Source organism: Fictibacillus sp. 7GRE50, from assembly GCF_015903875.1.
In the GTDB taxonomy this organism is placed as follows: domain Bacteria; phylum Bacillota; class Bacilli; order Bacillales; family Fictibacillaceae; genus Fictibacillus; species Fictibacillus phosphorivorans.
Genome location: NZ_JACZDW010000004.1, coordinates 455353 through 513023, shown reverse-complemented (window position 1 = coordinate 513023; position 57671 = coordinate 455353). Strand labels below are relative to the sequence as shown.

66 protein-coding genes and 3 pseudogenes (2 of these 69 only partly in view) are annotated in these 57671 nt (G+C 36.6%); 13 read left to right on the top strand and 56 right to left on the bottom strand.

Going from position 1 to position 57671, the window contains the following annotated elements; all coding sequences use genetic code 11:
* The 11 genes from IHV12_RS17855 to IHV12_RS17810 all read right to left on the bottom strand — a co-directional run.
* On the bottom strand, positions 1–541 hold the 5' end (the start) of the coding sequence (locus IHV12_RS17855) for an iron-containing alcohol dehydrogenase (protein WP_197191684.1). Its footprint begins 665 nt before the window's first position; the window shows 541 of its 1206 coding nt (coding positions 1–541); the start codon lies at positions 539–541; the stop codon falls past the left edge of the window.
* A 31-nt stretch (positions 542–572) separates the two neighbouring features.
* Entirely contained in the window at positions 573–1739 is a 1167-nt protein-coding gene (locus tag IHV12_RS17850) for an ester cyclase (RefSeq protein WP_197191683.1), read from the bottom strand.
* A gap of 26 nt (positions 1740–1765) precedes the next feature.
* The gene (locus IHV12_RS17845; protein WP_144699689.1) at positions 1766–2527 is read right to left on the bottom strand and encodes an SDR family NAD(P)-dependent oxidoreductase; all 762 of its coding nucleotides are present in this window, start codon (positions 2525–2527) and stop codon (positions 1766–1768) included.
* Positions 2528–2542: 15 nt separating this feature from the next.
* Entirely contained in the window at positions 2543–3571 is a 1029-nt protein-coding gene (locus tag IHV12_RS17840) for a LacI family DNA-binding transcriptional regulator (protein ID WP_197191682.1), read from the bottom strand.
* Between the two features lie 166 nt (positions 3572–3737).
* The gene (locus tag IHV12_RS17835; RefSeq protein ID WP_144699685.1) at positions 3738–5330 is read right to left on the bottom strand and encodes a sodium:solute symporter family transporter; all 1593 of its coding nucleotides are present in this window, start codon (positions 5328–5330) and stop codon (positions 3738–3740) included.
* A gap of 128 nt (positions 5331–5458) precedes the next feature.
* Positions 5459–6472: a nuclear transport factor 2 family protein gene (locus IHV12_RS17830; protein ID WP_197191681.1), complete on the bottom strand. Its 1014-nt coding sequence runs from the start codon at positions 6470–6472 to the stop codon at positions 5459–5461.
* 319 nt (positions 6473–6791) lie between these two features.
* Positions 6792–6941, bottom strand: coding sequence for a hypothetical protein (locus IHV12_RS17825; RefSeq protein WP_197191680.1), 150 nt, complete (start codon positions 6939–6941; stop codon positions 6792–6794).
* Positions 6942–6956: 15 nt separating this feature from the next.
* Positions 6957–7580: a nucleotidyltransferase domain-containing protein gene (locus IHV12_RS17820; RefSeq protein ID WP_197191679.1), complete on the bottom strand. Its 624-nt coding sequence runs from the start codon at positions 7578–7580 to the stop codon at positions 6957–6959.
* Between the two features lie 12 nt (positions 7581–7592).
* On the bottom strand, positions 7593–8090 hold the full coding sequence (locus IHV12_RS17815) for an HIT family protein (RefSeq protein WP_197191678.1): 498 nt from the start codon (positions 8088–8090) through the stop codon (positions 7593–7595).
* 25 nt (positions 8091–8115) lie between these two features.
* The gene (locus tag IHV12_RS22750; RefSeq protein WP_370568835.1) at positions 8116–8250 is read right to left on the bottom strand and encodes a hypothetical protein; all 135 of its coding nucleotides are present in this window, start codon (positions 8248–8250) and stop codon (positions 8116–8118) included.
* Between the two features lie 99 nt (positions 8251–8349).
* Positions 8350–9003 (bottom strand): DUF1801 domain-containing protein, encoded by a 654-nt coding sequence (locus IHV12_RS17810; protein WP_197191677.1) that lies wholly within the window; start codon positions 9001–9003, stop codon positions 8350–8352.
* 273 nt (positions 9004–9276) lie between these two features.
* Here IHV12_RS17810 and IHV12_RS17805 point away from each other — a divergent pair.
* Positions 9277–9806, top strand: a pseudogene (locus tag IHV12_RS17805) (GNAT family N-acetyltransferase).
* Positions 9807–10317: 511 nt separating this feature from the next.
* On the opposite strand, the gene IHV12_RS17800 reads toward IHV12_RS17805, so the two are convergent.
* The 5 genes from IHV12_RS17800 to IHV12_RS17780 form a co-directional block, all read right to left on the bottom strand.
* Positions 10318–10530, bottom strand: a complete 213-nt coding sequence (locus IHV12_RS17800; RefSeq protein WP_197191676.1) for a cyclase — start codon at positions 10528–10530, stop codon at positions 10318–10320.
* Positions 10531–10561: 31 nt separating this feature from the next.
* A complete protein-coding gene (locus IHV12_RS22745) occupies positions 10562–10816 on the bottom strand; it encodes a hypothetical protein (protein ID WP_231620788.1) in 255 nt (84 codons plus the stop codon).
* A 577-nt stretch (positions 10817–11393) separates the two neighbouring features.
* Positions 11394–11843, bottom strand: coding sequence for a hypothetical protein (locus tag IHV12_RS17790; RefSeq protein ID WP_197191675.1), 450 nt, complete (start codon positions 11841–11843; stop codon positions 11394–11396).
* 434 nt (positions 11844–12277) lie between these two features.
* Positions 12278–13078, bottom strand: coding sequence for an alpha/beta fold hydrolase (locus tag IHV12_RS17785; protein WP_197191674.1), 801 nt, complete (start codon positions 13076–13078; stop codon positions 12278–12280).
* A 33-nt stretch (positions 13079–13111) separates the two neighbouring features.
* Positions 13112–13390 (bottom strand): hypothetical protein, encoded by a 279-nt coding sequence (locus tag IHV12_RS17780; protein WP_197191673.1) that lies wholly within the window; start codon positions 13388–13390, stop codon positions 13112–13114.
* Between the two features lie 107 nt (positions 13391–13497).
* Between IHV12_RS17780 and IHV12_RS17775 the strand changes: the two genes are divergently transcribed.
* Positions 13498–13812 carry an ArsR/SmtB family transcription factor gene (locus IHV12_RS17775; RefSeq protein WP_137789207.1) on the top strand — a complete coding sequence of 105 codons (315 nt, stop codon included), beginning with the start codon at positions 13498–13500 and terminating at the stop codon, positions 13810–13812.
* Positions 13813–13851: 39 nt separating this feature from the next.
* Positions 13852–14373 carry an SRPBCC domain-containing protein gene (locus IHV12_RS17770; protein ID WP_197191672.1) on the top strand — a complete coding sequence of 174 codons (522 nt, stop codon included), beginning with the start codon at positions 13852–13854 and terminating at the stop codon, positions 14371–14373.
* A gap of 270 nt (positions 14374–14643) precedes the next feature.
* Here IHV12_RS17770 and IHV12_RS17765 read toward each other — a convergent pair whose 3' ends face one another.
* From IHV12_RS17765 to IHV12_RS17755, 4 genes are all read right to left on the bottom strand, one after another.
* Positions 14644–15102, bottom strand: a complete 459-nt coding sequence (locus IHV12_RS17765; RefSeq protein WP_197191671.1) for a hypothetical protein — start codon at positions 15100–15102, stop codon at positions 14644–14646.
* Positions 15103–15120: 18 nt separating this feature from the next.
* Entirely contained in the window at positions 15121–15255 is a 135-nt protein-coding gene (locus IHV12_RS22930; protein WP_255552636.1) for a hypothetical protein, read from the bottom strand.
* Between the two features lie 2 nt (positions 15256–15257).
* Entirely contained in the window at positions 15258–15734 is a 477-nt protein-coding gene (locus tag IHV12_RS17760; RefSeq protein ID WP_197191670.1) for a hypothetical protein, read from the bottom strand.
* Positions 15735–15815: 81 nt separating this feature from the next.
* Positions 15816–16583, bottom strand: coding sequence for a slipin family protein (locus IHV12_RS17755; RefSeq protein ID WP_197191669.1), 768 nt, complete (start codon positions 16581–16583; stop codon positions 15816–15818).
* Between the two features lie 349 nt (positions 16584–16932).
* On the opposite strand from IHV12_RS17755, the gene IHV12_RS17750 reads away from it, so the two are divergent.
* The gene (locus IHV12_RS17750; protein ID WP_197191668.1) at positions 16933–17157 is read left to right on the top strand and encodes a hypothetical protein; all 225 of its coding nucleotides are present in this window, start codon (positions 16933–16935) and stop codon (positions 17155–17157) included.
* 60 nt (positions 17158–17217) lie between these two features.
* Here the strand turns inward: IHV12_RS17750 and IHV12_RS17745 are convergent, their stop codons facing one another.
* From IHV12_RS17745 to IHV12_RS17700, 10 genes and pseudogenes are all read right to left on the bottom strand, one after another.
* Positions 17218–17835, bottom strand: coding sequence for a hypothetical protein (locus IHV12_RS17745; RefSeq protein ID WP_231620787.1), 618 nt, complete (start codon positions 17833–17835; stop codon positions 17218–17220).
* Positions 17836–17881: 46 nt separating this feature from the next.
* On the bottom strand, positions 17882–18289 hold the full coding sequence (locus IHV12_RS17740; RefSeq protein ID WP_197191667.1) for a hypothetical protein: 408 nt from the start codon (positions 18287–18289) through the stop codon (positions 17882–17884).
* Between the two features lie 12 nt (positions 18290–18301).
* Entirely contained in the window at positions 18302–18874 is a 573-nt protein-coding gene (locus IHV12_RS17735) for a GNAT family N-acetyltransferase (RefSeq protein WP_197191666.1), read from the bottom strand.
* A 150-nt stretch (positions 18875–19024) separates the two neighbouring features.
* Positions 19025–19369, bottom strand: a complete 345-nt coding sequence (locus IHV12_RS17730) for a hypothetical protein (protein ID WP_197191665.1) — start codon at positions 19367–19369, stop codon at positions 19025–19027.
* A pseudogene (locus IHV12_RS17725) lies at positions 19366–19764 on the bottom strand (DUF4279 domain-containing protein). Before IHV12_RS17725 ends, IHV12_RS17730 begins: the two are co-directional and overlap by 4 nt.
* A gap of 36 nt (positions 19765–19800) precedes the next feature.
* Positions 19801–20304: a DinB family protein gene (locus IHV12_RS17720; protein ID WP_197191664.1), complete on the bottom strand. Its 504-nt coding sequence runs from the start codon at positions 20302–20304 to the stop codon at positions 19801–19803.
* A 58-nt stretch (positions 20305–20362) separates the two neighbouring features.
* Entirely contained in the window at positions 20363–21634 is a 1272-nt protein-coding gene (locus IHV12_RS17715; protein ID WP_197191663.1) for a hypothetical protein, read from the bottom strand.
* Complete coding sequence (locus IHV12_RS17710) at positions 21634–21858, bottom strand: hypothetical protein (RefSeq protein WP_197191662.1); 225 nt, start codon at positions 21856–21858, stop codon at positions 21634–21636. Before IHV12_RS17710 ends, IHV12_RS17715 begins: the two co-directional genes overlap by 1 nt.
* 22 nt (positions 21859–21880) lie before the next feature.
* On the bottom strand, positions 21881–22189 hold the full coding sequence (locus IHV12_RS17705; protein WP_144699638.1) for a hypothetical protein: 309 nt from the start codon (positions 22187–22189) through the stop codon (positions 21881–21883).
* A gap of 26 nt (positions 22190–22215) precedes the next feature.
* Complete coding sequence (locus IHV12_RS17700; RefSeq protein ID WP_197191661.1) at positions 22216–23046, bottom strand: aminoglycoside adenylyltransferase domain-containing protein; 831 nt, start codon at positions 23044–23046, stop codon at positions 22216–22218.
* 151 nt (positions 23047–23197) lie between these two features.
* Between IHV12_RS17700 and IHV12_RS17695 the strand changes: the two genes are divergently transcribed.
* Together IHV12_RS17695 and IHV12_RS17690 are read left to right on the top strand one after the other, a co-directional pair.
* A complete protein-coding gene (locus tag IHV12_RS17695; RefSeq protein WP_197191660.1) occupies positions 23198–23617 on the top strand; it encodes an SRPBCC family protein in 420 nt (139 codons plus the stop codon).
* The gene (locus IHV12_RS17690; RefSeq protein ID WP_197191659.1) at positions 23618–23956 is read left to right on the top strand and encodes an ArsR/SmtB family transcription factor; all 339 of its coding nucleotides are present in this window, start codon (positions 23618–23620) and stop codon (positions 23954–23956) included.
* Positions 23957–24089: 133 nt separating this feature from the next.
* On the opposite strand, the gene IHV12_RS17685 is transcribed toward IHV12_RS17690, so the two are convergent.
* From IHV12_RS17685 to IHV12_RS17645, 9 genes are all read right to left on the bottom strand, one after another.
* Positions 24090–29378, bottom strand: a complete 5289-nt coding sequence (locus tag IHV12_RS17685) for a DUF1998 domain-containing protein (protein ID WP_197191658.1) — start codon at positions 29376–29378, stop codon at positions 24090–24092.
* Positions 29362–30303 (bottom strand): hypothetical protein, encoded by a 942-nt coding sequence (locus tag IHV12_RS17680; RefSeq protein WP_197191657.1) that lies wholly within the window; start codon positions 30301–30303, stop codon positions 29362–29364. Before IHV12_RS17680 ends, IHV12_RS17685 begins: the two co-directional genes overlap by 17 nt.
* Positions 30303–32255, bottom strand: a complete 1953-nt coding sequence (locus tag IHV12_RS17675) for a hypothetical protein (RefSeq protein ID WP_197191656.1) — start codon at positions 32253–32255, stop codon at positions 30303–30305. Before IHV12_RS17675 ends, IHV12_RS17680 begins: the two co-directional genes overlap by 1 nt.
* Positions 32255–33763 (bottom strand): hypothetical protein, encoded by a 1509-nt coding sequence (locus IHV12_RS17670; protein ID WP_197191655.1) that lies wholly within the window; start codon positions 33761–33763, stop codon positions 32255–32257. Before IHV12_RS17670 ends, IHV12_RS17675 begins: the two co-directional genes overlap by 1 nt.
* Positions 33764–33948: 185 nt before the next feature.
* Entirely contained in the window at positions 33949–34104 is a 156-nt protein-coding gene (locus IHV12_RS17665) for a hypothetical protein (RefSeq protein WP_197191654.1), read from the bottom strand.
* A gap of 71 nt (positions 34105–34175) precedes the next feature.
* The gene (locus tag IHV12_RS17660; RefSeq protein ID WP_197191653.1) at positions 34176–36659 is read right to left on the bottom strand and encodes a restriction endonuclease-like protein; all 2484 of its coding nucleotides are present in this window, start codon (positions 36657–36659) and stop codon (positions 34176–34178) included.
* Positions 36628–39135, bottom strand: coding sequence for an MrcB family domain-containing protein (locus IHV12_RS17655; RefSeq protein WP_197191652.1), 2508 nt, complete (start codon positions 39133–39135; stop codon positions 36628–36630). Before IHV12_RS17655 ends, IHV12_RS17660 begins: the two co-directional genes overlap by 32 nt.
* A gap of 153 nt (positions 39136–39288) precedes the next feature.
* Complete coding sequence (locus IHV12_RS17650) at positions 39289–39525, bottom strand: hypothetical protein (protein ID WP_197191651.1); 237 nt, start codon at positions 39523–39525, stop codon at positions 39289–39291.
* A 21-nt stretch (positions 39526–39546) separates the two neighbouring features.
* Complete coding sequence (locus tag IHV12_RS17645) at positions 39547–41451, bottom strand: 3'-5' exonuclease (protein ID WP_197191650.1); 1905 nt, start codon at positions 41449–41451, stop codon at positions 39547–39549.
* Between the two features lie 162 nt (positions 41452–41613).
* On the opposite strand from IHV12_RS17645, the gene IHV12_RS17640 reads away from it, so the two are divergent.
* Complete coding sequence (locus IHV12_RS17640) at positions 41614–42270, top strand: GIY-YIG nuclease family protein (protein ID WP_197191649.1); 657 nt, start codon at positions 41614–41616, stop codon at positions 42268–42270.
* Between the two features lie 120 nt (positions 42271–42390).
* Here IHV12_RS17640 and IHV12_RS17635 read toward each other — a convergent pair whose 3' ends face one another.
* The 3 genes from IHV12_RS17635 to IHV12_RS17625 form a co-directional block, all read right to left on the bottom strand.
* Complete coding sequence (locus IHV12_RS17635) at positions 42391–43005, bottom strand: PH domain-containing protein (RefSeq protein ID WP_197191648.1); 615 nt, start codon at positions 43003–43005, stop codon at positions 42391–42393.
* A gap of 12 nt (positions 43006–43017) precedes the next feature.
* Positions 43018–44229 carry a YHYH domain-containing protein gene (locus IHV12_RS17630; protein ID WP_197191647.1) on the bottom strand — a complete coding sequence of 404 codons (1212 nt, stop codon included), beginning with the start codon at positions 44227–44229 and terminating at the stop codon, positions 43018–43020.
* A gap of 254 nt (positions 44230–44483) precedes the next feature.
* A complete protein-coding gene (locus IHV12_RS17625; RefSeq protein WP_197191646.1) occupies positions 44484–45290 on the bottom strand; it encodes an alpha/beta fold hydrolase in 807 nt (268 codons plus the stop codon).
* A gap of 95 nt (positions 45291–45385) precedes the next feature.
* Between IHV12_RS17625 and IHV12_RS17620 the strand changes: the two genes are divergently transcribed.
* Positions 45386–45601 (top strand): hypothetical protein, encoded by a 216-nt coding sequence (locus IHV12_RS17620; protein ID WP_197191645.1) that lies wholly within the window; start codon positions 45386–45388, stop codon positions 45599–45601.
* A 42-nt stretch (positions 45602–45643) separates the two neighbouring features.
* The gene (locus IHV12_RS17615) at positions 45644–45838 is read left to right on the top strand and encodes a hypothetical protein (RefSeq protein ID WP_197191644.1); all 195 of its coding nucleotides are present in this window, start codon (positions 45644–45646) and stop codon (positions 45836–45838) included.
* Positions 45839–45889: 51 nt separating this feature from the next.
* Here the strand turns inward: IHV12_RS17615 and IHV12_RS17610 are convergent, their stop codons facing one another.
* Positions 45890–46036, bottom strand: coding sequence for a FeoB-associated Cys-rich membrane protein (locus IHV12_RS17610; RefSeq protein WP_066395307.1), 147 nt, complete (start codon positions 46034–46036; stop codon positions 45890–45892).
* Positions 46037–46058: 22 nt separating this feature from the next.
* Positions 46059–46388: pseudogene (locus tag IHV12_RS17605) on the bottom strand (nucleoside recognition domain-containing protein); the annotation flags it as partial.
* Positions 46389–46606: 218 nt separating this feature from the next.
* On the opposite strand from IHV12_RS17605, the gene IHV12_RS17600 reads away from it, so the two are divergent.
* Positions 46607–47332 (top strand): alpha/beta fold hydrolase, encoded by a 726-nt coding sequence (locus tag IHV12_RS17600; RefSeq protein ID WP_231620785.1) that lies wholly within the window; start codon positions 46607–46609, stop codon positions 47330–47332.
* Positions 47333–47470: 138 nt separating this feature from the next.
* Here IHV12_RS17600 and mutM read toward each other — a convergent pair whose 3' ends face one another.
* From mutM to IHV12_RS17560, 8 genes are all read right to left on the bottom strand, one after another.
* A complete protein-coding gene (gene mutM / locus IHV12_RS17595; RefSeq protein WP_197191643.1) occupies positions 47471–48274 on the bottom strand; it encodes a DNA-formamidopyrimidine glycosylase in 804 nt (267 codons plus the stop codon).
* 110 nt (positions 48275–48384) lie between these two features.
* On the bottom strand, positions 48385–49176 hold the full coding sequence (locus IHV12_RS17590; RefSeq protein ID WP_197191642.1) for a phosphotransferase: 792 nt from the start codon (positions 49174–49176) through the stop codon (positions 48385–48387).
* A gap of 44 nt (positions 49177–49220) precedes the next feature.
* A complete protein-coding gene (locus IHV12_RS17585) occupies positions 49221–49664 on the bottom strand; it encodes an SRPBCC family protein (RefSeq protein ID WP_197191641.1) in 444 nt (147 codons plus the stop codon).
* Between the two features lie 20 nt (positions 49665–49684).
* Positions 49685–50209 (bottom strand): GNAT family N-acetyltransferase, encoded by a 525-nt coding sequence (locus IHV12_RS17580; protein WP_197191640.1) that lies wholly within the window; start codon positions 50207–50209, stop codon positions 49685–49687.
* Between the two features lie 96 nt (positions 50210–50305).
* Positions 50306–50791, bottom strand: coding sequence for a hypothetical protein (locus tag IHV12_RS17575; protein ID WP_197191639.1), 486 nt, complete (start codon positions 50789–50791; stop codon positions 50306–50308).
* Between the two features lie 237 nt (positions 50792–51028).
* Positions 51029–51547, bottom strand: a complete 519-nt coding sequence (locus IHV12_RS17570; RefSeq protein ID WP_370568832.1) for a DinB family protein — start codon at positions 51545–51547, stop codon at positions 51029–51031.
* A 175-nt stretch (positions 51548–51722) separates the two neighbouring features.
* Positions 51723–52592, bottom strand: coding sequence for a GNAT family N-acetyltransferase (locus IHV12_RS17565; protein WP_197191638.1), 870 nt, complete (start codon positions 52590–52592; stop codon positions 51723–51725).
* Between the two features lie 127 nt (positions 52593–52719).
* Positions 52720–53082, bottom strand: a complete 363-nt coding sequence (locus IHV12_RS17560; protein WP_197191637.1) for a hypothetical protein — start codon at positions 53080–53082, stop codon at positions 52720–52722.
* Positions 53083–53197: 115 nt separating this feature from the next.
* Here IHV12_RS17560 and IHV12_RS17555 point away from each other — a divergent pair, with 115 nt between their 5' ends.
* Positions 53198–53995, top strand: coding sequence for a helix-turn-helix domain-containing protein (locus IHV12_RS17555; RefSeq protein WP_197191636.1), 798 nt, complete (start codon positions 53198–53200; stop codon positions 53993–53995).
* Positions 53996–54101: 106 nt separating this feature from the next.
* Positions 54102–54314 carry a hypothetical protein gene (locus IHV12_RS17550; protein WP_197191635.1) on the top strand — a complete coding sequence of 71 codons (213 nt, stop codon included), beginning with the start codon at positions 54102–54104 and terminating at the stop codon, positions 54312–54314.
* Positions 54315–54403: 89 nt separating this feature from the next.
* Here IHV12_RS17550 and IHV12_RS17545 read toward each other — a convergent pair whose 3' ends face one another.
* From IHV12_RS17545 to IHV12_RS17530, 4 genes are all read right to left on the bottom strand, one after another.
* The gene (locus tag IHV12_RS17545) at positions 54404–54721 is read right to left on the bottom strand and encodes a hypothetical protein (protein WP_197191634.1); all 318 of its coding nucleotides are present in this window, start codon (positions 54719–54721) and stop codon (positions 54404–54406) included.
* A 458-nt stretch (positions 54722–55179) separates the two neighbouring features.
* Positions 55180–55482 (bottom strand): hypothetical protein, encoded by a 303-nt coding sequence (locus tag IHV12_RS17540; RefSeq protein WP_197191633.1) that lies wholly within the window; start codon positions 55480–55482, stop codon positions 55180–55182.
* A 96-nt stretch (positions 55483–55578) separates the two neighbouring features.
* Positions 55579–56124 carry a GrpB family protein gene (locus tag IHV12_RS17535; RefSeq protein ID WP_197191632.1) on the bottom strand — a complete coding sequence of 182 codons (546 nt, stop codon included), beginning with the start codon at positions 56122–56124 and terminating at the stop codon, positions 55579–55581.
* Positions 56125–56275: 151 nt separating this feature from the next.
* Positions 56276–57187 carry an SDR family oxidoreductase gene (locus IHV12_RS17530; RefSeq protein ID WP_197191631.1) on the bottom strand — a complete coding sequence of 304 codons (912 nt, stop codon included), beginning with the start codon at positions 57185–57187 and terminating at the stop codon, positions 56276–56278.
* A gap of 86 nt (positions 57188–57273) precedes the next feature.
* Between IHV12_RS17530 and IHV12_RS17525 the strand changes: the two genes are divergently transcribed.
* Positions 57274–57671, top strand: partial view of a helix-turn-helix transcriptional regulator gene (locus tag IHV12_RS17525; protein WP_197191630.1) — the beginning only. 559 nt of this gene lie beyond the right edge of the window; the window shows 398 of its 957 coding nt (coding positions 1–398); its start codon is at positions 57274–57276; its stop codon lies beyond the right edge, outside the window.

The following is a 57671-nucleotide window of genomic DNA, read 5'->3' as shown; positions in this document are numbered from 1 at the left end:
GAAGGTATTTGCTGACAATCCCTCGTTTCAATTCCTTTTCTTCATCCCCGAAAATGGCGTTCATCGTGACTTCTGATCCTGTTCCTGACGTTGTTGGAAGCAAGATGCATTTCACTGACCTCGATTCAATGGTGGCCACACCACTTAAATAAGGATTGATATCCTCTTTATCTACAATGGCCGCCGTTGCTTTGGCCACATCAAGTGCGCTGCCACCTCCAATGCCTATAACGAGCTCGCCTTCGGCCAGCTTCACATACTCAACCGCTTTTTTGACGAGTGAAAATGTTGGTTCGCCTTCGATATCGGTGAACACGTCCGTCTCAATACCGGAGGATTCAACTAATTCCAGGGCACGCTGAACGAGCCCGGCTCGCTCCAGTCCCTTATCGCTAATGATGACAACTTTTTTCACGTTTAATTTGTTGATTTCGTCTGGAAGAGAGTAAAAGGTATCCATTCCGAAACGAACATTTCCGGGCATTTGAAAATCTTGAAAGCTTATAATTGAACGATTTTCTAACGATGTACTTGTTGACATCAGTTTCACTCCTCTGTTTTTGAATGCGCATTCAAAAAGGTTTATAATTTTTTTCCTCTTCATGTTGTTCTTCGAGATAAATCTGTCTCAGCACATCCAATCCGTCAAATGTGATCCACTCTTCAATTATTTTTCTATTTCTCACCTTTAGGTGGTTAATACCCAAAATCTCAACAGGTTTTCCGCTTGGGCTCCCAAAATATCCGATGCCTTCATGAATGCCCTGTAGTCTCCATCTAACAGCAACATCCCATTCATTATGCTGGATACCTTCGTTACACGTAACTCTTTCAACGATAAACTTGGCACTCGGAAAGGTGGCGAACAAACTTACAAGCATCCCTTGAATCTGACTCGAGCCAATCAGATCCTGATTGCAAATGTAGTGGACGACAGCATGATCAGCGTAGAAGTCTTTCACGTGATTGAACAATCGCCATTCCCACAGTTTGTTGTACATCTCCAGAATGAAATCCCCGATTTCAAAGTCATTTGACTTAGGCGAATACACCGTCGGCATCAACTGGCCGTTCATCGTCTCGCTCAATCCAAAGTGGGTTTGGATGACGGGGGATTGTCCAAGCTTCTTTGCCACCTCAACAGGATCAAAGCCCAGCTGCTTCACCAGCGAAAGATTGTCCCTCACAAGCCACTCCTCTACAATTCGGTTAGAATGAACGAAGCAATCCACCGTCGTTCTAAAGAAGACCTTCTTCCCTGTCGCCGGTCCGAACGCTGAATCTCCTAGGTTGGTCGCATTAGATGCCACACGATGGGAAGATAGGAACCCCTCCTCATCATTTCCGGACCAAATCACATTCTCACCGATGAGCCTTCGGTCTGGAAACGCGTGCAATGCCTGCAATGTCCCGGATACAACCGCATTCACTCCCTTGATGTGGTCTGTCCCCGTGTGCATCGTGACGTCGTTATGATACGTTTGATAGATGACACCTATGCCTTTTTCTTCCCAAATTCGGTGGGTAATTTTAATGATATAATCCACAAAATCAAGATATTCATCGTCAAAACCATTCATTCTTTGCTTTCGGGCTGTATGCTTAGAGTATTCGTTGTAATCAGCATATCCTACAGAGTTGACGAGGTTTGAATCACCGTAAAAAACCTTATCATGATGTGTTGGCTGATGAAATGGACTTTTCACTTCTTCTTTTGATCGCTCTTCTGTTTTCGTCATGTTACATACCTCCTTTTTTGAAGATTTTAGATAGACGTCCAACCACCATCCACCTTAATGGTTTCACCTGTTATAAAGTTTGCCATGTCAGATGCAAGAAACAAGACTGCTCCTGTCACATCGGAGGGTTGGGCGAGTTTCCCCAATGGAATCCTGCGAAGGACATCCTGGTAGAATTCTTTGTCTAGGAACATGTCGGATGTGAGTTCCGTTTCAATGAACGTCGGAGCGACGGCATTCACTTTAATATTGTGAGGAGCCCACTCGACAGCAAGCGCCTTAGTCATCTGAACAGCTCCTCCCTTACTTGAGCAATAGGCAGCCCGTTTCACATACCCGACGAAAGCCATCTGTGACACGATATTGATGATTTTTCCGCTTGCCTGTGGGATAAAATAATGAGCTGCACGCTGAGAGGAGAAGAAGCTTCCTTTAAGATTCGTGTCCAAAATGGCATCCCAATCCTCTTCGGTCACATCCATCGCTTCTTTCGGACGATTGATCCCTGCATTGTTCACCACAATATCCAGTCCCCCCATATGGGCAGCAGCTTTATCTACCATCTTATAAGTCTCATCAATCTTTCTGATATCTGCCTTTACATACGAGCACTGAGGGTTGTGCTCCTTTAACTCATCGACAGCGGTGGACAAGTCATCTTCATTCCGCCCACTGATGACAACAATCGATCCTAGCTTACTAAAAGAAAGAGCAATATCCTTGCCAATCCCTTTACTGCCTCCAGTAACCAAAACCTTTTTCCCTTTTAAATCTGCGAATTGGGTCAATACCCTTCCTCCCTTCTAAGTCGATTTCTCCACAAGAAACCCCGTCGTTTTTCGTTGGATCAAATCGGGTTCTAATATAATTTGGAACCCAGCATCGTTCTCTTCCCCGTCTTCTATAAGAGAAATCAGCTTCTCCAATGCAAGTGTAGCCATTTTTTCTTTGGGCTGAGTAATTGTCGATAAACCGATGTATTGATTCCTTGCTAGATCGATGTCATCAAAGCCAATCACCGATAGTTGATCTGGTACCTTGATGTTCTCGCTTGCTGCTGCATCTAGGACTGCGAGAGCCATCTGATCAGAAGCAGCGAAAAAGCTAGTGGGACGGTCGCGTTTTTTTAGTAATGCTTTGGTGAAGTGGTAGACCTCGTCATATGAGAATTCCTTATTGTAGATGTACTCGTCATTTCTCTCAATTCCCAATTCCTTCAGCACTTCTTCATACCCCAGATTTCTTAGGTGTGTCGTCAAGTACTTGGATGGCCCGGCAATATATCCGATGCGGCGGTGATTTAGTTGGTAGAGGTGTTCTACGGCGATTTTTGCTCCCTTGTAGTTATTCACCGCAATATAGTTCGCTTTCTCATGTTCCAAAATACTATTAAATAAAATGACGGGAAAATTTTGATTATATAACTCTTTGATTCGTTCGTTGTTCTTATCGGCTGAGGCAATGATGATCCCGTCGACGCGCTTGCCTTTCAGGGTCTGAATGTATTTGTTTAAGTTTTCTTCGTTGTGATTGGTGTTGCAAAGAATTACATCGTACTGCCTCTCCTGCGCTTTTCCTGTGATTACCTTGGCGCTCTCTGCAAAGAAAGGATTCGTTATATCCCCTACAATTAAACCGATCGTCCTCGTTTTATTACTCGCGAGACTTCTTGCAATTTCATCCCGTGTAAAACCTAGCTCCTCGATCGCGATGAGAACTTTTTGTTTCGTTGACTCTTTAATATGAGGGTAATTGTTCAGCACCCTTGATACGGTAGACTGGGACACACTTGCTTTTCTTGCTACATCGTACGCACTAATTCTGTCTTTCATTGATCAAAACCCTTTCAATACGAAACATTAAATACCGGATAACTTTTTCAAACGATTGAATCCGGATTCACAGGTTCATTATAGTTGAATATTCTGAAAACTTCAATTTGTCTTATTAGGACGAACCATCCTATCACCTCTAGGTAAATTTTCACTTCAACATTCCTTAAAGTTGAATAAGTCCCAATATAACAATCTGAGCGATGAACAATCCCAAAAGAGCATAGGAATAACGATCAAATCCTCCTGGTAAGATGGAATGGCCATTCGCATCTGTCGTATTTCCGTCTGCGATAAGCTTTAACCTTTGACCTTGATACGTAAATTCCTCGACCTCAAGTTTTCTATTCTTACTAAATAGTAAACTAGCACTGTAACCTATGATGAGTGAAATCACACAACCGATCGGATAATTCCATAGCCAATTTACGAGTCCTAGATTCCCGATATACGTAGTTACGATAATTCCAAGAACAAAACCAATGGCGACCCCATTGTCATTCGCTCGCTTCGTAAACATAGCCAATAAGAACATCGCCAGAATCGCCCCTGAAAAATACGATAGATAACTCCCTACCGTCTTTAAAATAGATGCAGTTGTTCCACTAAATGCTAACAACGTAAAGACAATCAGCAACAATCCGAATACGAATGTAAAAATCATGGATACCTTTAAAGATGCCTGCTTTCCTTTTGATACAAATTTCTCATAAATATCTTTAATAAACACTGTCGTAACAGAATTGAGCACGGAGTCTATACTCGACATGGCCGCAGCAAAGATTCCCGCTAGAAGTAACCCCAACACACCGACAGGAACATTATTGGCAATGAACGTGATCATAATATTGTTTGAGTTACTAAACTCCCTTCCGCCAAAATACACAAAGAGCAAGACACCCATGAACATGAACACGAAATACATACTATTCATCACAAATCCACTTATACAAATGGAACGCTTCACTTCATTAATAGACTTGGCTGCGAACATCCGCTGAGTCTGTGTTTGATCGGTCGCATAATATTTAAGCCACATAAAAAGTCCCCCGATTAAACCGACCCACACACCATTTTCTAATTGAGCTTCAAGTGAGAAATCAAGTGCATCAAGCTTCCCTTCTTGTTTAACCACCTTCATCGCCTCAAAAAAACCAATGTCCAGATTGATTAAAATAATCACGACCGACGCAATGACTGCTCCCCACAAAACAACCATCTGAACGGCATCCGTCCAAATAACCGCTTTTATCCCACCCAGCAACGTATACAGAATCGACACTGCCACTACAAGTGGAACAACAAATGTCAACGACCACCCCGTAAAGGTTTGAATCACCAAAGAGGGGATAAATAAAAAAGATCCAACCTGAATCACATTCGAAACAATAAAGCCAAATACCACCAGCAGTCTACTTTTCCCTCCGAGCCTCATTTCAATATATTCATAGATGGACGTCACTCTTAAGTTATAAAAAAATGGTAGGAATATAGATAGCGTTAAAATTAAAACTAATGGGATACTAAAGTTCAGCATAAACGCAATCATTCCCGACTCATAAGACCAACCCGGTCCCCCAATAAAACCATTCGCACTTACAGTCGTAGCGGCTATTGAGAGCGCAATAGGCAACGTCGCCACCGATCTGCCTCCCACAAAGTAATCATCCTGAGTATGATTTCCCTTTCCCAGCTTATACCCCATGATGATAAGAGTGATCATGTATACCGCAATAATTGTCATATCGATCCAACTCATCTTGATTCTTCCCCCTTATCCTTCTTTTCATATCCTTTTTGAATGCGCATTCAATATGATCCGTATTTTGTTAGCACGCTCATTTATGTAAAGGTTTATTTACTCAATCAACCAATGCGTAAGTCCCTCTAAAGGATCGGATTCATCACCGCTTGTGTCCTTTCGAAAATATCCAATCCTTGCTGCTTCAGCCAATAAGGAATATCAATCAGCACCCAATTTTCAGTTAGCTTGTCTCCTCGGCGATAATACACATCTACCACTTGCATATCCGCCTTCACCTCTCCCCCTGGTAAACCGAGAAATCCACCAATCGGTGTATTCGAAAGATTTGGCCAACCAAAGAAACAAGCAAATGCCCCTTCAGCAAAACGACAAACATGACCGTTAAACTTCTTATCCTTCAATCCCTCTCGAAACGGGAGCTGGTGCTGCATCTGATACCTAGAAATTGTATAACTTGCCCCAATTCCACCTGGTCCATACCAGATCATATCCTCCTCCCAAGTCTGCTCTAATAATTCCGGAGGACATCCCATCTTCCCGCTCTTATTCAGCTCCGATAAATCATTCACCATCTGGTTCACTAAATTCAAGGTCTTAATTCCCTCTGTTTCTGGAGCATCTTCGAACAAAAGGCCATCATGATTTCTCGGCCCTGGATACACAAAGTAACTCCCCGTAGACGGTGGCAAAGGATTCACCCCCGCTTGAAGCATAAAACCAATTAAATCAACGAACAAACCCGTCTGCGTAATCTTTCCATCTTCCACACAATGAAACTCCGCATACCTTAGGTTGATCATCTTGCCCGTCCTACGGATCCCCATCCAATCCTCGTCAAACAGGCCCATTAAATGCCCCATACTCATAACCCACTTCTCACCACTAACCTCATTCGTCCCTGCCATAAAAATATCCTGACGGCGTTGAACCTTCTTTACAGACGTCAAAAAAGGTATCCAAAAAGTCTCCGCGACCGCTACTGCTCCCTTCAGCTCACGAAACGGATACACCCCTCTCCAACTATAACCATCAGCAGTAAACTCCTCTAAAACATCATTAACTTGCCTCGGCGTAGCCCTCTCTAATGCCTCAAAATACCTCCTTACAAGCAATTTTTCTTCTTGGTAACTAGTCATAGGCACCTCCATAGTTATTTAAAATCTTCAGTTGGCGCACTCTTTTTTTAAATGAAATTTTTTTGAATGCGCATTCAAAAAAACGGTCGGTATAAAGTGAAAATACATATATAGAATATTATCTAATTATTAGAAAATTGTAAATAGTAAATTATTATAGATTAATTTAGCAGATAATAGAGGTTAGGATGTTACTTGGAGAAAGTAGAAGAGTGAAATATTTTGAGTATCAAATTTAATGGGGTTCCATAGTTGCTCATTATATGGATTATTAAGCGGTGTTATCTACTGTTTTGCTGGAAGGTTAAATCTTCCTTTATCAATAAAGAGGCAACATGTAGGTTGCCTCTTTATAATGATACAGATAGATTACTTCTGTTATCATCATTATTATAATAAATGACAACTTATTTGTTATCAAAAGTTGCAGTCGTTTGTTTAAAAGTTCTGCTACATAAATCTTACTCATGTTATCTACCCATTTTTACAACTCCCAAAGGTAATCTAATAATTCTTTAGAACTTATATCCTTTGCATCCGTTGATAATGCACGATTAAAAAGATCAAAAGCTTTAGGATCGTTCTCTTTCAACCATTGAAAAGAAACCTTTGGTCCGAGAAACCATTCACCATTTAATTCAAAATAGATTTCCAAACTGTCTTTTAGCATCCAATGAAAGCGATAGTTTCCTTCTAAATCATTTTTGGCAGATCTCACATGCATCTTTTTCAGCCAACTTTTTAAGAAGTCCTTCTCATCTTGAGTTAATAGTTTTGGTCCCTTCTCAAACGTACTTTGAATGGTAGCTAAAAACTCTTCCGCTAAACCTTTCTTGTTAATCCAAATTTCGCCTTTATGTACACGTAGAAACGGTTCAGCCTGCTTCATTTTTTCAGTAGGATAAATCCAAGCATCTAACTGCTTTCCTTCAATAAATTCTACATCATTCGTATCCTCGGTAACGGAATCTGAAAAGCAGATAAGATCCACATCGCTTTCTTCTGTATAATCTCCACGACTATACGATCCGTATAAAATGATGGTGTGGCAATCATACTTCTTCAATAAATAAGCTTCAATTTCTATTAAATCGCTATGTGTATTCATGAATGTCATCCTTTATATTCTTTGTTTGTTGTATGTGTTTTGTGTTTGAAACCATGCTCTAAGTTTTGCCGCATAACCCGCACGTTCCTCTGGATCGCTAAGACTTCCGTGCGTCAGATAAAGATGATCGTTAAAATACCGAGGGTACACATGCAGGTGATAATGCCAAACATCCTGACTTCCACCTGGTTCGTTATGCTGCCTGGTAGATATGCCATCACACGCGTAGCAATCTTTTAGAGCATAAGATACTTGCTGAGCCACTTTATGAATGTAAGCGGCGATGTCGAGTGGCAGATCAAAGATATTTTCATAATGACGGTTAGGAATGATGATCACATGACCTTTGTTATTCGGCCACCATAACGTTGCGATGAGCGCCGTCACATACTCATCCTGATAAATAATATCTTGTTGCTTGCTCTGAACTAGTTTATTGTTGGGGTCCTCAACCCCTTGAACGACTAAACAAAAGGGACAGATATAGTTCGGTGGCATATGTGTGTACATAACAACTCTCTCCTAAGCGATTACACTAGATTTTCATTTCAACAACCTTGTTCATGAACTTCTGAATTTCTTCTTTAAACAAACCTGATTCCTCAAGAAAAGGATAGTGATTACTTTCGTTGAAACGAACAAAAGTAGATTGAAGAATCGCCTCATTCATTTCCTCCGAAAACGCTATAGGACATTGAACATTGCGCCTAACTTCGTCTGCCACTTAGACATTTCATAGCTCCTTCACTCTTAAAGATTCTTAACCTTCTTATCGAATACTTTTATGTGAGCCGTCGCAATTAGGCATTCGTTTGGATAACCCGCACGTGCAATCATTTAACCCTTTTCCATCAAGGATCTGGTCCATATATTTTTCAATGCGAGCTTCTCGCGTTTTTGATTGTTTGGCTTCAGCAAAATACCGAATATAAGCTTTTTGCCTACCTGGTGTTAAACTTTCGAAAGCTTCTTTTAAATCGGAGATCTCATCCATTTTATTTTGAAATTCAACGGGTATTGAATAATCCGCTGTTTTCTTCAATTGCACTTCTAACCCCGATTTTTCTACTTCAATCGCTTCATGAATATATGCTTTGAGCGTACTTTCTAAATCAAGGATTTCTTGAACATTCGTAAATCGAATTTGACGCGCTGATTGTACATTTTCTGTTTGTTGAATCAGAATCTTCTTTTCGTCTTTCAACAAAACGCCTTTATGAAACAATAGAGCACAATATTCTTTAAATCCATGAATCAAAACAACATTCTTGTTATTTAACGTATAACACGGGTGCATCCACTTAAAGTCTTCAGTGAGGCCGCAGTCTAATACGATTTTTCGTAACTGTTCAAACTCTTCTTTCCACGATTTTGCTTCCTTCAAAAATTCATCAACTTTAGGATTCAACATATTTTTTGGCATAGGGCAGCCCCCTAATCATTTTTATATTTGATCAACTTCTATCATTTCTATGAAAACACAATAATTCCTTTTGAAAAAGCTAACTTCATTAACAATCTCTCAGAGTTGACGCCAGATCAATAACTTAATACGATAGAACATATTTCAGATGGAGGTTTTTGTTTAATCAACTTATGTATAGAGCTGAGTAAGTAAACCTTCTTCGTTCGTTTACATGAAGAAGGTGCCATTTATAGAGTGCAAGATATATTTGATAAGATAAGGAGACTATAAATGGATAGGAAAATTCGCATTGAACGCATGGAGGATTATAAAAAGACTGAAGAAGTGGTTAGAAGTGCATTCCAATCAGAAGCATTCAGTGACAAGAAAGAGCATATTCTTGTACACCAAATCAGGCAGACAGAAGCATTCGTTCCTGAACTTTCTTAGTCGCTGAAAACGAAAAAAAAGAGATCGTCGGGCATGTTCTGATTTCAAAAGTTAAGATTGTTAATGATAAACAGGTCGTTGAATCACTAGCACTAGCACCCGTTTCTGTTGTTCCGGAGTATCAAAATAAAGGCATTGGGAGTCAACTTATTAAAGCAGCCCTAACGTCTGCCAAGAACTTAGGCTATCAGTCAGTTATCGTTTTAGGTCATCAAGATTATTATCCGGAGTTTGGATTCAAAAAGGCTAGCACATGGAGAATTTAAGCTCCCTTTGATGTTCCTGATGAAGTGTTTATGGCGCTTGAGTTAACAGAGAATTCTCTGGCTCATGTGCATGGCGTTGTACACTATTCAGAGGCATTTTCTTAAAATTTGAATATGAAAATAACAACAAAAAAACGACCAGAGTTGGTCGTTTTCTAATGCCTTTAACAAGGCACTCGTTAGCTGAATAAGATATTAATTCTTTCTTCGTTAGAAAGGAATCCTAATGAGAAAGTTACTAAGATTAATATTAAGAAATATAATTTATTCAATTGAGTTTTCTTCCACAAGTATTTGTTTGTAATAACAAGTATTGAGAAGTAAATCAAACTTAAAAATATTGTTGCAATAAGAATTGGAATTAATAAACCTTTTTCTAATGTAGGGTCTAATGTCCAGCCAAGAGCTTCTGCAATGTACAAATACAGTAACACAAATAAAACGGACAAATAATGAAATAAATATCCAAAGAGGAAATTAAACACAGCAGTTAAAGAAAATCCTAAGATTCTATTCACCTTCCTATAGAGTTTATCCTAAAGTCACCTGTTCGATTGTGGAATCAGAGACACCACTTCGCTTTACATAGGCAAACATGAATCCTTGTAATCATCAATCACAATTTTCGTTTATGCTTTTCCTCAATAATCTTCTTATTCAAGATCCGCACTTCCCCCACCATCAACAGTCTCATATCATCAACAATATACTTCGCCAGCTCTTCGTCCGTAATATCATCACCATGAAGATCCAGACGGAATTCCTGTCCTTGTAATCCCCCACCATTGGTAAAATCAATTTCGAAATCGAATTGAACACGTTTATCCATCTGTTAGCACCTCGCCATCATTTTGTACGATTTATTTAAATAACGACAAAAGGAAAACAGTGATCATCCCCACACCCATCGTTCCAATGAAGAAATAACCGAGTATACGGATAGGCAGTGTCAGCCCCTGGATATTTACCTTTGAAAGATTCTTAGTTGGATAGCCCTCGATCTTTCTATAGTGTTCCATGGCATCGTTAAATGGCACTTCACTATGGTTAGGATTAGCATGTTGTTCAAGACGCTTATCTACACGTTTTTTCACTCTATCCATGTCTTCATTCATGGAGATACCCCCTAGCATATCTTCTAATTTCCATATGCTATTCTCTATTCCTTCTATAGTAATTTTAATAGATTCAATAAATGTACAAACCAATAAGACAAGCTCACATATGATATAAGGAATAGAGATTTTAGTCTTTATTCTTTTCTCAACATGAGATAGATGGGGGTGTCTTCTTTGAGAAGTTTCATTAGTATTTTAGATGGCTTATTGGCTTGCAAGAAAGCACGTAAGAGCAAGAAAAACAAAAAGCGAATCGGTTAATCAATGAGCTGCCTTTCAGGGCGGCTTTTCATGTTACAAAACCTACTACATACATTTTTTCATACAGGTTTAATTGCCCTCTCTTTAAGGGAAACATAGTTTTATCACGATTTTAGGGGGCACGATTCATGAAAGATCAAATCAAGAAAGTACTCAGCAATCCAAAAGTGCAAAAAGGAATTAAAGACAAAGTCGTTCCTTTAGTTAAAAAAGAAATGGAAAAAAGGAAGAAGAAATAATAACTTTAAGAGTCTATACAAGTAACCCATCCCTAGCAAACATTGATGGGTTACTTTTTTGTTGTACCAATTCTTCACTTAACTTTAATAAAGAATACTTGTGAGGAAGATCCTCTTTTCCAAGTTCCGTTCGTACTAACAGCATAAGTGCCACTTTCGCTTGGAGCCACATAAAGATCTCCATCTAGTAAAGTCACCGTTTTAAATTCAGACTCCCCCTTGGTCCATACATTTACTTCTTTTGATACTTTAATCGGTTTGCGTTTATACGATATAGCAATCTTTTCGCCTGGTGACACGGAAACAGCTTTTATTTCATTCATCATAAATGGCTCGGCATAATCTACACACGCACCACTTAAAAATCCATCCCAGCAATAAGTGCTTTGCTTAGTTGGAATCGTGACGTTTGTTTCTGTTTTAGCACTTGCCGATGGCGGCTTTGCGTTCATGATGTAAAACGTAAAGAAACTCGTGATTAATAAAAATGCCAGAATAAGAGCAAGAACCCCTATTTTATTCATCCTACAACCCCCTATTTTAAAACTCTATATACAAGTAGGCGTTATAAAACTGTAATTGGTTTCATCAGGTTTATCATGATTGCTCTTGATTTGTACCTAATATCAAATAAAAGGAGGATGCGATTTGAAACAAGCCCTTTATGTAGTATGCATCTACTTCATTATATGTTTATTTCTTCTTCCCTTTCTTACATTTAAAAATTGGTTATTACTCACATCAACCCTTCTCCTTTTAGCATTTATAGTAGGCTATGCAACATTTAGAATAAGAAAATGGTGGGTCTCGTTTACAATTACAGCAGCATTAGTTACTTTGTACGTATATCTGATTAACAGTAACTCGTCTCTGAAAATTCCTGTGCATGTTGTGTTTATTATCGGCCTGATTTACTTAATTATTGGTGTTAGCAAGCAGCTTCGAAACAAGGGTTGACTTATAAAAACCAATCTCCAACTAGTTGTTGAACAGTTTTTCGCTGCTCAATATGTAGCATGTGACCTGCATGATTCACAATCACTCGGTTTGAATGAGGGAACTTGTCCAACAAAAACTCATAATCTTGATAACCACAAATATGATCTTGTTTTCCGAGTATAAGGAGTACTTCTTGCGGTAAGCATGATACATCAGAAAACGGTTCCTGTGAAAGAAAATACCCTTCCACTCTCCAGTCGGAGGTTAGAAAATTACGATTTGCTAATCGTCTTCCTGGTTGAACTTCTTCTAAAAAGCATTTTAGATTCTCTTCATTCTGACAAATCATTAAGGTTTCAAATGCTGCTCTCGTATCCGCATCTAGTGCGTGGAGTACTGCATGGTTCTTTTCGAGTATTACTTTTTCCGGTATGTTTCGCTCTTTTCGATGAATAGCAGGAGCCAATAATAGCAGCTTTTTTACATGGTTCCTTTTTATGTGAACGATCCCTTGTGCAAGGTATCCCCCGTAAGAAGAACCAAGCAACGCAAAGTCCTTATTCGAAAACATGATATCTATAAACTCTACTAAATTTGAAAGTATGTCATCGGTTGATTTTACGGTTGAATCAATCTTGCTGTGCCCGTGAGCAGGTAGATCCACATACACTCTTTGATAACCACGCTTGTTGTTGAATATGGGTTCCAGCCACGCCTTCATAGAACGATGGTCCGTGCCCATTGAGTGTAATAGGATTAATGGCATACCCTCACCCATCATTTCATAATGAATGCTTCCACTTTTAACTGTACAAAGCATGAACTCTAACCTTCCTTCTGAAATTGAGATTAATTAACTTAATAATTTGCCGAAAAACATTACAACAGTAAAAAATGTCATGATAAAAAGTGTCGCCACAATCGTAATGAAACTTCTTAACATCGATCTCCACCCTTGAACACCAGAAAGTCCAATGACACCTAACATTAAAGTCAATATAGTGAAGAATAAAATAATACTCAGTTTATGTATGCCTGTTGCGCTTGTAATCAAGCTATTTTGAGGAAGTACAAATAACAGAATCACACAGGTCACCGATAAATAAAAAGACACTTTGTTTAACTTTTCCATTTACTAAACCACCTCAACTTGCAGATCATGTCGAAAAGAATTTTAGAATATTCCTTTACAAGAATATTCCTTATGAGTTATATTGTATATGAAAGGAGGAACAGTTTATGGGCGAGAAACTAACAACTTTGCATGCACTTGCCGAGCCCAATCGCTTTCACATTGTTGAGCTTTTGAGAGTTGGTCCTCTTACTGTAGGAGAAATTGCCGACAGCCTTAAGCTGCGCCAACCACAGGTATCGAAGCATCTACGTGTACTTAGTGATTCTGGGCTTGTTGAGGTTCAACCTATTGCGAATCGTCGAATCTATAAGCTGCAGTCACAACCTTTCTTAGAACTAGAAGAATGGCTTGATACCTTTCGAAACATTTGGGAAGATCGGTTCGACCGCTTAGATGAATATTTAAAAGACATGAAATAAACGATAATTGGCACTACATAAATGAAGGAGGAATTAATAATGACTGTTGAAAATAAAACGAATCAATTAACTTCTAAAGTAGAAGGAAATGTACTGGTGTTAGAACGTACCTTTAATGCACCTCGCGAACTTGTGTTTAAAGCTTTTTCTGAAGAAGAACATTTGAAGCGCTGGTGGGCTCCAGGTGGCTGGACAATGTCGATCAAACAGTTTGAATTCCGTCCTGAAGGCGTTTGGCATTATTGCATGAAATGCACAGATGAGACTCAAGAATACTTTGGACACGAATCTTGGGGCAGAGCGGTATTTCATGAAATCGTGGCACCAGAAAAAATCAAGAGCGTAGACGCGTTTTCTGATGCTGAAGGCAATGTTTCTGAAGAACTGCCACAAACAGAAGTTACATTAACCTTTGTTTCAGAAGGCAACCAAACAAAACTAATCAACCGTGCAGAATATGCTTCTGCTGATGATGTGAAGACAGTTCTAGACATGGGTATGCTCGAAGGTGTGACAATGACTTGGAACCAGTTGGAAGAATTATTAGCAGAGATGAAATAAGTATTGAAGCGAAGAAAGCTAACTGCTTTTTTCGCTTTTTCATTTACTCTCTTTCCTATCCACCTTGTTAAAAAGGTAAAGAATTGCCCTAACACTTAGATAAAGCGCAGGAATTCCGATAACCAAGTAGAGTATTCCTTCTGGCATAAATTTATCATAATAGTAAAGAAACAATACAGCCCAAATAAAGATCGTAGTGTATTTGATTACATTTTTCATTTCTAATAAAACATCCCTTTTTCGCTCAAATGATTTACAAGTTTATAAGAATCAACCTTCTAACGATCCAAATTCTTTTAGGAATTCATTAATATCATTACGAGCTTCCTCTACATCCCCATAGTAGCCATCAACTGCCATTTCCCACCTATCTGTTAGATTAATAATCGACCTTTCAATATCATCACAGCTCTCTGGAATGTGACCAACAAGACGATACATATATGTACATATTTCCGTTACATCACTCGTTTGACTTAACTCATCATAAAGTAGACTTAGAATTCCTTGAATCGGACGCGCCTCATCACATTCTCCTTTTACATCGGTTAACTTTGAACATACCGAAGCTATAGTAGCATTAGAAGATAACGAGATTTCAAGAATTTCGTATGGAGGTTGATCCAACTTCTCTATTAATTGATCGGCCCATTCGATGACAGCCTTCACTTGAAAGAAGCCGATAAAAAGACCTAAACGATAGATTTCTGATTGTACTTTAATTTCCATACCATGCACCTAAACCATTCAATATTTTTCATTGATCTCTTTCAACAACTTTATAATCTCTTCATTTTGTTTATTGTTCTTTCTAAGTTGCACATCAATGCCCAGCAAAGTAAACACCACGATAACTATGATTGCAATTCCGGTCATATACATTTTTAGTTCACGGTATCTTTCATGCATTTTAACATCTGTTGGATTGCGCCAAGGTGATATGCAGAGTGCGCCAACGAACCTACTAATTCATTTGCCAAGTCTTCTGTCCAATGGATATGATCGATCTTTTCTAAAAGACGTTGGTATTCATTCCTCAATCCTTCTTGAATGGAATGCCAGTCGTCTTCGCTAACTGCTTGAATTTCCCAGCTTTTATTCCAATCAATTGTTGGAAATGCCCCATCATACAACCATTCATTGGTTCCCCACATATGGTATCGAATATGATCGGTATGAGCTGCGAGTGTTGTTCCATAGATTTGTTTTGATGCATCAGCAGCAGTTAGTTGAGATAAAACTCCAAATATGCCTGAGTCTGGTTTTGTATTCGTAAACCAGCTAATGGTCACCGGTTTTTGTGGTCCATCAAATGCTTCTTGTAACATCCTTTTCAATCCCGCTTCTAACGGATGATTCATCCTAACCACTCCTCACATAATCTACTAACTCTTTCCATAAAAAAGTGCACTTCTCCTTCTAGAAGAAATGCACGTTCTTTGTTAAGCGTTGGATTGCTCTTTAATACTATGTGTACTATTTGCCAGATCGACTACAAACGTATTACCTTTCGAGTTCTCAATCGTGTTCATCAAGCGAAGCTTCGCTAATTCTGGGTTGTTCTCCAGCATTTTAGCCGTATTCGCTAGACTTCTTAAAGTAGCTGCTTCTCCTCTAGCTCTCTCCAGTGAGGATTGCGCTTCTTTTTTCGCTTTGATCACTTCAAGAAATGCTTTTTTTAGTTCAGCAGATAACATAATATCTTTTATGTCTACTGAGAGAATGGATAATCCTGCAAACGCGTTATCAACAAGAAGTTGTTGAAGCGATTCATTTACTTCATTCCGCTTGCTCAACAGGTCATCTAATTCTAACGAAGATACTACATCACGCAGTTTGAGCTGCACGTTCATGTACACATGCTCTTCATAATCTTCATATTCAGAGATCAGAATTTGTGGATCAGTAATTTGATATTTTACAGCAACACTAATCTTTACACTAAGTTGATCAGCCGTTAATAACTCTTGCCCGTTCAGCTGCAGGATCGTCGGTCTCATATCAAAAACCATGATCTCTGTAGAGGCTGGAGAATACTTATGCTTACCTGGGCCTACACTCTCCTGAAAAGCCCCATATTTAAACTTCACACCACGTTCATACTCGTACACCGTTACCGAAGCAAAAAATTTCTTGATGATCGATAGAATGGCAAACACAACAATAAACACGAACCCAATGACTACAAGATATTCTAAAAATGATTCCATCCCAATTCCCCTTACTTTAAATACGTATAAAACCACCCAACAGACTTGGAGAAAACAATGGAGGTCTTACCTGCAAAATTGTTCACTCCTAATAGCCATTGAGTGGCTTCATTTAGGGCTTCGAACCCAAAACTGGTTCCACAGCGGTATACCAGTTGCCAAAAGTTGAGAAAGCCGATCAGTAACACCGTTTAAAGATTTTAAACGAAGGCTTTGCATTTCTCCAAGAATTAAATTATATCAAGATATTTAGGAAAAAAGTACATCATTTAGAAAATATTGTTCTTTAAATACAGAATGCAAAAGCGTAAAGTTAAAATATGGAAAGTTGATAATAGGAGGAAAAAGAATGGACAATTGGGTGTTTGTGTTCTTGGCAAATATCATCGGAGGGATTATCGTCTTTTTTGCTCTCATGTTTTTGTTAAGTTTGGGCGGAGCATCAATGGATACTGCCTTCTTTATCGGAATTTTTCTGTTTGTTCAGCTTAGTTTTATCACGACAATTCTATTTCAAATTCTGCACAGAATTAAGAAGTTGGAGAGTCAGCAGACTACAACCGATGAACAATAGCAGTAACAAAATAAACGCTTGGATCTCCTCCAAGCGTATTAACTCTCCACTTCAACTTCTTTATTTTTGAACATCATAACTTGTACGATTTTTTCTTTTAGCATTAAGAAATAGCCATATTGAGAAGATCATCATGATACAAAAAGTTATGTTTTGCGCTATGCCTATACTATTACTCCAGCTTCGATAACCATTTAGCAAGAGTTGTAGCGTTAATCCCACAGGTAAAAGGAGTAAGACATATGGGGTCTTTTTATATAAAAAGCCTGCAGCTACACCGATACAGCCGCCGACTAATGACGTTCCATACCAAGTGACATATACAGTGATGATCTCCTTAGTAGTTGATTGAATCGCTGTTTCTTCAAAAACACTGCCTATTATGAAATAAAACGTAATAGCCATTGTCGTGTAGATGGCACCGAACAAAATTCCTTCTTTTAAGTTCCTACCATACAAATAACCCACAATCATTGCTACGATAAACCACATTGGTAAAGAATTAATCATGATTGCTATATAAGACGTGACCGTTTCGAGTGCTGAAACGTTAGAGCCCTCACCAAAATACGGGGAATGATCAGAAACCACTGAAAAGCAACCAACGATTAGAGCTACTACTACTGAAAATAATATAAAGTTTCTCCAATGCTTTAGTTTCATTTGATTGTCATTCAAAGTTTTTCCTCCAAACCAAACTGAATTATAACTATTCATGTGGTCTTTAAATGATGGATAGCCCTAGGATTTGGTCAGTAAATAAGACCATTTCGTCTAACTCTCTTTTTTGATCTGGATTTAAGATAGGACTTATGGTGACATCTTTTATATGGAGTGGTGCCGTTACATTCAAAGCGGTCATCGTTTCTGGCAAAGTTTCAAGTCTGCTCCCCAGTTCTGTTAACCCTTCTGAAAAGAAGTACTTATTGTTTTCTTCCTCTTCATGTGTAAAGTGATTAATCTTACCTTGGATATAAGCATTTTGTGTGATAATTAATAGTTGGCTATCAGGACCAATCGTCTTTATCGAACCATCATAATCTTTAGTGAATTTATGTAATACATCATCAAAAGTCGTAGTTATGGCTTTTTTGTAATCAAATACATGATTCAATTCTTTAACATTAATCATATTTATCTCCCTCTACATACACACTAATTTGAGATAGTCTTCACGAAGAATTCCATACACCGCACAGTCTTTATACTGATTCTTTGCATTGCGGATCATGTGGCGGATCACGCCTTCTTGTTTCATTCCAACTTTGGCCATAATCCTACCTGAAGCAGGATTGTCGGTGTTATGTGCAGCTGAGATCTTATGGATGTTCATCTGTCGAAAGCCGAACTCTACCACAGCTTGCAACGCCTCAGTTCCGTACCCATGGTTCCACCACTTGAATCCAAGCGAATAGCTTACCTCACAATTATCAGTCGAGCTATCAAAATCGTACAGATCGATTTCTCCAATCAGTTCACCTGTTTCTTTTAACTCAATACCCCAATAACAATATTCCTGATCTTCATACTGACTGACGATCTTTTTCACCCGCTCTTCTGTTTGAGCGATGATCGTGTGAGCTGCGTTCACTCGATTGTCTGCGACGCGTTCGTCTGAAAGCCAATGGTCAAATATGTTTTGAGTGTCGGATGGTTTCAAAGAACGAAGAAGTAGTCGGTCAGTTTCTAAAACGGGAGTTCCGGAATACTTAATCATATACACACCTCATACATAGCGAAAGACTGCTATTTTGTCACGTACCAATATACGAACAACCCTATGGCGATGACCGCCCAAACAATTGACTGCAAATATCTTCTCATTTAAAAAAATCCTTCCATAATAAAGCTGAAACCAAAGATAAAACTATTCAATCCATACTCCAGCTTTCATCTTCTGAAACCAATTCTGTATCCAATTTTCAGGCATGGACACCGTATTCAGATCGAGTGCTCTTAATTGTTTATCTGTATACGTATTGACTAAGTATAAATCCCACTGACACTCGATATCTCTGGCTATGAAAAAGGTAAGATCTCCTTTTTCGTCAAGATCTTCTTCTTCCCACGCCATCGTTAAGTTATCGCACCATTTCGCAAGTTCGTATTGAGAATACTCACTCTTATTCTCACAAAAATTCTTTAACAGCTGTTTCAGATTTTCATATGAATACTCGTGATTAATTATAGTCTCATTCCAGTTCCAACTCATACAAAGTCCACCTCGATCTCAGCTCCGACGTTTGACGCGAATGTGAGGATGTCTTTCTCTAAATACAAAGCCGGAGCTTGCCCGTTTTCCATTCGAATTACAATACAGATTATACTCGCTAAGCCAAACTCCGCTTGTAATTCATTAATGATTGAGCATTTATCTCTCAACCGATTCATCACTTGCATAAGCTGTTCATTCACATCGAGCGAGTATTGGTATTCTGTTCCGTACTCCCAATTTGTTTCTTTCCTGCGGAGTGAAGAATTGGCTGAAATTTAATCTCCCTTTTTATAACTTTCAGTTGGTGTGATCTCTAGTCTTCTCGTCACTTCATTTATAGAAAAGTCATCGCCAAAAAGGGAGAAGTACACTTTCACTTCAGTTTTGTTCATTGCATCTCCCATCAATCCGTTACTTGTTTTTTCCATTTAAAGAGGTGGATTTTCTACACCCAAATGAATCCATTCTTCTTTCGGTGGTCCATAAACCCCAAAAGGTTTAATTCCCGCTTGACGCATTAAGATTGTTACTTGTCCACGATGGTGAACAATGTGCTTGATAAGTCCTATCAGAATCTGAGCGTTTGTTTCCTCTCTACCGAAGGCCGTTTGCACTTCTTTCAAGGTTTCGTCTGTCCATTGCTCTTCAATGGCTCTCGTTGCAGCAGAACTTAAATCTTTAAAAGTGTCAGCAATCTCTTTAGCTGATATTGGAACCTCTTCTGTATGTTTTACTTTATCTGTTTTCAATCCAAAATGAGCTAAGTACTCTGGAATATTAGTGGTAAGATGCCATGCGATTCTCCCTAACGTTCGTCCTTCCGAGTAAACTTTCTGTTGCAACGATTCATCGGTTAAACCATCTAACACCTTTTGCGTTAGCGTTGCTTCGCGATTCCATTCTCGAATAAAATCCGCAATGGTTATATACATATGTAAGACCTCCATTTTCTGTATGATATAAACCTTAACCTCGAGAGAAAAATAGAACTTATCCTAAATCATTCAACAAAACCACTTCACCTGTCTCAGCATTCACGCCATGGTGACAATCTAACTTACCGCATAGAACATACTGCTTCTCTTCATCGTCATACACATAAAAAGGCTTAAGCTCAAACAAACCTTTTAACTTCTCGTACGCTTCTTCTTGTGTCACGGTCACATCGCCTGATTCTTCAAAGGAATGATACATCTCTAACATGAACTGGTTGTCGATATAGTTCACAACGTCGATCGAGTTGGGATCAAGGAGTATTGAAAGTTTTCTTTCAAACACTCTTGTTTCATGCTGGTCTGTTCTAAGTGTTGCAATCAAGTATTTTTTGTCACGATGCAGATTTGTCACACGCCATTTCCCTGAGTCCTCAGGATACTCCTGACGTAACAAACGTTCTACAGCCTGCACACAACTCTTCTCTTCTTCCTCTGTAATGGGTCGAGTGGTTGGAGAAGGTGTGCAGGCAAAGGCTTCAACAGGCGTAATCTCTTCTTGCAAATCAATTTCTTCTCGTTCAAAAAAAGCTTTAGAGATTGGCTCTTCCCATTGCAGAATGTGATTCACTTTTTTTGAAGTCCCACCATCTTGAAGCATTTCAAATGGTTTAGTCGACTGATCATCGTTTTTTATGTAAATCTCTTCAAACGCATACACCGCAAATAACTTCTTTTGTTCAAACGACGGATATTCTAATCTCTTCACTTGTTTCTTAGCTATGTGTTTCGCTTTCTCTAAGGAAAGAGTATAGGATTCGCGTTTTACCGTATCACCCGTTGGAAAATCTCCATGAACTGAAAAGAAGATTAGCTGTCGTTTATCATTCCATTTCACTTCAATCATTCCAGACGGCGAGATAGGAGTATTGTCTATAAATGAACGAAATTCTATTTCATTTTCTGTCTGTTTATGTATTTGAAACTGCTCGTTATATGTCAATCCTGTTTCTTGTTCGATCCACTTAATTACTTCCTCAGTTCCACTATTAAATGTGATTCCATCTTGTGCATAGGTCTCGCCCATAACAAAGATTGCGGTCTCTAATTTTCCAGTGTTAACGTTGTATTCAATAATCGCTGTACCTTCTGGATTCGAACCATCTTCATCGGACTCCGTTCCATTCGGAAACCACTCCAAACAAAGTGTGTAACTCGTTTCGTTGAAGTGGTTCACGTTTCTCCAGAGACTATGATGATGTAAATAGTAGTTTCCTAGTCCGAACGTTGTTTTGGCTTGATCTACGAATGTTTGTATTCTGCTATCCACTACTCTCGCTCCTTTTGTGACTGTTCGCCAAGTTCTCCCATGACGATGAATAAGATCCAGACTCCAAGAACGACCACAACCCCGTAACCTACATAGTACAAAACTGTGTTTATAAACCAGATTAAGGCGCCAAATGGACCAAAACGTTCCAGATCCACTAGACTTAGTGACATAAACCCAAGTCCGACTAGAAATCCATAAAGCAGGTGCTGCAGTCTGTTCATCGGAATCCCCTCCTCCTTCACCTTACTTCTTTTCTAAATAGATATACTCATCCACCGTGTTCATAGCTGAAGAGGCTTTTAGAATCTTCATACCTTTTAACCGGCTGCCACACTGAAAATGAACCGTGTCATCTGCACCGATCTGGATCTTGTGCGTTGCGCTCTCAACCCAGTCGATCTGCATCTTCACAATATACTCACCAGGAGCTACATCCAGTTGTTTCGTTTCTCCGTCTTTGATCTGTTCTGTCTTGCTCTCGTTCAGGTAAATATCAAACTTTCTCATCTTATTCATGAACTGACTGTCTCTCTTAAACACTAATTTCGCCATTTTCGTCCCATCCTTTTCTATGAATCTTACAAGTTATTACATTCTTTTATTATATACTTCATATAGCTGAGTGCATCATTTCTTCTCTTCCTCATCGATCCGTAATGCGAGAACTTATTTTCATTTCGGATACGCAGTGCTTCTCGGATGATTTGATGATACTCTTCAGGAACCGTTTGTAATGCATATTCACCAGCTCCCTCTTTTGACGTGATATCTTCTTCTCTTATCGAATAATAAAGACGCGTCACACCAAGTACTCCCCACTCAATCATGTTTGCACTCATATATAGTCCTATAAACTGAAGAGACGGAAAACGCTCACAGTTCTTCATCCAGTTCAGCCAATAACCGTTAATGTTCTCGACCAAGTTTGTTTTCAATTCTGTCCAATCTACAGATAGATTATATGTTTCAATCGGCAGTCCTTTAACAACCATGCCGTATGTCTGAAGTTGGTAAGTATCGATCCAATTACGGTAAAAAGGTCGATAACTTTGAAGCTTTCCTTCATTAAAATACGGACAAGAAGAATTACCGTTATTCTCACTCTCTAAATCTTCACGCATCAGATACATGCCATCTAAGCTCGGCTTCGGATACTCTTTTCTCATCTCATGGTGAATCTCTTTCAATACATCTACTTCTGATTCTGTTAGCTTTTCTTTTGTTACAGCGTAAAAGTCGATGTCACTTAATCCTTCTTGATAAGATCCAATGGAAATAGAGCCGAATAGATAAAATGACTCTAACTTGTTTGGCAGCTTCTTCTCTATTTTTTCAAAGTAAGAATTCAATACTTCCTTTACTTCTTCAGGTATACGTTTTGGTTCATTTCTTGTTTGCGTTTGGGTCATGCCGTTAGCCTCTTTTCATGAACACGTTGTATTCCTATATTTTAGCATATTTATCCAATCGACTCAGAATGAATTGACATACAACCAAAAGGTGTTATATTCTAAACGTACAACCAAATGGTTACATATTAAGACGAGGAGATGAAAGCTTGTGTCAACACTACCAGATATTAAACAAACCGCAACCTTTAACGCACCGATTCAAAAAGTGTGGGATTCTGTATCAACATCAGAAGGCATGTCATTGTGGTTCATGCCAAATGACTTTAAAGCTGAAGAAGGTCACGAGTTTCACATCCAGTCCCCTTTTGGACCTTCACCATGTAAAGTGCTCGTGATCGATGAACCGCATAAGCTATCGTTTGCATGGGACACAGACGGCTGGGTCGTGACGTTTCTGTTAGAGGAAAAAGGAGATCAGACAGAGTTCACACTGATCCACAGCGGGTGGAAAGAAGAAGACGCAAACGTTGGAAAAGCGAATCAAAAGGCGCAAGATGTGCGGGACCGCATGAACGGCGGATGGGTTGGTATTGTAAATGAAAGACTGAAAAAGGTTGTAGAGGGTTAAGTGGCAGCACCAGCAGAAAAACACGATGTTTTTAAAGCTATTGCCGATCCGACAAGACGTGAAGTATTAAGGCTGCTTTCTGAACATGAGCGGCCAATCTCAGAGATTGCTGATCACTTTGACATGAGCCGGACTGCTGTGACGAAGCATCTACAGATTTTAACGGAGGCTGAGCTTATTTCTGGCAGAAAAGAAGGCAGGGAGAAAATTTATCAGATGCATCCAGAGCCTTTAACCGAAGTGAAACAGTGGCTAGCTTATTACGAGAAGTTTTGGGGTAACAAGTTGGCTATGTTGAAGCATCTTGTTGAGGATCACACTAACAAACTGGACAGGTAAAAAGCTTAAGAGCATAAATCCCTTAAGCTTTTCTATCAATTATTTATCCATTGTTAAATTGATCAAATAGGATTCTATTAAAATGAGCTTGAAATATTAATAACCTAGTTAATAGCTCTCTTAAACAGATTTTTTAAAGAAGTTCACACACATTAGGTAAATCGAATTTTATTTCATATGGAGAATAATAACTAATGTTGCCAATTGACATTTTTTTTTCGATATTATTCTTTAACCCAATTAAATTCCCATCTGCTAGTTTGATAAAAACTTCCCCATTATCCTCTATGATTTTGGAGTGATTCTCACCATAATGAAGATTGTAAGCAGCCTTAACAGGATTTAAATATTGAATTTGTTCATCCATGGTATATTTTTTATGTTCTGCTTTAACTAAATATAATAAAAGTTCTAAACCAAGTAGGCGATTCAAATGTTCATGCTTCATTTGGTTTTGATAATTTCTTAAGCACTTATAACAAGACGATTCACAATCATTTATACATTCGCTAAGCAAACTTATTGTTTCTTTGATAATTTCTTCAATATGCATTCCTGCTACAAAGGAATAACCTGCACCTCCAGATAAAGTGTCAAATAAATATAAATCAGCATAGCTCTCCCCTTGTTCGTTATGCACAATTCTGTAGCCCACTGTTAACTCCTGTGCATCAATATCTAAGACTCTACTTGCGCCTAAGACAAGCCCTTCTCCTAATGTAAGTAAGGCATCATGCAACCATTGTTTATTAGCATTAAAGTCAATATACTCACTCATACTTAAACGGATTAAAAATAAATCTGATGTGAATTTATTTCCTAGATAAATTAGGTGTACGTTACCAGAACATTTTTTTTCAATCATACCTTGACGTTGGAATGGTTTATAGTGCCCTTTGGATAAATCATCATTTTCAATGACGGGTTTAATGAATCCACAATCTTCACACATAATGAAACCACTTTCACCATCTATGCCCCTATTCATGACAATAAGTTCTTCATCTTCTCTGTGCTCATATTTAATAAAACCATGTTTATTTAATGTTTTAAAATCAAATTTAACTTTTTCATTCGGAACAGGTAACTGAGGTGTACTAGCAAAACTATACTCTTGTGTTAAATCACCTTTTGATACCTCTTTACCTCTTTCTGGTGAAAAACCCGTTGGACGAATGTATGGCATTGATTTTAATTTTTCCTTACAGTTTGGACATTTTTCAGCAGACTCACTAGTTAATTCTGTATAGTTACATTTCACACATACTGCCACATATTCATCGTGCAAATTTATTTCTTGGGCTGGTGCTTCCGGGTTTTTTGAAAATGGATTAAAAATACCTCCTATGCGATAAGTCTTCTTGTTAACAACAATTTGTCTCCCAGGTGCATATTCACCTAAAGCACGATTAAGCTCTAACTGGGGTCTTTGTTCCATAATTACTTTATTATTTTTATCACGGCCTTGAATATAAAGACTTGTTAAATCTGTAGGAAACGCGTAAGTAGGTAAAAAACCATGATTAAACAAAAAGTTCAGCAGTAATTCATCTGGATGTGGCTCTGTAAACTGATCATCTTCAGCAATTAAATCTTCATATTCTAATAATCCTTTTTCAATCTCAACGAAAGCATCATCTAAATCTTGTCCTATATTTTCAGAAGCTTGTTTAATAAGTCCCCATTTTTCCCCGTCATTTTTTATTGCTTCTTCAGGAATAATAGCAAAAATTTCAGGATGTTTTTTAAATTGTGTTTTTACCTGTTTTGCTAACCAATCTTCAAAACTATCTAAATTAAATTGTGAAGATCCTTTAAAGAAATCACTAGTAGTTCCAAGGGATTCAGAAATATTACTTGTCGCTAGTTCCCCCTCCTGTGAAAAGTTGTGAAAATAAGTTTGAATAAGCAAAGCGTTTAAATGACGCTTAATAATCTTTTTATTATTAATATATATTAGTGCATCGCGAGTTTCTCCACTAATAATTAACTCGGGATTATTAAAGTAATAGTGATCGTGTGGACCATCTTGTGCATACGTAACAACTGTTGATAGTGATGAACCACGACGCCCTGCCCGCCCGGCTCTTTGCTGATAATTTTCGCGCTGTGGTGGGATATTTCGCATACCAACAGCCGTTAAAGAACCGATATCAATGCCCACTTCCATCGTAGTAGTACAACTTAATATATCTACAATACCTAGACTTTCTTCAAGAACAATATCTTGAAAGGCCATCTCATATTGTTCTGTGGTTGCTAAAGCAATACTTTGATCTTTTTGTGATAATTGCGCTGTGTGTTCTTCAACTGAGACATTTGTAATTCTTTCCCCATTTAAAACTTCTTCAATTGGTGTACGCCAATACCCCTTTTCTGCTTTCAAAATTTTACTGTCTGAACTCAATTCTATTATGGAAATTGCATTACAACTTGGACAATTATTGTGTGGAATAACTGCATGAATTTGTTTACACGAAGTACATTTATACCATGTGAAATTTATACCATCAATAATTTTTAACTTATCTAAATCTAAATAATACTTATCTAACTGACTTCTACAAAGTTGTTCAAACAAATGTTGAATAAGTGTCCCGTAATTATCTTCTCCTACGTAAGATTTAATAATTGTTTTAAGTTGTTTTGAAATATTATGTCTAGTTTTTCCCCATACTGAATCATCCCGATACAACCCAAGCAATTCACGTCTATCAAAAGAATCCAGGCTAATATCAATAGCAATATCGTCTAATAATTCTTTAATAAACAGTATTGCGACCTTCTCTAAATTATCTTTACTAATCCATTCTTGCACCTGCGCATTTCGATATAGTCGTTTCATATTCGCTGGTGCTACAATTCCGGTAGTTGTATCATAAATTGAATATCCAGGAGAAGAAATAATTTCTAACATACATAATTTAAATTCTTCTCGAATCGATATGGAAATCTCCTCAAATTCAACATCAGATAATTTTTTTTCATAAAAATCATTGAAGTAACTTTTTACATCCTTCATTAAATCTTTTCTTTGCAATTGAGAAAATAATAGTAAGCGATTCTCATGAATGAAATGAAGAACAGTAGGATACAATTCGCGACCAATCGTAGCACGTATTCCTTGTTTTTCAAGCTCAAATGCAGCTTTTAAAATTAATTGACGTACTGCGTCCTTTTCAACTTCTTTAGGAATATCTCGTGCGAGACGTGCTGCCTTTTGACGTCCATCAGAAAAAATTAAAACTTTTCGCCCTTCATTTATGTTTTCTGCTTTCCCTTCCATTGGTGGTTGTATATTAAATTGCTCACGAATTAAGTTAGCAAAAGGTTGTTCCCCTTTTATCCGTAAATCTCGTATATTAAACTTGGCATTCCTCAAACAACATGGACATTTTTCAAATGAACGTGCATTTGAGTAAAATTTGTTATGTTTTCTGGTAGAAACTTTTTCAACAGACTCATATACTTGAATGTATCCTTCCATTGAAGTTGGTGGTTCATTGCTAATATAGCCTGTTTCAATATGCAACCATAATGGAGCAATTCTTTTCTTCTCTAAAGCATCTGGATGTGGTTGTTCAACTAATAAATGAATTTCAGTTAATTTCTCCCCTATAATTCCATGGCCACTTTCATTCCAAAGATAAGTTGGATAACCAGAATCTTCCTGAAAAAAACCTTTAATAAAAGTAGATCCACAATTACGATGTGTTAAAACTTCATAAACACGCGCACCACAATTACAAGTTATACGATAATCATCATAAATCTTTCCTAGTATCCCATTTTGATTACAGTTTTTACATTTTGGATTTAAGCAGGAATATATTCCAGATAATCCCCTGAAAAAAATATGCACACGAGCTGGTAACAATACACGTCCATCTTTATTCGCAGCATTTGCCAATAATATAAGATTACTAATAGCTTTTTCAGCTAGTTCTTGCTCAATATCTGGACATACTATAGATACTATTTCCTTTAATGAAGTTGCTTGTCCACTAATTTGAGCAATTATTTTCTCTAATGGGCCAAATCCATCTAATTGTTCATATAAATATCGAGGAAATTCTTTTTTTTCAGATGGAGGATTTGGCCATTTCATAGATTTAAAGAATCCTTTCATCTCATGGAACTCATCAATATAATCTGTTTTAAAATCAATAAAAGTAGAACTACTCAAACTCGCTAAAATTTGTAATTCTTCTATAGTTATTAACCGAGCTGGAGGACGTTTCTCTTTTGTTCCTTTTATAAGCTTAAAACGACGTTTTATAGGTTTTCCAGTTAATTGTTCTGCAAACTTAATAGGACCGGTTTCATCTTCTTCTTTTCCTAAACTAGCAGAAGTTAGTATACATTTCATTCGATCACGTTCAATTCCTAAGCGTGATTGGAGACGTCGAATTAACAAGGCGACTTCTGCACCACCGGTACCACGATACATATGAGCTTCGTCTAGAATTAATATAAAGTGATTTTCTTCACTTTCATCTAACCATTCTTTAGTTTGTTCCCAAATAGACCGTTCAATAGGACGCATTAGCATATATTCTAGCATGGAGTAGTTAGTAACAAGTATATCCGGAGGTGTATCTTGCATCTCATGACGTGTAAATAGCTCTGCATCTGAAGGTTTGCCACGGTAACGATCTCGATTATTTTTTTTAGAATTCAAAAATGATTGTAAATCCTTAGCTGGCCATTTCCCTCTTTCTTTCATCTGCTCTACTTTATCAGGCATTGTATCTTCTAATTTTGTATAGTATTTTAATATATCATTTAATTGATATCGGTCTTTAGTCGCCGAATGTTCTCCGGCATAAGGTGTTCTAGATGTGTACATCCCAAATTGAACATTTCTACTTTGAGTATCATTAAACATTTTTTTTAAACGTTCATCACCAAATAAACGGCGTAAACGAGTCATTTGATCACTAACCAAAGCATTCATTGGATAGAGAATTAATGCGCGTACAGCTCGTTTTTTAAAAATTTGAGGGTTTTCACTAGCTTCTTTATATAATGAATTTAGTATCGGATGTAAAAAAGATTCCGTTTTCCCCGAACCGGTACCTGTTGAAACAATTAAATCATTATGATCGTTTAAAAAAGCTTCCATAGCTTCTTGTTGATGTAGATATGGTCGAGGAAATACACCAACAGATGGTTTTAAGGATGCTAACTCAGTCATTAACTCTTGAGCATATTCTGGGATATTCATACTAACAAATTCTTTTCCAGATTCATATACAGGTGTTGATTCAATATAAGGTTCTGTTGAAAGCACACCTGATTTATTAAGTAATTCAGTACGCTTTTTTTGAAGCGATGGTTCACTGATTGGATATTGAGTTTCAATATATTCAGCTAATTTTCGATGTAATCGTTTACTTACATAATTAATTGAGTACTCCATTCTTGGCGACAACTCCTTCTTCATTTAATTTACAATATGCCAATATACTACGAACATTATTGATTTGATCTTCGGTAGTAAAATAGCTTTTGGGCCATCTATTCTCATTCGGCGTCGCTATCAATCGTAATAGTATATTTTCTTCTCTAGGAAGTGAATAAGGAAGTTTAATCTCAAAACACCCATAATTATGGTTAATTAATTGGTATGTCAAGGTTGCATTTCCAAAAAAACGTAGAGCGTATCGTAGTCGAACGAACATATTGCTAACTATTTGAGTGACATACCATTCTCCATTTTTCCACTGTGCAAAATATTTTTCTGGTTTTATTTTGTTACCAAATTCTCGATCAAAGTAAAGAATATAAAATTTCCCTTCTTGCATATTCTTAATAGTAGATGTTTTAAATGAACCTTTTTCAGTGAAGTACATCATCTCTTTAGGTTCAATGTCATGATTGTTTGTTATTTTTTTTGTGTATACACTTAGTAACTTTTCAAAAGGTGGACGATAAATATACTCGTTAAGTGTTAGGGTTATTGGTAACTGTTTATCAGTCAGTTGCCCCAAACCAAATCGATTTTGTGTTGGAGGTTTTAAAGCACTTATTGATATATATTGTCCATCCGGTAGTTTAATTGTTCTCTCTGGTAAAAGTGAATAATAGCTATTACCCACATGTATGATTTCTCCTTGTTGGGAAAGGAAATGAATAAACTGAATAGGGACTGATCTTTTTTCATCTTTAAAAAAAGAGAGGAATTTATCAGTTTCTTTATTAAATAGTCTCTCAAGAACAGGTACTAATCTATGAGAGTGTACTTTATTAGTTTGAAACTCCTCACAAAAACCAATAATTAATTGCTTAACATAATAGCTGTAATGATTAATGTTTTGTTGTAGTGAAATATATTCATTAATCATTAAGCTTCGACTCCTACTTCATTATTTTGATTTAACTTGAGTGAATTCTTGAATACTTTGTAACACCACTCGAATAATTCTTCTTCAGAAATGAAGAATTGTAAGTAGTTTAACCATCCAATTAATTGATTTGGTACATTTACATCAATGCCTTCATTATCTTCAATCCATTCTCTAAAGTCTCTACGAATAGAAATTGAATTTTCTACCACAACAGATTCGTTGACTTTTTCAAGCATTAATTGTCCAGGTTGAAGTGAATTAAAGTTGTGCCTTGTCATAAAACGAGACATATAATCCATTGAATTAATTATTGGTGCATGAGGCATTTTTTCAATTAAAGCATTAGCTTCTTCTATAGAATCAATTGTAATAAATACTAAATCAGGAATTATTAATTCTTCAATCCATTTATTTTGTTTAAAATGAACTGGTAAAGTATATAACGCAGCAGTAGTGTGTGGATTATGAATAATAAGTGTTTTTACTGCTTCATTCCTCGTGAATCTTGCATACTCATGATTTAATTGAGTTAAACTGAAGGTTTCTATTTCAGGAATTACTGTTAACATTTGCTCAGACGAAATTGTTTTTGCAATACATTTTGATAATTCAAAGCTACTTTCACCAAAAATAATAATAGGCTCATGAAGGATAACAGCAGTTGAAATTGTTGCAGCTAATGTACCATTTTCATCATTTCCTTTAAAAATTGCAAGGTTATTATTAAGTAACTCTTTAAAATCGCTAACGCTCATTAATGATTTCCCTAGATTAGATTGAAATTGAGCATAGCTGAGTTGAGTACTGTTCACTGATGAAAAAGTAGCCATTGAATAATTTGGAATATTTGATATAGCCAATTGTTCCGCATATACACTCGCAAAATTATTACGTAAGCGCTCTATTTTATCATGCATAATTTTTTCAATTTCAGTAATATTGCTTTTTAAGTTCTCTAATACTTTGGATTCATTAACATAGGCATTTTTCAACTTTTCTAATTCTTGCTTTTTCTTATTATTTTCTTTTTCTAATTTTGCATTGGCTTTTAAAAACTTATTATATTCATTTTCAAATAATTCTTTTACACGTTTATCAATAATACTTTTTGTTATGTCTAACTCTAATATTAATTCAGTAAATACCGATATTTCTTCATCCTTAAGCGTATGACCTTTCATTATCTTAATTGCTCTATATAAGCGTTCTTGGATGTGTGTACCCTGAACATTATCTGAATTGTACCATTCTTTTAATCTAGCAATCATTTTTCTAGATAATTCAGCAAACTCGGCATTATCCTTTAGTTGTTTTAGAGCATCACTAATTACACGCTGTTCATTTGCAACATCAATCCAGCCTTTTAAATTTAATGAGTCTAATTGATTTATACAAAAATAACGTTCTTGGTTTTTATCAAAAATAGCTGTAATATCAATTTCTTGTTCATAGTATGGTATATAATTTTCTTCTTTACATCGGTATATTCCGTTAGTAAACTCCATTTGTACAGGACCTAATAAATAGTCATCTGCTGTTCTAAAGATAACTTGGTTAGAAATAACAAATGGAATTGATAGTCCTTTACTTAATAAATCCTCTATTTGATATCTATCTTTCTCAATAGTTTCATCAAGGTCAATAACTTCAAATAATTTATAATTTATAATTTCTTTTCCTAATAAATATTTACAAGAGGTAGGTCTCGAAATATCGAATGTGTTAGATTCTATAAGTTCATGAAAGCGGAATACTTCCTTCAGGGGTGGTTGATAAAAATCTGTTATAAAAATTTTACCTGTATTAGGGAATATGGTATATAACTCATCTTCATTTAATACTTCTAACTTTCTACCATCATAAATCCCATAAGGTTTCGCACCAGCAGCTTCAATTGTATATCCATCTTTTTGAACTGTTCTTTTATAGATTTTAACTAAAGCAATCATTAAAAATGTCTCATCTCCTTAATTACTTCTCCAACTGGTTTAGGAACACGTAGGCCAAAACGGCGAATATTATAAAGGATTTTATCTTTATAAATAAAGTCACTGTTCATTACAATTGACTGAAGTAATCTAATTTCTTCTACTAAACAAATGACTTTTGGATATAAATAGTGCCTTTCATACAAGCTGAGAATACTTTCAAACTCTATTTCACTTGAAAATTCTAAGGTTTTGTGAACATTGATACTCCATAAAGTAGGAAAATCCACACGAATAGGAGAATTAAAAGTATACGTTGCATTTGATTTTATTTCATAATTAATATCTGTCTCAGTTGTTACTAGTACATTTAAATTTGATTCAAATTCTATTTGATTTATGTTTAAATCACGAAAAGTAAATAATGCATCTCTATTATTGATTGCTGCTTGACCATCAAAGTCAAAGGTATGCTCTAACTCAGGGTTGTAAAGTATTGTTAGAATTTCAGTAATTTCTTGTTCAATATAAAGCTGATAGTAGCCTTTATTTTGTAAATCAAGTTCTACAATCTGATTATTTGGTACTTTTAATACTTGACGATGAAAATTTGGATGTTCCAAAATCACACGCTGTTCCTTATGTCTTATACCAATATTAGTGAGTAGCCAAAAACTTTTACGACTATTTAATTCTACAGTCGATCCGTTTTTTTTAAACGATATTGGCGGAAGAATATCTAAATGACATGTAGCAGGCAATAATGTATAGGATATAACTTTCAAAAACCAATTTTGTAAATTATCTGAAAAATAAGTTGGCACGTTTAATTCATATAAATAATAATTATCGTAGTATGCTTGGCTAATCAATTCTAAATCTGGATGTATATGGATTACAGGTGTTGATGACACTATAAAAAAACGACCCGATAATGTAATTTTGCGATAAGGGATACTAATAAACTGACCTTGAATTTCTTTAAATATTAGTGGGCCATTTAATAGAGGCTCATAAATACCACTAATATTTAGACCTAGCCTTTTTTCATATAGGTGATTAGAGCATATAAAAGTATATCTATCTAATAGAGGAACTTCTTCCTCACTAGCTTTACGAGTTGGTAATAGACGTACAGAATTTAACTTTAATTCCGGAATTTCTCTACATTGATATGTATAGTATAAGTTATCAATATGTATATTCACATTTACATTCGATTGTCTAATAATTGGGAACTTTAATTGAAACATGTATTCCTGATCTATCTTATTTAAAACTAGTCTCACTCTTTGGCGTGCTAAAAGCTCTTCATCAAACAAAGAAGATTCACCAAAACCTTGAGAATATAATTCACAATTAGTTTTTATTTCTTCAGGAACGCCTTTACCATGACGAAAATGAGGAACATTCGTTGTCCCAGGATAAAAATGAAGAGTTCCATTACATATAGGACAAAAATAGCTTCTCCCTTTAAAAGCTTCATTTGCTTTTATTAATTGATAATCAGCTGTATAGGCTCGGTCCATCTAATCACCTCAACAATAATTGTTAATATGTAGTTATTATCATATTATTTTTAGTATTAAACCTAACCATTATCAAACCAGCAAGAAAAATTCTAGATAATAATTAATCAAAAGTGAATGAATTACAGTATACATTTATTAGGTTTTTTGAGTATTTCATCACAATTAAAAAGATTTATGAAAATTTAATAATTTTGTTTTTCTACACCATTCTCTTCGCCCTTCTTATTATCAACTAAGGAACAGTTATCACAAATAGGAAGGGTGTTAATTTCTTTTAAAATAATCCAGTCAGTAGGATGAAGCCGGACACCACATTTAATACATTTTTTCGTTTTCATTTACTTATCTATTCATCCTTTCTTTAACAATGTAGTGTAGAACATGTTTAAATTTTTCTTTCCTTACAATGTTAAGAAATATCTAAGATCTTAATTACTTCTTTAAATAACCGACTAGGATTATTTAAAAAGTCTTCTCTAATAATCAATTTTGTTTGCATACTTCCCATACGTTTTAATTTTATTTCATGATTACCTACAGAAACTAATATCTCACCTGACTGTATTTGAACTATTTCTGATGCCTGATCTAAAAATTTATGGTTCAGGTTAATCTTTGGATTGTTGAATAACCTACGCATTGTTCTCCAAACAGCTAACTCATCTTTACTTTTCATATATAGTTCAGGTAACTCTCTAGCATCTTTTAAAGCATTTAATGTGGTGAGCATGTATGAAGCTATACCGTAACCAACCGGTTTAATTACTTGCGTTAGTTCTTTCCAAACGATCAATTTAAATGTAACGAATTGTTTATTCCGTTCAGTTGAACTGAAAATAATCTCATCAATCTGACCGTAATATCTTACTCCATTATTTTTTGTAGCTTTAGTTGATAGATACAGAGCTATATGTTTTGCTTCTTGCCATCCCTTTTTTAAGTCTTTCACAGCTATCTTAAATATTTTTTGTTGAATACACTCAGTAAGAATTTCCTCATCACTTATTAAACCAACCAGAACGGTTTCATCTAATGACGACTGCCAGCGATCAAATGTACCTCTTGGTAGAATGCCTTCTTCTTGAATCTCTTCTGGACTTTTTTCAATAAGGTGTTCTACAAAGTCCTCGACTAACCTCGTTGCATTTGGTAAGAAAGGCAATCCTCCGATATTAACGGTCTCAATGCTTTTATAAAATGCATGCTTTTCATACAACTCTTCTTCAAACCACGGAAATAAAACATATGCCCCAAAGGCTGTTCGTTCATATGGCCCTTCATGTTGAACAACTAACGCATCTCGGTATCGATGCATCGTGTTTATGTCATCCTCCATTGGACCAGGACTTTTATAACGTTTTCCGTAATAACTATCTTCTACCGCAAAATCAATACGATATTTGGCATCGAAGATATAGTTATAGCTGTAGTCCTTACCTTTCTTCTGAATGCTCAGCATCGTATCTGGTTTTTGTGTGATCGTAGGAAGATGCCTTTCTTCCTTTTGATATTGAAGAATAATCTTCTCTCCTGTATGTGGGTGCTGATAAACGCGTTTAGCAGAATTTCTACCATCGAGGTTCACGTACAATCCCTCTCGATTCACCTTTACCACATCTTGAGATAAGAGCAAATATTTTTTATCCAATAGAGCACCAAGTTTAAGATATGTCCAATACTCATAAAGTTGAGCTACATCTTTAACCGACATTTTATAGATTTGACCATGTAATTCTAATCCACGGGAAAGTAAAACATAGATTTGAAAAGCATCTCTATACCCTGGTGCCATCTGAATGACTAAACTCATAATTGAACGATCCAACTTACTAATGGTCTTCCAAAATGGATTTTTAATTCTTTGTTGCAGTAGCTTCTGCATATCTTTGATCGCCTTAACCACTTCTTGATCTGGTTCTGTTTTGTATCTACCACTTGGAGCTTCTACCTTTTTACGCAGATCCTTCAGCTTATCTTCAATTCGAATCATCAACCACTTAATTAGACGGTTTTCCATCGTATCAAATGAGTGCTCTTTTTTAACCTGCCAGCCTTCAATAGGCATAAGTTGTTTGTTCTCAAACTGAATACCATTTGGAACCTCTTGAAACAATGAAACTTTTTTTCTTAGCTGGTTTCGACCATAAGAGTCCATCTTCTTTAATTGATCACCTCTCACCTTTTGATGAGTGGTAATCAGTTGATGATGCGGTTGTTGCTCAATTCTTTTGATCGCCTGTAAAAAGGATCTAAAATGGTGTTGAATCAACCGATAAAATTCAGCAGCACTTGCTTCTCCCTCTACTCTAGTTCTTGCTCCAAGATACGTTTTCCTTAAAAAATGAAACGCTAAATTATAGATTTCTTCATTCACTTCATCTAAGAGCTTTCGATAATCTTCTTTGTAATCAAGCTTTGAAGGAAAGATTTCAAAAGTTACAGACAATAAGGTTTTCCCTTGCGTACGAATTTCAAAAGTAGACAAACCGACTTCATTTTGAAATTGCAGACTTCCCATAAGAACCTGCTTAGGCCCTACTGGAACACTACTCACAGCATTTCGTAAAAGATGATGTTCATGATAGAACTCTAACTCTGAATCTATTTTTGATGTAACGATTATTTGATAGTTTCCATTCTCAAAAAAGATGGGTCTAAATGTTGAGCCGGCTGTTAACTCTTGTTGATCTACATCAAAGACTTTAATAGACTGAATCGCTTTTCCCTCAACCTTAAATTCCATCGTTTCATTCTGCAGTTTCTTCTTATACTGAGACAATCCTTCAAACCGCTGATGATAAGGTTTTCCTTTCATAAAAAGAGTAAATTCATCCGTTTCAATTAATACGAGTTCAACATCCTCACGAACCAATCCAGAAGGAAGTAAAGCCATCTAGCTGATACCTCCTAATCATATCCACAACCTTTTGTGCAGACTTAGGATATATCGCTTTATCGAATTCAGGTAGCACATCGGTATCATAGACCTGATTCGTGAAAATTTCATAAAGCCCCTTAAGTGTATCCCATACACGCTCATCACTCCCTGAAATACGCGGAAGTATCTTCTGAAGAATCGATTGATCCATCGCTTCTTCAAATGTCAGTAAGTTATCTTTCTCGCTATAAATTACATAAAAACAAATTTCATCTCGTACTCGATAACCGACCTGAGCACCAATACTTTCAAGCTGTACGTTAATATTGACTAGCACTTCTGTTACCTTTGTAATTACCGCTATGTTATCTTTGTACACATCTTTTAAATGCAAAGAGTCTCCCGCTAAAGAATGATTCCCAATAGATAATGGTTCCTGTTCTTCAAGATCTTCTAAGAAAGCAAAATGATTCAATTGAACTCTATTAAACTCGATTGTATTTGCACGATCCAACACCTTCTTGCTAAAAGGATGTGTCGTCTCGTCCATGTTTACCGTTCCAACAATATAAACATTTGAAGGGAGAATAATGTCTCTGCCATCCACCTCAAAAGCTAATACCGGTGTCGTTATAATCTCTCTATCTTCCCGTCGCCGACTTTCCATTACACTTAATAGATCACTGAAGTAATATTCAACTCGAGCTAAGTTCATTTCATCAAGTAAAACAAAGAAAGGTTTGGTCGGATCATCCATTGCTCTTTCCAGAACAGAAGTTAATGGACCTTTCTTAAAGTCACCCTTAATATCTACATAGCCTAATAGATCAGAACCATCACTCCAGTCAGGCCGAACTGGAATTAAAGTGAACTGACCATTTCTCTCTGTAGCACCCACACTCTCAGCAAACCACTGAACCATTTTCGTTTTCCCTGTGCCTGATATTCCGGAGAGTATGACAAAAGGTTTTGTTTTTAAAGATAAGTAGAGATTGATGACTTCTTCTTTTTTATAGTAGAAACCTTTGCTTTGTATGTAGGAGTGAATATGATCAGTTATCTCTTTCTCATTTACATGTGGTATAACAATCATTTCTTCTTCCCGTCTTTCTTTTTTATAATCTATGAAACTCTCATAATAAGAGATCATTTTTTCTAAATCATTTACAAGTTGATTTTCAGAAGGCATGTTATCTAAAGAGTATTTTATGTAAGCTGCTGTACTTTCAACATATCCTCTTGCTTTTGCACCTTCCCCAAGAAAATAATCATTACTTTTTTTTACTCCATCCATTACAATGTTTTCTCTTATTTCCTCATTCATCTTTAACATTTCATTTCTGGATGTTTCAGTTATCCCTTGTGCAAATGTTAAATAAAGTTCTTTCATATTCTCGCTGAACAAATAAACAATATAGTATCCCCGTTGAGTAGAAGGAGTAACATTCTTATTTAAGATAGCTAACCAAGGAACTGTTGCCCAATTCCCCTGTCCGACAGAACCTTTAACTGAATATGTATTCGAATCAATGAAAGGTAATCGACAAATTGCATTAGGCAGCTCATTCCGAACTAATTTTCCTATGGGATGATTAGTTAGCGGCTCCGTTCTAGCAGTTAAATAATCCTGCATGGTTTTAATAAGTAATGGACGAATGCTTTCTTCCATAATTGGATTCAACTCCTCATCAAGTAAATCTACTTCTTGCATCCAAGAAAGCATATATCTTGTCCGAACATCCGCGACAGAATCACGCATTAAATTATCTCCAGTAGAATTCTTTACAATTAACATTCCAAGTTCTTTTATAGCTTGAAACTTATATACCTTTTCTAAATCGGAGAATTTTGAAAGAAGTTCATAGACAATAGAGAAATACGTATGTTTTAACATTTGTTTTTTTAGAATAACTGATCGAACTTTACTTGATCTATATTCTTCAATTAAACCCACATTTATTACATATTGACTATCAATGAAACCCAATAATTTTAATCCTTGTCGGGCACGAGATTTTAATCTATAAACATTGTCTTCTGGATAGCTTTGTTTGAGAGATTTAAGATCTAGTCCCTTTTCAATAACTTCTTCTAATAATTCTAATACTTGATTTAAGTTTATTTCTGGTAATTGATCTGTAAAGAATTGATTTAGCATTATAGCTTTCTTTCCATTTTTTTGTGTTACTGATACAAATGGAAGTTGAGAAAACAATGCCATAATAAAAGATGAGCGACCTTTAGCTTTAACAAAATCTGAAGAATTTGCTAGTCTAATACTTGAAAATTCGTTCCATGCATCATATAAAAATTGAAATGAAATTAACTCCCAAGAACTGTCTTTTTCACTTACTACAAACTTTCTTTTGGACGTATCCGTTTCAACATATAACCCTTTATCATTTAACTTAATAGAATTTTTTTCCTTAGAACTCAAAGTCTGGATATCTTTTAAATGCCCTAAATAGTTAATAATTAATTTTTCAAGCATGTTATCAACTTCCTCTAGTATTATTAAATAGACTTGTTTCTTAAATCATATCAATTATGGTGTATCACTTAAATAGATAAAAAACACTTGATATAAATCAAGTGTTCTCAATTTATTCACATCGGATATAGAATGGCTAATTGTTCCTTTTTTTTATAAATACTCTTTTGATAGAATATCAATCAATTTTCTAGCTGCTTTTTCATCAAGTTGAATAGACTGACTTGTTACTCCCTTAACTTTTCTTTCCTCAGATCCATAGGTATTTAATTGAAAATATTTATTGTTGTTTTTATCTTTAAAAACCGAATATGTAGCTTGAACCTCTTGGTGCACACTGTTTCTATTTTTATCGATTTTCTTTAAAGATTCTTCTTTTACTAATGCCATTTCCATCATCCCTAGTTTAGTTTATTTAACTTCTTTAATTGCACTTATTATTTCATCTTTAGATTTCATAAAGTATTTAGTAAACTCTGATTCTCCTGAGTAAGAAATACAAAGGTAGTTTTGTGCTCTTGTCATAGCTATATAAAGCAATGACACTTCTTTTTCTTTACTTTCTTCTAGTGGGAAAGGCATGCTGTCGGTGTTTACTACGAAAACGGATTGAAAGTCTAGTCCTTTACTACTTTCAATAGTACTAATCTTTACTGATTCTTCTTCTTTTACAAAATTCCGTTTGGAACCTTCATGTTCAGTTAACCAATAGTAAGGGATATTATGCTTTATAAACGTACGAATGATTGTATCTGTTACAGCGAGCTTATTCGTCTTTCTAACTCGATAAAGAATCAGCATTTCGGAATATGGCACTTTACGAATTTCATGAAGCTTCTTTATGGTTCGTGCTACTTTTTCCATTTCTTCAGTAAAGTTGGTAGCTTCCAACACAAATGGTTCTGGTCCCTTACGTTTCGTTCCCTGAGGGTGAATGATTTCAATACCTTCAGTTTGACCTTGAATTACCTTTGTATTTAATTGTGAATGCTCGCGGTAAAAATCCCAGGCAAACTTTACAATTTGAGCTGAATTTCTATAGTTGATATTCAGGATTTTAGATCGCCCTTGGAAACTCATTCCTGTGTCTTGGACATAGCTTGTTTTTCTTTTATAAATGTTTTGTGCTCGATCTTCTACTATCAATAAAGACTGTGTTTCCGGATTTAACAAACGACTTACCAATCCTAGCCATGTTGGTTCAAAGTCTTGTCCTTCATCTATTAACACCGCATCATATTTGGGTAATATGGCTTCGTTTTGATCGATCTTTTCTAGTATGGTTGGGATTTGGTATTCATTAATCTTCAAATCTTGCTTCAACCATTGATGGAAGTTGCGAATGATAATGTTGTCACTGACTTTCTTTTCTTCAGGCTTATGTACAAAATCAAAAAGATCCTCAGGCTCCGAAAGTTTAGCATGAACCATTTGACGAATGCTTTGAGCGAGTGAAATGTTATAGCACAGAATTAATACTTTCCAGTCAGGGTGTTCTTTTACAATCATCTTCGCTCTTGATGCCAAGATTAAGGTCTTACCGCTACCCGCTACCCCTCGAATGAGTCGGTTCTTATCTCCTAATTGTTTAGCAAGATTCTCCTGATGCAGATCCATGACTTTAATATCTTTTAAAGACAACAATAGCTGATCTTGATAAGGTACAGCTTGTTTAAATTCTGCGCTAATTCGCACTTCAGGAAACAAATGATAACGAATGGCAGCGATCTCTTCATTTGTTAATGGTTCTTTTAGCCGGTAAGGCACGATAAACATATCAAGGATTTTCTCCATCAATAACTCTTCTGAGAAGTGTTCATTTTCTGGATCAATCTCGTCTCTTGCTAACGTCAAGTTCGGTTCAAGTATGGAATATAAGTTATCTCTCACCATATCTTTTTGATAGAGACGGGTAAAAACAACGCCGTAACCAAAAGGAAACTTAAGCTGAAATTGATACTTTCCTTCTGTTTGAATGAGGCATTTATCTTTTTTCAATACATTACTTATTTGAAAGGCGTATTCTCTAGCTTGTTTTAAAGGGTTCTTCACAGTTGCTTGTAAACCATTCGCAGCTGAAATGACCCAGTCATCTGAATTAAGTTGATATAACGTATTCCTTGTATAATCTTTCACTTCTAACACAATTAACCCTAGATCTGGTCCTAAAATAACAAAGTCTGGGCGTCTTCCTTGGATTTCAGGCTCATAGTACACGATATAATCATCAGGCAAGTAGTTTTTAAGTGTATGGAATAATAGTCTTTCGCCAGCTGTGGCAGAAGATCGTATTGTAAGTGGAACCATGTATGCCATGACATTCACCTATCTTATTTTATTCAAAAATATTTTTACAATATTAGACATCTCTCTATCATTCTCTTAAAAAAACTAGTAAAAATCAACTATTGTTTGTAAACTTTACCAAATTTTATTATGCTATACCTATACATATCTCGTAAAAACGGAGTGACGACTGTGATTAAATACCTAGTATCTTTATTTAAGAGTGGAACTACAACACTTAGTACTGAATCTCTTCATCTCTATCAACAAAATCAATCTGAGTTGCAAAAAATAATAAATACCCCTTTTCCAAGAGGTCAAGCGACAGGTTATGTATTCTTCGTTCAGGATCACCAAACTGGTCATTTCCAGATTGGAAAGACCACACAAATAGATAAACGAATTAATGGGTTCACTGTAATCCTACCTTTTAAAAATGAGCTGATTCATCTCGTAAAGTCAGGTAACCATCATCAAACAGAAGCTGCCTTTCATGATTACTTTACTAACAAACGTGTACAAGGTGAATGGTATACCTTAAGTTCAGAAGATCTTACATGGTTAAGAAACGGAAATTATTCGAGATACATTGAAGATACAATTAACAATAAAGGGATTATTAAAGAAGCGATTGACTCTCGTAGGGTTCCCCTTACACCTAAACAAGAAGAATATGCGAAATCTCTCATACATAAGTTAGAGCATTATGAGTTAGTATCTGATGATATAGATTTGTCTAAGAAAGACTTGGATCGTCTCATTATGTTCTTTAAGTTTAAAAATAAAGGAACACTTGTGAATATGGTTAAGGAAGGGATATTGAAGGAGAAGAGCACCTTAAAGAATTAGTAATTATAAATTATGGCCTGTTCCTGTATATCTATGACTATGTTCAACAATAAACCTAATAATAAAAAGGCTAGAGTCCGGTACAATGCCAGCTCTAGCTTTTCTAAATTTTTATGTTTCTTAAATATAAGCAAGTATTTTATTCGCAACACGAATCATCTGCTCTTTATCAAAGATCTCATCAAATTCATGTCGCTTAACACCGTATTGCATGTATAAGCCCTTTTCTAGCATCCCGTCGTTAAACCATTTAATGTCCCTAATGGTTTGATAGCGAAATTTTTGTTGGGAGCTAAATGACTTATTTACAAACCATACACGTTTGTTGGTAGCGATTAAGTAGCCTTTAATTTCTTTCTTACTGCTTTTATCAAACTCACAGAATAAGAAGGTTAATCCTTTTTCATCTGGCTCAAACACATTTCGTATAAGAGATTGAAAGAATGCCTTATTATTTTTCACTTCGTTAAATTCGTAAGTCGTGTAAGAGTCATTTACTAGTGAGTTTAATAGATTTTCAATCTCTTGTTTTTCTTTTGCTTTTTGAACTTCAAGTTGTTGCTGGCGTTCTTCAGCTGCAAGTTTTCTTTTCATACGCTTTTGTTCTTTCACAGCTTCTTTACTACTTCGATAAGTTTGAACTTTTTCTTTTACTAGTACATTATCTTGATCTTTAGTCAAAAGCTTTACGAATAAATCTTCTGCTTTATAACATATTCTTTGATAGATCCCCATTTTACTCTCTCCTTAAGCTACCATTTTACGAGCCACATAGAATCGTCTTCCTAACCAAGCAGCTATTCCTAAACCAAAAATCATTGTGTTTGCTTCATCAGCATCCTGAGCAGCTTGTTTTCCTAATCCGTAATGATACTCATACACTGTTTCAGCTTTCATGTATTTTTGAGGGACTTCATATTTTTCTTCATTGCTACCCATCTCATAAGCTACTTCTGCTATTTTTTCAACTTCATTATTTGATTTGAATCCTTCTTTATACCATGTGATATATTTTTCTTGCTTTAGAGCAGGTTTTTTATAGGAAATCATGGTAAAGGCAGCATTATAGCCCATTTTTAAATACTTTTCTCTTAATTCATTCTGACCTTTCTCGAATCCAGTAAGGTATGCGTTTATTAATGTTTGACTAACATTCTTTGGTGTATTCTTAATATCCTTTGTTCCATCTTCAAGACCTTTTTCTTGAAAACTAACTATCTGTGCTTCTTCTTTCTCTTTTAATGCTCTGTTAAAACCATTTTCGTATTCTTGTTTTAAAAGTGTATTATTCTGATACTTTGCAGGAAGAACTAACTTTTCCTGTTTCTTTCCAGCTTCATATCCTTCCTTCTCAACAGCTACTTTCTGTTCTTCAAATTTTTGCATTCCTTCAGAATACCCTTTATCATAACCAGTGCCATAGCCAGATTGGTAAGCTGCTGAACCAGTAGAAGAATTGTTTTCTTCTGCACCTTTTGTTCCATCGTTCAACCCTTTTTGATAGCCAGCTTTTTCACCCTTTGCTGAGTCTTTCTGTTCAATCTGTTTTGGACTGCCGTTAATTTTCGCAGTATCATATCCACTTGGAACTTCACACGGAATACCATCATCTACAACATTTCCGAAGCCATCTAATCTCTCCGGATCATTTGAAGCTGAATAGCCTTTTGCATTCCAGTAAGCTACAACTTCATCATAGTTGGAAAAATCTGAGCAGTCTTTATCACTGCGTGTAGCAGGAGCCGGTTTTGCTGCAGGTGCAGGTGTAGGTGCCGGAGTTGAACCACCGCTTGAACCTCCACCATTATGATAGTGATATCCTGTACATAATCCTTTTGCCTGCGACTTTGCTGAACAGTTATGTCCCCCACTACTGTCAGTTCTACCTGAGTGAGCATACCCTTGGTGAGGTAGAACTAATATCACTAAAGCCATTATAAAAATTAAATATTTCCCCATGTTCCCTATCTCCCTTTGTTACGTTTTCATTTATTTCCAGATTTAATAGTAATATCTAATTAAAATTATTTCAATAAAATTTTCGACGAAAATATGTTTTTCTTTCTAATAACCCCCTAAAATAAGTGTGATTAATCGAATAAATAGATCGATTTTCTAACAAAAAAGAAACACTAGTTTTTCGGACCAGTGCTTCAAATTTATTATGATTACCTATTCTTATTTTAGATACGACATTCTTTTTAACAGTAAATTTAGCTTAAACGATCCAACCACCCACTAATATGTACATCTAACAGCTGACTCTGCTCAATCTGCAAATTATGCCCCGCAACATCCAAAACCGAAAACGTAGCCCTCGGATACTTATCAAGTATGTCATAAACATCCTTATAACCCGTAACATGGTCCTGCCTACCTGTTATAAATACACAAGGTTTCTCAAACACTTCCTGGTCGATCTTAAACGTGTATCCATATGCTCCTGAGATTTTCTCTAAAAACGCTGGATCTGCGTTTTTTAATCCAACGACCACTTCCTCCCTGTACCTTTTCCACGTGTATTCGTCTAACTTCACATGAATGCCTTTGAAATCTTCTCTTTCTTCTACTGTTAGTGTGGCTAGGAATTCGTTATCAACTTCGATGTTCATTTGCTCTGGCAAAGTTCGATCACTGTGGTTTGGTATGATCATCGGACAGATTAATGCTGCACCGATAACACGCTCTGGCATTTTCGCGATGATACCTCTTATGATATAACCACCGTATGATTGACCGGCTAGTAGGAAGGATTGGTCTGGTAATAACGTATCAATGAACTGGATGACTGCCTCTAGCATCTCATCCGAGTTTTGAATCGAATCATAATCTTTCGTCTGCCCCATTCCTGGCAGGTCGATATAGATGCGTCTATATCCTTCTCTCTCTTGAAAGATCGGTTCCATGCAGCTTTTCATCAAGCGGTGATCGGGTGAGAATCCGTGAATCATTACGATTGGTGTTCCATTTCCGTATTCTTCATAATAGATGTTGGCTTTCTGTACTTGGCAATACGACATATTTCAACACTCCTTCTCTAAAGGGGGTTCTCTGTCATTGAGGAAATTCCTTCTATTTCGGATATAAACGAATATCATATAGGTGTTGTGTTAAAATGGAAAAAGAAAATAAACGGGGAGGGCTATCTCTGAAGAACTATTTGATTCGATTGTTATTTGGGATATTGACTGGCTTCGTTACGTATGGAATTCTAGTAATGTTTGATTTATATGACGGTGAGAGTTCAAACCTGATCATAGTACTTTCTATAATATGTGGTGGATGGTTTGGGTGGTATGTGTATCGTTATAAGACCTCTAAGAAACATTGAATGTAAGCAAGTGAAAGATAAAGAATTGAAGGAGCGTTTCGTTTGAAAGCCTATTTTATCCGGTTAGCGTTTAGCATCATGTCGATGGTCATTATTTATGGGATATTCTTTTTAGTAGGATGGCACACGAAAAACTTTGCACCTTTCATCATCCTGCCGCTTGGTTTAGCCGGTGGTTATGGTGCGTTGTATGTGTATAAAATGATTCAAGAAGCAAAAACGAAGGAACAACTGTAAAGAAAAAGGACAGGTATGAAGTCATCGTAACTTCGAACCTGTCCTTTTCTATTAAGAAACCGAATCGCACTTCGTTTCACAGTTTTTTGCGAGTGAGCAAGCCGCACATTTACCCTGCTTGCTTTTTTTGATGTGACGAAAAACGGCCCAGCCTGCATATCCAAATATAAGAGCCCCGAAGACAATATTGAAGATCATTAAGTTCGTCCTCCCTCTCTTGTTAGTATCCTAAAAGTTTACCGCCTTGATAGATAACGAGTGACAATACGTACGCGATCACGAGCGCATACCCGACAGAGAACCATGTCCATTTCGCAGATCCTGCTTCTTTACGAATCGTCGCCACCGTCGCTAGACACGGCACGTACAACAACACGAATACCATAAAGCTGAAGGCGGATAGCGCAGAGAATTCATTAGCGAGTAATCCTTGTAACGAGTCAGCGTTCGGCACGTGGTAGATGATGTTCATCGCAGAAACGACGACTTCTTTGGCAAGGAATCCTGTAATAAGGGATGCTCCCGCTTGCCATGTACCAAATCCGAGTGGTTTTTTTCGCACGTTCAAAAGGCGAATTTCCCTCCAAAAAGGATGGGCTCAGAAACTAACGGAAACTCTTTAAGAGAGACAACAAGAAATTACCAATTAGTATCAAAAACAACTCTTGCAAAAGAGAATAATATTAAGTTCAGATGAAATATATAGGTTATAACGAATAGAACTTATTCAATTAACGAGTAGCATAATGGAATAATATGTTAAAATTAATGTATATCGATTTAGGGGGGATTACTATAAATAGAATTTATATGCTACACGGTTTTATGGGAACTGCTCAGACACATTTTTCTAACCAAATATCTCATTTTGAAGAGAGTTATGAATTAATCTTGTTAGATTTACCAGGACACGGCAATTCGATAATAACTGCTTCAGATCATTATTTTGAAGATGCCGTTGAATTTGTGATAACTCAAATTAAAAAGTATGGGGATGGATTTATTTTAGGTTTATCTTTGGGTGCATCATTAGCAGTACACATAGCTCTAAGAGAACCAGATGTAGTAAAAGGTATTATAGTAACAGGCTATTCACCCTTCATTCCTGAAGAGATGAAAGAAGTTATGGAAAACCAATACGATTACTTCTTAAATATTGAAGAAAACGATAAAAATATTGCTAAACAGTTTAATAATCTACATGGAGATAAATGGTTTGATACTTTAAAAAAGGTCCTTTACACGATGACTTATAACTATCCTACTGTAACTAATGAGGACATCAAAAAAATTAAGCCTCCTGTACTTATGTTAAATGGTAGTTTCGAATTGCACGAAGTAGAGGCAGCTACATACATAAAGAAACAAAACAATGAAATTACCATTGGACTACTTCCTTTTGCAGGACATACTGCAAATATTGACCAACCTGAAATTTATAACAGTATGGTTAGAAATTTTTTAGAAAAAGCTCGTATAGGGGTTACTTCATAAAAGATGTTTTTACTTAATAAGGGCATAAGAAAACGACCAGATGAAATTCTGGTCATTTTTAATGTGCCTTGCGAATTATGATTTTCTCCTTTTAGTGACAACCCGTTACTTGGAATTTCAAATTTTTAAATGTAGTTATTATTTCTGGCACTTCGGACAATAAAACGACTTATGTGAGGAATGTTCAACTCTCCCAATCGTCCATCCACATCTTGGACACTTCTCCCCTTCTCGCTCATAGACATACGTATTTTCATTATACCTTCCTGTCTGCTTGTCACCTTCATACATCGGAAAATCTATATATCCCCCAAATTGAACGGCTCTTGAAAGTACTGGTTTGATACTTTCATACAAACGGTTTTTCTCTACATCAGAAAGTTCACTTGCTTTTCGTAACGGATGTAACCTTGCTTGGTAACAGATTTCATCAGAATAACAGTTTCCGATTCCAGCAATAAAAGATTGGTCGACTAACAATGGTTTGAGAGCTCCTTTTTTCCGTTCTAACTTCTCTAGGAACTCATCCCGCTGCATTTCAAAAGGTTCTGGACCAAGTTCACTCAGTTTTTCGTCTAGTTCATTCTGATTCAGTAAGTGTAAATATCCGAGTCGAAGACCAATAAAATTTAGTTGCAGTTCTCCAAAGGACAGAATAATTTGTTTCGTTCGAGCCGGACTGTTTTTTGAAGTTCCGAGAAACATCAGTCCTCCAAGCATCAAATGAAGCAGCAGAAACTGTCCTGAACTTAGCTCAAAGATCAGATGTTTTGCTCTTCTTTTGACAAAGGTGATATTTGCGCCTTTTACAGTTTCTATAAAAGTCTGAACCCCTGTGTTGATGGACTTTTCTCTGTTGATTTCTACATTCGTAATAGGCTTATGTAAGATATTATGGTTCAAGAACTCGCGATACGTTTCCATCTCTGGTAACTCAGGCAATGGTTCCAACTCCTTCAATTCTAGTCTCTCTTGTTAGTATTGAGTGTGTTGGATAAATTATGTAAATAAAAAAAGCCTGTCAAAATGACAAGCTTTGTTTTATACATATGCTAAGTCCAATCATTTCTGTGTCTACGAATAAAATCAATGTCCTTTAGATAATGGTCCAGATGCCCTTCGTCTATCATGTTTTGAAAAGCTAAGTCACCTTCACTCGCTTTTCTTTCAATAGTTCTGCACAATCCTTTTATCCTGAGCAGCACCATCTCCAAATAATTGGGATCCACTTCCTCACCATATCCTTCAAAAAACAATTGAACTCTTTCTTTCATTCGTTCTGCATGCTGGCTACGATTGTAATTTACAGTTGTACCTGTTGCATCTAAATAAAATCTGCTTAAAGGCACACACGTGTATAGCGTATACGCGATGTCCCAAAGCCTTGGACCAGGTCCAGCTACATCAAAATCAATAATGCCAACAGGTCGTTCTTGATCAAAAATAATGTTATAAATGGCAAAATCATTATGACAAAGCACTTCATAAGGCTGAGGTGTGTGATCGATCGGGTGCCAACCTTCTTCTAACGGAAAATCACTTACCGCATCATGATAAAGTCGAAGCATGTTAGCTATATCTTTTAGTGCATCATTTGACCACATATATTCTTTTAAAGGGTAATGTCCCGTCTCCCCTTCAATAAAGGAAAGGATCTCTCTCCCTTTTTCATCAATACCTAGAAACTTTGGTGCATACCTATACCCTTTGTTTTCTAGATGCTTCAATAGCTTATGAATTTTGGCGCTATTGGATTTCAGATCTCGTCGGACCGTATTCCTTAGACGAATTACGTTTGAAACATTTCCTCCAGTAAGTAATTCTTCTTTTTCAAAATTAGACATTTACTACGCCCCCGTTGTATAGAAAGTGCATTTTTATGGATGAATTACAAGTCCTGCTTATAAACGATTCCATACTCTAAGTAAACTTTTAAGAGGGTTAAAGCTTCTCCCCAACCTGTCGCACATCCAATGCAAGCATTTAAGTCTTTCTCAGAATTCGTATAACCAGATTCATTAAGGATAACCATTGTACCGTCTCTATAGTGCTCAAGATCAATGGTTACCGTTGAACTTTGTTCTCCTGGTGACCATTGAAACACAAATTTCTGGTTTGGAACAGCTTCGAGTATTCTACCTCCATCTTCAATCGTTACATGTTCACTACCGAAGTTTGTCCACCTCATGCGAATTTCTCCAGTCCCATCTGGATTGATCTCTAAAGACGTGTCATCCGTAAACCAAGCATTCCAACCTTGGGCTGTTGAAATGGTTTGATACACACCTTCTAATGGTACTTTCATATAGGTTTTATGGTTGATTTCTGGCATTTTCTCTACCCTCCGTACTCTTAAACATTTTTGGAATTCTTCTGAAGTTCTCGAACGCTCCAAACAATCTCTCCGGCCTCGTCCCACGTACTGTGGTGTCGTTCAAATCCAAGCTTTTCTAGCACCCGGAAGGATGCAGCATTCCAAGCGCGTACTGTCGACCAGAGCTTACTTCGACCCGTTGCAACTGCAGCTTCTACGATTACGGATGCCGCTTCAGTCGCATATCCATTACCGTGAACTCTTTGGAACAACTCGTATGCAATTTCCGGTTCTTCAAGCGACGAACGGCCAATAATTAACCCACAGTATCCGATATAATCACCTTCAACTACACGACGAATAGTGAGTAAGGCAATCCCGCTTTCCAATGCACGGTTTCGTAAAGTGGTGATATTTTCATGAGCAGTTTCCATAGTCGGCATCCCTTTGCCCCGTTCGGCAACGAGTTCCCTATACCAAGGGGCATCCGAATCCTTCCAAAGACTCAGGATCAGTCGATCAGTTTCCATCTCAAACATCATAGGTTTAATTGTAGCTGTCATCTTAGGTGCAACCTCCTAGACTGATAGTATTAAACTATGAACGATCCACCGCGTACTTGTTTACTTTTGCCATCTCAAAACTTTAATTCTTTTGGATTACTTAACATCAATTACAAATGTGTACGATACTTCACCATTAGACCATTTGGCTAATACCTCATAGATGTACCGACCTTTACTTGACGGAACAGATAAATGATTGTTTTTTAATATGACTTCTTTATCTCTATCGTTTTCATACCAATGATAAACGAAAATCTTAGGATGATCTTGAATCTCGATATGAATGTTAGCGTTCGGTTTCACACTGATGGCATTAAAAGCTTCAGCAATCTGGGATGGTAATGCCGCATCCGTTGTTACAGCTTCGGTTTCTGACCCTTTTTTTCTTTCCCATTTATAATTTCCTGATTTCATTTCATATTTATTTCCGTTAACATTAACGAATCCCTTCATATCTGGAGGGAAGTCATCATTCATATGATTTGCTGCTTGCTGATCATTTCCATCTGTCGAAATCGAGCAACCAGTTATGCAGAATGAGAATATTATTATTGCTATTATTAGATGTAATAATTTCAAATACAGTCCTCTTTGAGATTTGACGTTATAAGAAAATACACGTGATTTTTCGCTTGGGATATATTAAAAGCCATTGTTTTGGAAGAGTAATTTCGGTAAATATAAGACTATAATGAAAATGAAAGCGATTATTATCATAAACCAAAATATCTTATTCGTACTCACCTTTACAAACCTTCTTTCTGTTTTAGAATTACTATGTCGTCAAAGACTCATAAATGCTCAATGGACTACTCTTTACCCAATGTTTGAGCATAATGCAAGTTTTTGATCGAGTTCATACTTCTGACGCAGATGATGGCGAAAATGCATCCCAACAAGAGATAACCACTCTTGTGCATTCAGCCACCCAAATCCACCATGCTTCATTCTGCAGTTGGGGTTTATCTCTTCTACTTTCAATTCCAAGTCTTTCATTCTATTCATTAATTGATCGAGCTCTAACATAATCGCTTCTTTACTTTTAGTATTGTCTGGCGGGGCATCCAGTTCTTCAGGTAATTTGATTTTAATAGGAGGAAATCCACCAATGTTAAATAGATATTCTCCGAATTCGGATTTTCCCTTATGTTGCTCTTCAACAGCTTTCTCACAATCTTCTACACTATCAAGATATTCATGAGCTACTACAATCAGATGGTCATACATTTGACCAAGTGACCAAACCCCTTGTTCAGGTATAAACTTGAGCTGTTCGTTTGAATAGTTCTGTAAAAAGCTTTTGTAAGTTGCGATTAACTTCAGATCACTCATCATAAGAACCTCCGTTTCATACAAATAACGATTTTTTATTTTAATAATCTTTTAAGGTACTTTAACAGTCTTATCCTTAACTTCAATAAAAACAGCACTTCTCCTTCTTGAAGAAATGCTCCTTTTGTTTGTGTCCTTACTATTTCCATAAAATGATATTTTGACTTTCGAAATTTTTTTATCCAAATACTTGCGCAGCAATTGCATATAACTTTTGGTTCCTGTTTGGCATTGTGCTTGAATTCTTCATCATTATGGGAGGATCATTAACTTTATTAAAACCACATGTATGTAAGAAAGTCATAAAATCATGATGACCTGATGGCACATCAATCCTAAGCTTTCCATGATGGTTGGAAGCTAACTCTTTCATGATAGAAGCGGCTGTTTTAAAGTCAGACGCTACAATCGGTCCTATTATTAAATTTATTGGACCTTGTACAGATAGACCAAAACCAATAATCTGGCTGTTTTGATCTTTTACAACGATACATTGTTTACATTGTTCAATTCGATTGATCAGAAATTTGCTTCTCTGATCACCAAAGGCAGCAGCGTCTAGTTCCATCATTTGATGAAAACCCTCTACTTTATAAGTATCTAATGTAAATTCATAGTTAACTTCAAGCGATTCGCAGACAAAATTTTCACACAAAAACTTATGTACAACATCTACCGTTCTAAAGCCTAAGCTTTCATATAACGGTTTCCCTTCATCCGTTGATATTAGCATGATGGATGTCTTTTTAGAGACGCTAGCCATACATTGTTGAGTAACTGCCTTTCCTAATCCTAGCCCCCTATAATCTGAATGTACAATGACCATACCGATTGAGGCTAGATTTGTATCGTATGGAATGATTGCAGCACTTGAAACGATTTTACCTTCAGGAGTTTTATGCCCATAGATCTTTCCTGATGACAGAATCGTTTTTATCTCGTGATCATCATAGTCCCATCCAACAGATGAAGAAAGTTCGATTAGACTTGAAACATCATTATCATTAAGTTGCTCTGCTTTTAATACAACTCTATCTTCCGTAAACATGGAGTAGCCTCCTATTATAGTTGTACCCTTATTATAGATGATAATCGTTTGGGTTCGACAAGGATTATATTTCGCACAAAACGAAAAAAATCGAACTTGCTGTTAGTCACAACAAGCTCGATTCTTTCTATTCGCTATCTAACTGATATTCCATCTTTACATCACGGTAAGATGATAACGTGTATTGCGTTTGGTAGATAAACTTGTCTGTATTCGTACTGTGCGTGAGAGGATGATAACTTAACGTCCATCCGTATAGATGCGACGTTTCAGATAGCGGCTCACTACGAAGTGCATCCAGTTCTTTCTGTTCATTTATTTCAAATACCGCAAACCCACCAAGTGGCTTAGTCGCAAAATGCTCATGGTAGATGATCTTACCGAACTCTTGATTACTTATCCAATTGTTTAATGAACGATTCGCCTCAATCGCTCTTGCCTCTGCTGGTGCAAAGCCATATACAAGATAACACCTTGGCTTAAAACTCATGTGAATCCCTCCTCTATCCTTCATTATGGATAAGCGAAGAAAGGAATTCATTGCATATCGTGCTCAATCTTACCGCAACTTTTGATAGTATAGAAGATGGAAGGATGTGGAGTCGTTGGGATTTCATCTTAAGCTCGATCATATCAAGATTCTATACATCGAAGGCTCGAATTGGGGAGACCAACCTCATTCACATGAAGATGTTTATCAAATCTCTGTGCCGCTTACAGGAGAGATGATTACAGACCTGAACCAAACAACATTAGCACTGAAAGAAGGAGAGGCAATCGTCACGAATCCTCTATCCCTTCACGCTCATCAGTTTGATAATGTTCCATCTTCAATGTTTTTGATCGGATTAGATCGTCAATCACTAAACGCTTGGAACAATGTCAATTTAACAGAAGAGATCACTTTTATAGAGAAGCAAACAATCTCTCCAAATGTTATCAAAAAACAAGTGAAACAGTGGTTTGATCGATATCTCTTTCAAAGTTCTGAAGATACGTGTAAGAAAGATATAGAGAACGAGGCATTTCATTTTTTTACGTCCATTTTTAGAGGAAGTCATTCAACAGCTATGAAACACCAGAGCAATGGCCATTATATGACTCATGTACTCGATTATATTCATACAAACTATTATGAAACCATTTCTGTAGATACGCTCGCAATGATCGCGAACCAAAGTAAATATCACTTTATGCGAAGCTTTAAAAACTATACGCATCTCTCTCCTCATCAATATCTTATACGAACGAGGATCGAGCGAAGTAAAGAATTACTCACAACAACTACTCGATCACTTTTAGATATCAGCTATGAAGTTGGATTTAACAACCCTAGTCAGTTTCACCGAAATTTTGTGAATGTCATAGGCTGCACGCCGTTACAGTATAGGATGAATCATTAGGGAACTCTTTATTTTCCAGTTAAAACTTTCTCACTTGATTGACTCTTATTGATTACTTTACTATTAGAATTTCCACTCATTAAGCTCAATAAGGAGATGTATTAGAATGGAGATTATATTGGACAACTTAGTCGAAGCCAAGCGTCAACTAGACTCAACGATTCACAAACTAAAAGAAACCGTTAAAACGCTAGAAGGGAAAGAAAATCCAAACCGGTATAAGTCTCAGATCACCTTAGCACAAAGACGTATAGAAGCGTTCGAACTGTCTGTGTTTCTCATTGAAAGAGAAATTCGTGACCTTAGCGAAAATAGCTAATAATCTTCTGCAACAAAAAAGGACCTTAGTGAAAAGGTCCTTTTTTGTTTCTTCAGTGTTTGTTCGTTGTCTTTTTAAAATCTTCGCTACTACTGAGCAGTTCCATTGTCTAAACGATTGCGTAATGCACAGTTTGGAGCATCTGAAACCATTCGAACACTTTCTACCCTGTTTCTACAGAGCTTTCTCCAAGCGCTGTCGTTTCGGTATTTAGCCCAATTGCATCTGCTGCACATTTCTCCTCTTGACTGACCTTCAGTCTGACGAAGTTTTACTTTTTTGTGACAGCCACATTCATGATGTTGACGTTCAACGCGGTGGTGACATCCACATTCACGATGTTGACGTTTCACGCGCTGGTGACATCCGCAAGAATGATGACCTGAATTATTTCCAATCCAACCCATAACTAATCCCCCCTTAGTTCCCGAAGGTATACCTTCGATTATGATATTCTATGAAATTCATCTGAAAGTGCTTGTACACCTATCACAGTGCCTAATTAATCCTGCTATATAAATGAAAAAAAGGCGTTCATCCACTTTGGATGAACACCTTCTAATTAACAGATAGTATATAAATTACACCAATTCCAATCCCTAAGGTACAACTCCTCGAGATGACGTTCAATCCACTATATTAAATGCCTCCGATATGTTAGGGATTTCCTCTCCTCGTATAGATGGAAAATTTTCCGATTTCCGCTTATCTATCTTCTTAATATCATTTTCATAATCCGCCTCAAGATTTTCTGTGGAAACATGACAATAGGAATAGTAACCTGTACACGCTATAAAATGGCTGTTTCCTCATCATTTCGCCATGATTCGCTCAGAATATAACAGTCTACCAAGCCAAAGCTAAACTACTTCACAAATTCAATTTGTTCTAGTAACCACGGGCTCTCTCCTTCTTTTGCATAAGTGGAAAAATACTCTTTATTTTCCTCAATCAAGTTCCAAACCATTACTTCTTCCACAATAACCTTAAACGGGTCTGTTTTACCTTCTTTATTTGGATCGTATGCTGTAATCCAATATTCTTTGTTGTCTTCGGAATGACCTTTATCAGTTACTATTATTATAGAAGAGATAGAATTTTGAATTTGCCCGCAAGAAGTAAGTGTCAATAACATTAATATGATGAATAAACCTAATAACCTTTTCATCTACTCCTCCAATAAAATCACGAATTTTTCTCCATCAAAAGTGCCAACTACTCGATAATTAGAATACGATCACATCTCTTTAAAGAAATGCACACTTTAGTTGTTTAATACCTTATTAATAAATTCTGTTTTTCCTTCTGTATATCTTTCACGGTCATTATTATATTCTTGTGCCAAATGACTTTTTAAAGTAGCGTATTCATTCACAAGGTGTGTGTTAGTTCTTAGCTTATCTCTGAATGTAAGTAATTGATCCCATCGTTCTTCTCCTTCTAACATTAGATGTAAATGTGCTACTCGTTTGTCGTGTTCCACCTTCACAAAGAATCTTCGCCAAGGCTGCTTGTCTAATTCTGGAGGTACATAATGCCAATCGTGTGCGTTTAGCTTTTCCGCAATTCTATTGATAAACTCCAATGAAGGGATCGTAGCCATTACATCGATAATTGGTTTTGCGGGCAAGTTAGGTATAGATGTACTTCCAATATGTTCTACCTGGATAACACCAAATGCTGAAAGTAGATTGGCAAGGTCTTCTCTTTCCCGAATACCTTTTTCCTTCCAGTTAGAATCTGGTTTTTTTACCTCAATTTTTTCATAAGCCCACACTGGAATGTTTTCATCATCGTTACCCATATTCAAACCACCTCTTATATGCCTTTACAATAGTGCTTCTTTTTATAATAAGTTCCATATAAAAAAGCGTTAATCCTTCTCGAATTAACGCACATGTATCTATGCAGTTTGCTAAATAATGCTCAGTTCACCTTCAGTAAGAAAAGCTCACTGTCTTTTACTTATACCCCTCAACATTAGCTGGCTTTCCTGCCTCGACGACTTCTACCAAATATCGAAAACAATCAGGCTGTGAGCCATCTAAATCATAAAAGTCATATTTCTTAGCGAGGTCTCCGCTAGAGAATGATTGTCCATTTAGTTCATGGCGGTTCTCATCCATCGCTAATGCAGCTACGGCTCGTCCAACAAAACGAGGTGTTTCAGATATGGCAAAATGCGCATCTTTTTCAATTCCATCCTGCCAATTTTCTTCTGTCACCCCAAATACTTCAAGCATGATTTCTGAACGCATCCAGCCAGGTGACACGGAAATTGCTGTACATTTATACGGTGACAGTTCGTGTGACAGCGCTTTTGCCATTCGGTTAACTGACGTTTTTGCTAAATCGTAAAACATGGACACTCTGTAATTGTTCTCATTGTATTCTTTAGTCCCATCTGTCATTTCGATCACAAGTCCCCCTTCGTTCTTAATCAACAAGGGAAGCGCGTAATGACTAGTAATGAGATGAGTATCAACAGCGAGACGTAGCATGCGCAACCCTTTTTCAAGGGAATGCTGCCACACAGGTGTACTCCATTCAATTAAATTTTCTCCACCCCAAATATCGTTCACTAGAATATCTAATCTACCTTGTTCCTTTTCAATACGTTTTACTAACGCTTCAACCTGTTCTGCAACAAGATGATCCACTTGAACCGGTATTCCAATGCCACCTAATTCATTTACTAATTCTGCCGTTTCTTCAATGGTTTCTGGACGGTTGTATTCTGAAACTTCCTTACGTGTCGTTCTGCCCGTGATATAGACTGTCGCTCCTGCTGCTCCCAATTCCATCGCAATCCCGCGTCCTGCTCCTCGTGTTCCTCCAGCTACTAGTGCAATTTTTCCTTCTAAAGGTTTCATTTGCATTCACTCCCTTTTTGATCTATCTTTAGTTTAACCTTTAAAGTTGACATCCAATGTCATATTAAAAAAACAGGAGTAAACAGATGAGAGCAGACCGTTTGATCAGCATCTTATTGCTGCTTCAGAATCATGGAAAGATGACAACAAAGGCATTAGCCAGCGAATTAGAAGTAACAGAGCGAACGATTCACCGTGACATGGAAGCGTTAAGTGTTGCTGGGATACCTGTACTAGCTGAGCGCGGCAAACATGGTGGATGGCGGCTTGTTGATCAGTACAGGACGAAATTGACGGGATTAAAAGACAACGAATTAAAAACGTTGTTTCTTTCTCCTTCTTATCAGCTACTAAGTGATCTCGGGTTTTCAAAGGACTGGAAAGAAGCACGACAAAAGCTGTTAGCCGCTCTCCCAAACTCCCTTCAATCACAAGCGGATAACTTATGGAACAGAATCCATATCGATATAGATCCGTGGAAACA

Bases quoted from the DNA above. Each gene is read 5' to 3' on its own strand.
- IHV12_RS17850 (WP_197191683.1), bottom strand. From the start codon at position 1,739: ATGACGAAAACAGAAGAGCGATCAAAAGAAGAAGTGAAAAGTCCATTT.
- IHV12_RS17840 (WP_197191682.1), bottom strand. From the start codon at position 3,571: ATGAAAGACAGAATTAGTGCGTACGATGTAGCAAGAAAAGCAAGTGTG.
- IHV12_RS17835 (WP_144699685.1), bottom strand. From the start codon at position 5,330: ATGAGTTGGATCGATATGACAATTATTGCGGTATACATGATCACTCTT.
- IHV12_RS17830 (WP_197191681.1), bottom strand. From the start codon at position 6,472: ATGACTAGTTACCAAGAAGAAAAATTGCTTGTAAGGAGGTATTTTGAG.
- IHV12_RS17825 (WP_197191680.1), bottom strand. From the start codon at position 6,941: ATGAGTAAGATTTATGTAGCAGAACTTTTAAACAAACGACTGCAACTT.
- IHV12_RS17820 (WP_197191679.1), bottom strand. From the start codon at position 7,580: ATGAATACACATAGCGATTTAATAGAAATTGAAGCTTATTTATTGAAG.
- IHV12_RS17815 (WP_197191678.1), bottom strand. From the start codon at position 8,090: ATGTACACACATATGCCACCGAACTATATCTGTCCCTTTTGTTTAGTC.
- IHV12_RS22750 (WP_370568835.1), bottom strand. From the start codon at position 8,250: ATGAATGAGGCGATTCTTCAATCTACTTTTGTTCGTTTCAACGAAAGT.
- IHV12_RS17810 (WP_197191677.1), bottom strand. From the start codon at position 9,003: ATGCCAAAAAATATGTTGAATCCTAAAGTTGATGAATTTTTGAAGGAA.
- IHV12_RS17800 (WP_197191676.1), bottom strand. From the start codon at position 10,530: ATGGATAAACGTGTTCAATTCGATTTCGAAATTGATTTTACCAATGGT.
- IHV12_RS22745 (WP_231620788.1), bottom strand. From the start codon at position 10,816: ATGAATGAAGACATGGATAGAGTGAAAAAACGTGTAGATAAGCGTCTT.
- IHV12_RS17790 (WP_197191675.1), bottom strand. From the start codon at position 11,843: ATGAATAAAATAGGGGTTCTTGCTCTTATTCTGGCATTTTTATTAATC.
- IHV12_RS17785 (WP_197191674.1), bottom strand. From the start codon at position 13,078: ATGCTTTGTACAGTTAAAAGTGGAAGCATTCATTATGAAATGATGGGT.
- IHV12_RS17780 (WP_197191673.1), bottom strand. From the start codon at position 13,390: ATGGAAAAGTTAAACAAAGTGTCTTTTTATTTATCGGTGACCTGTGTG.
- IHV12_RS17775 (WP_137789207.1), top strand. From the start codon at position 13,498: ATGGGCGAGAAACTAACAACTTTGCATGCACTTGCCGAGCCCAATCGC.
- IHV12_RS17770 (WP_197191672.1), top strand. From the start codon at position 13,852: ATGACTGTTGAAAATAAAACGAATCAATTAACTTCTAAAGTAGAAGGA.
- IHV12_RS17765 (WP_197191671.1), bottom strand. From the start codon at position 15,102: ATGGAAATTAAAGTACAATCAGAAATCTATCGTTTAGGTCTTTTTATC.
- IHV12_RS22930 (WP_255552636.1), bottom strand. From the start codon at position 15,255: ATGTATATGACCGGAATTGCAATCATAGTTATCGTGGTGTTTACTTTG.
- IHV12_RS17760 (WP_197191670.1), bottom strand. From the start codon at position 15,734: ATGAATCATCCGTTAGAAGCGGGATTGAAAAGGATGTTACAAGAAGCA.
- IHV12_RS17755 (WP_197191669.1), bottom strand. From the start codon at position 16,583: ATGGAATCATTTTTAGAATATCTTGTAGTCATTGGGTTCGTGTTTATT.
- IHV12_RS17750 (WP_197191668.1), top strand. From the start codon at position 16,933: ATGGACAATTGGGTGTTTGTGTTCTTGGCAAATATCATCGGAGGGATT.
- IHV12_RS17740 (WP_197191667.1), bottom strand. From the start codon at position 18,289: ATGATTAATGTTAAAGAATTGAATCATGTATTTGATTACAAAAAAGCC.
- IHV12_RS17735 (WP_197191666.1), bottom strand. From the start codon at position 18,874: ATGATTAAGTATTCCGGAACTCCCGTTTTAGAAACTGACCGACTACTT.
- IHV12_RS17730 (WP_197191665.1), bottom strand. From the start codon at position 19,369: ATGAGTTGGAACTGGAATGAGACTATAATTAATCACGAGTATTCATAT.
- IHV12_RS17720 (WP_197191664.1), bottom strand. From the start codon at position 20,304: ATGTATATAACCATTGCGGATTTTATTCGAGAATGGAATCGCGAAGCA.
- IHV12_RS17710 (WP_197191662.1), bottom strand. From the start codon at position 21,858: ATGAACAGACTGCAGCACCTGCTTTATGGATTTCTAGTCGGACTTGGG.
- IHV12_RS17705 (WP_144699638.1), bottom strand. From the start codon at position 22,189: ATGGCGAAATTAGTGTTTAAGAGAGACAGTCAGTTCATGAATAAGATG.
- IHV12_RS17700 (WP_197191661.1), bottom strand. From the start codon at position 23,046: ATGACCCAAACGCAAACAAGAAATGAACCAAAACGTATACCTGAAGAA.
- IHV12_RS17685 (WP_197191658.1), bottom strand. From the start codon at position 29,378: ATGGAGTACTCAATTAATTATGTAAGTAAACGATTACATCGAAAATTA.
- IHV12_RS17680 (WP_197191657.1), bottom strand. From the start codon at position 30,303: ATGATTAATGAATATATTTCACTACAACAAAACATTAATCATTACAGC.
- IHV12_RS17675 (WP_197191656.1), bottom strand. From the start codon at position 32,255: ATGATTGCTTTAGTTAAAATCTATAAAAGAACAGTTCAAAAAGATGGA.
- IHV12_RS17670 (WP_197191655.1), bottom strand. From the start codon at position 33,763: ATGGACCGAGCCTATACAGCTGATTATCAATTAATAAAAGCAAATGAA.
- IHV12_RS17665 (WP_197191654.1), bottom strand. From the start codon at position 34,104: ATGAAAACGAAAAAATGTATTAAATGTGGTGTCCGGCTTCATCCTACT.
- IHV12_RS17660 (WP_197191653.1), bottom strand. From the start codon at position 36,659: ATGGCTTTACTTCCTTCTGGATTGGTTCGTGAGGATGTTGAACTCGTA.
- IHV12_RS17655 (WP_197191652.1), bottom strand. From the start codon at position 39,135: ATGCTTGAAAAATTAATTATTAACTATTTAGGGCATTTAAAAGATATC.
- IHV12_RS17650 (WP_197191651.1), bottom strand. From the start codon at position 39,525: ATGGCATTAGTAAAAGAAGAATCTTTAAAGAAAATCGATAAAAATAGA.
- IHV12_RS17645 (WP_197191650.1), bottom strand. From the start codon at position 41,451: ATGGCATACATGGTTCCACTTACAATACGATCTTCTGCCACAGCTGGC.
- IHV12_RS17635 (WP_197191648.1), bottom strand. From the start codon at position 43,005: ATGGGGATCTATCAAAGAATATGTTATAAAGCAGAAGATTTATTCGTA.
- IHV12_RS17630 (WP_197191647.1), bottom strand. From the start codon at position 44,229: ATGGGGAAATATTTAATTTTTATAATGGCTTTAGTGATATTAGTTCTA.
- IHV12_RS17625 (WP_197191646.1), bottom strand. From the start codon at position 45,290: ATGTCGTATTGCCAAGTACAGAAAGCCAACATCTATTATGAAGAATAC.
- IHV12_RS17620 (WP_197191645.1), top strand. From the start codon at position 45,386: ATGGAAAAAGAAAATAAACGGGGAGGGCTATCTCTGAAGAACTATTTG.
- IHV12_RS17610 (WP_066395307.1), bottom strand. From the start codon at position 46,036: ATGATCTTCAATATTGTCTTCGGGGCTCTTATATTTGGATATGCAGGC.
- IHV12_RS17600 (WP_231620785.1), top strand. From the start codon at position 46,607: ATGTATATCGATTTAGGGGGGATTACTATAAATAGAATTTATATGCTA.
- IHV12_RS17590 (WP_197191642.1), bottom strand. From the start codon at position 49,176: ATGTCTAATTTTGAAAAAGAAGAATTACTTACTGGAGGAAATGTTTCA.
- IHV12_RS17585 (WP_197191641.1), bottom strand. From the start codon at position 49,664: ATGCCAGAAATCAACCATAAAACCTATATGAAAGTACCATTAGAAGGT.
- IHV12_RS17580 (WP_197191640.1), bottom strand. From the start codon at position 50,209: ATGACAGCTACAATTAAACCTATGATGTTTGAGATGGAAACTGATCGA.
- IHV12_RS17570 (WP_370568832.1), bottom strand. From the start codon at position 51,547: ATGATGAGTGATCTGAAGTTAATCGCAACTTACAAAAGCTTTTTACAG.
- IHV12_RS17565 (WP_197191638.1), bottom strand. From the start codon at position 52,592: ATGTTTACGGAAGATAGAGTTGTATTAAAAGCAGAGCAACTTAATGAT.
- IHV12_RS17560 (WP_197191637.1), bottom strand. From the start codon at position 53,082: ATGAGTTTTAAGCCAAGGTGTTATCTTGTATATGGCTTTGCACCAGCA.
- IHV12_RS17550 (WP_197191635.1), top strand. From the start codon at position 54,102: ATGGAGATTATATTGGACAACTTAGTCGAAGCCAAGCGTCAACTAGAC.
- IHV12_RS17545 (WP_197191634.1), bottom strand. From the start codon at position 54,721: ATGGGTTGGATTGGAAATAATTCAGGTCATCATTCTTGCGGATGTCAC.
- IHV12_RS17540 (WP_197191633.1), bottom strand. From the start codon at position 55,482: ATGAAAAGGTTATTAGGTTTATTCATCATATTAATGTTATTGACACTT.
- IHV12_RS17530 (WP_197191631.1), bottom strand. From the start codon at position 57,187: ATGAAACCTTTAGAAGGAAAAATTGCACTAGTAGCTGGAGGAACACGA.